Origin of the sequence: Hydrogenophaga sp. 2FB (assembly GCF_005503365.1) — a bacterium.
Classification (GTDB): Bacteria; Pseudomonadota; Gammaproteobacteria; order Burkholderiales; family Burkholderiaceae_C; genus Hydrogenophaga.
In genome coordinates this window covers 56182-113852 of record NZ_SCML01000014.1, presented here as the reverse complement: position 1 = coordinate 113852, position 57671 = coordinate 56182, and the positions used below count along the sequence as shown (strand labels likewise).

The window sequence follows — 57671 nt, the reverse complement described above, 5'->3', positions numbered from 1 at the left end:
CCCCAGACCGTATCGCCCCGCCTTGAACACAGTGGGCGCCTGTCCAAATGCCTGGGCAACGGCATCGGTTGAAGCCCGAATTTTCGCGGCCTCCAACTCCACGGGCAGGTTGCCGTGGAAGGAATTGAATACGGTGACCGCTTCACCATGCGGCGGTGTGACCCAGGGGTGGCAATGCGTTCCGAATTCTGCCCTTCCTTCATCGACCAGGGCACGCAGGTAGTGCGCTGCAACGGGCGACGTTGCCACGGGATAGTCCATGACATACGTCGGCACCACGCCCCATCGGTCATAGATCTCATGCACCCGATCCTGCGCGGGAATAGAGCGCGTTGCCACGGATCCTCGGTCAAAGGGAAGGCTCCAGTTGAACTCCTCTTCCGTATCGACCACGACCAACAGCACCGGCGACTTGAGATCCAGGTCGACAGGTTGTGGCGGAAAATCCGAAAAGTGCACGACATATCCTCCCATGGTTTCTCGGTTGAATCTCCCCTACTGGCCCATTGTCACCCGGCGATCCAGCGTCGAACTTTGGGGCTCCAGCGCTGCTCAACATGGACATTGACCAGCCAGGCCACCAGCAGGGCCAGCGCAATGACACCGATCGACACCAAGGTCATTCCCCCCGAGGCCGCCACACCGGTCGCGGTCATGACGCCCAACACCGCATAACCTGCATTCTGGTGGACCAGGTACAACGGGTAGGTCAACCGGCCGGACAAGTCGCCCCACTTCGAATTCTCCATGCGGATCCACCCCATGGTGACCGCGGCGAACAACAAGAAGTACAAGACCATGATGCCTTGCACGATCAGGTGATGTGGACCTTTGCCAAATCTCATCAACTGCGCGACATCCGCCACAGGCCCCGTCTCACGCCATGCATAGAGGCATGCCAGTACCAGGGCAGCGAACATGCCGAAACGGCGAAGCGGCGTCCAACCCGAGTGGCGAACCAGGAAGAAAAACGCGCCGGCACTGAACAGGGGCGCCCAATGTGCGCTCGTGAAAACCTCGACCGGGTACATGGGCCGCAGGAAATTCACAAGAGAAAGGCCTAGCCAGAGGACCAGGAAGGTTTCGATGCGCTTGAGTTGCCCGACTGCAATGATCAAAGCGATCCAGGCATAGAAATTGATCTCTACCGCCAACGACCAGTAAGCCCCATCGATGGGCTCCTGACCAAAGGCCTTGGGCAGCATTGTCAAATTGGCCACGTACTGCGCCCATGACGCTGGCTTGAAAGGCGAGGAGGGAACCAGCAGTTCGATGATCACCGTCAGGGTCATGCAAATCCAGAAAGCGGGAATCAAGCGGGCCACGCGCGAGGCCACAAAGCGGCGCAAGCTGGAATTCTGGGCAGTCATCATGATCACGTAGCCACTGATCATGAAAAACAGATGCACGCCTAGGTAACCGTAAGAGGCCACTGTTTCCAGGATGGGGTGCTGGTTCTCCTGCACCCAGCCCTCCTTAGGACCCTTGTAAAAGTAGTGAAACATCACCACGGCGAGGGCCGCCAGGCCTCGGAGCCAGTCGAGTGCGGGTTGGTGATGCGAATGTGACGCGGACTCTTTCATGGGACCTTCTTCAAAACACGTTCTTCAATACGTTCCATCAGCCACTGGGAACCCGCAGCATTCAGATGAACACCGTCCGCAGAGAAGGCGATATTGGCGGTGGTGTCATCACCCCGGGGCGATGACACCACCGAATGGCCTTTTTGCAGGCACAACTGGGCAAGCTGGCGATTGAAGGCTTCATGCCGTGCCGCATGGGCAACGGCGAGGTTGACAGGGATTTCAACGCACACGACTTTCGTGGCCTTGGGCAACTGCCCAAGTATCTCGCCCCACGCATCGAGGGTCTGAGCAACACTTCGCCCCTCGAACAGGTCGTTGGTGCCCGTGCCGATGACAACGGCACCCGCCAAGGGCAACGAGGTGTATCGAGACAACCGCAACGCCAGCCGCTGCGCCGATTCGCCACCGATAGCGAAGTTGTAGGCGCTCGGCAACCCACCCAGGGGCAGGGCCTGGATGTGGCTGTCGCCAAAAAACAAAGTAGAGGCCGGCGGCACCCTACCATCCAGGCTCAAATGGTGCCCCACAAGCCGCCGTTCAAAAATGCGCTGGCTCAAGGTGGGCGAACTTTGCAGACGCTCCAGGCGCCACAGCAGGCCGTCCTGGACAGCCGGACAGGACGCCAGCATCACGATGGCCGTCGCGAACACTGCCGTTGCACCCCAAAAACCTGTCCAGAACGAGAAGGTATGTAATTTGTCCACAGACTTGGAACCACTTACTGATAACAATGTCGAGATGATCCGCACCAAAAACGTTGGCTGGGCGCGCGCCCAAGCCGCGATGATTGATCTACCTCAACACGTGCGTTATGTTGCGCAGGCCGCCCGAAATTGAGAAAAAACGCGACATTTCGCCGTTATGATTTGTTACACAAGTTTCCGATGCTACTCCTTTGCATTAGTCTGACAACTTATCTGCCGGGAAGAGCGTCGCGGTGCAGCGGGTAAGCCACCAACGCCGCAAGGTCGGACAACCGCAGCATCGATGGCGGGCAACGCCCAAGGAGTGACCTCGTGGATTTCGACTCGAAGCAGATCTCGACGCGCAGTGTGTCCGAGATTCCCCTGACTTCCGCCCAGCGGGCTGTTGCCAATACGATCCCCCTCGCCGCCGACGCGACACTCGCCTGGAACGAGGCGCGCGCTTTGCGCATCAGAGGCTCTGTCGACCATACCGCCATCCTGGCGGCCATCCAGACCCTGATAGCACGGCACGATGCGCTAAACCTGCACATTCAGGGTACGGGTATGTTGTTGGCCCGCCCGCCCGCGGCAGAGGTGCAGCGAGTGGACCTCTCATCGTTGCCCCAGGCCGGGAGGGAGGAACGCCTCCAGCAGGTTCTTCACTCGCTCGTGATGGAGCCCCTGGACATTCAACAGGGTCGGGTTTTCCGGGTCGTGATGGTGGACCTGGGTCACAACGATCTGGCGGTTGGCCTGGTGGCCCACCATGTGGTGTGCGATGGCTGGTCGTTTGGCATCTTGATTGAAGAGCTGGTTGCGCTGTACCAAACTCAAGTCGGTGGTTCAGCCGCGCCTGCCGCGCTCGAAGCCGCTCCCAGCTTCATCCAGTTCGCCCGAGACGAGATTGCGGGTCCAGCGGCCGTCCGCCGCGAAACCGACCTGACATATTGGGAATCCGTGTACGCGGACGCGTGGCCGACACTCGATCTCCCCACAGATCGTGCACGTGGGGCAGTGCGCACCTTCGCGTCGCAGCGGCAGGAACTTCGACTCGAGCCCGACCTTGTTGCACGCCTGAAGTCCACCGCTGGCCGCCAGGGCGCCAGCCTCTTCAGCATTCTGTGCGCGGGCTACGCGGCCCTGTTGGCCCGCCTTTCTGGTAGCTCGGATGTGGTCATCGCCGTGCCGGCGGCGGCTCAACTCTCCGAAGGTCTCGATCGCCTGGTGGGGCAATGCGTTTCCCACCTGCCGGTTCGTCTGGCCGTGGACGTCGATGCGCCGGCCAATGCCCTGCTGGCAACCACCCAGCACGCGGTTCTGGATGCATACGACCACATGAGCTGCGGGCTTGAACTGCTGCTGGAGCGTTTCAACCCGGCCTCGGAGCAAGGCCGCCTTCCACTGGCCTGCGTCAAATTCAACCTCAACCCCAGCCTCGACGCCGCCGTGTTGGGACTTCAGGGTGTGCAATGCGCTGTATGGACACCGCCGCGCGTGGCCGAGCACTTCGAACTGTTTCTCAACGCGGAGCAAGACGCACGGGGCATTCTGCTGTGCTGCCAACACAACAGCGATCTCTTCGACGGCTCCACCGTGCGGCGCTGGCTGGATCTGTACCAGCAGATCCTCGTTGGCCTGGCCGACAACCTCGACCAACCGCTGGCGAAGCTGCTCATCCCCGTCGGCGAAGACCAGACGCTGCTGACGCAGTTCAACGCCAACCACGCCTGGCTGGACCGCTCGTTGCGCGTCGAGGCCATGATCGATGCCCATGTCCAACGCACCCCCGATGCCATTGCGGTCAGTGCAGGCGAGGAAACGCTGACCTTCCTCGAGCTTCAGCGACGCGCCTACGGCGTGGCCGAGGAGCTGCGCAAGCGTGGCGTGCAAGCAGGAGACCTGGTTGGCCTGTCCTGCGGGCGCAACCACCTGATGATGGTCGGTGTCTACGGCATCCTCAAGGCGGGCGCGGGTTACGTTCCCTTGGATCCCTCCTTCCCCGTGGATCGCCTGGACTTCATGGCCGAGGATGCGGCGCTCAGCCTGGTGCTCTGCGATGAGTCGGTGGCCGATAGCTGGAAGCCTGCCCACTCCGCCGTGCTCATGCTCGACCACATCGCATCGGCCGCCGCCACGCCCCCGGCAAACGGCGCGCACAGCGAAATGCCCGCCTACGTCATCTACACCTCGGGCTCGACGGGGAAACCCAAGGGCGTGCGCGTGCCGCACCGCTCGGTCGTCAACCTGCTGCAGAGTGTGGCCCAGGTGCCGGGCATGGGCCCGTCCGACGTGGTGCTGGCGGTGACCACACTCTCGTTCGACATTGCGGTGTCCGAGGTCATCCTGCCCATGACGGTGGGTGCCCGGATCGTGGTGGCCGACCGCGCGGAAACCACCGACGGCACCGCCTTGCGTGCCCTCATCGAGCGGCAGCAGGTCAACTTCGTCGATGCCACGCCATCCACATGGCGGCTGCTGCTGGCCGCGGGCTGGCCCGGCCACAGAGGCATGAAGGCCATCTGTACCGGCGAACCTCTGCCACCCGACCTCGCCACCGAACTCATTCCGCGCGTGGCCGAGCTTTGGAACGGCTATGGACCGACCGAAACCACAGTGTGGTCGAGCTTCCACCACGTCACGTCTCCCTCGGTGCCGATCCCCATCGGCAAGCCCGTGCAGAACACCCAGTTCCATGTGCTGGATCCGAGCATGCGTCCGCTGCCTGTGGGCGTCACGGGCGAGCTCTGGATTGGCGGCGACGGCGTCACGCTCGGCTATCTGAATCGGCCGGACCTCACCGCCGAGCGGTTCGTGCCCGATCCTTTCTCGAGTGCTCCTGGCGCGTGTCTCTACAAGACGGGCGACCTCGGCCGTTGGCGCGCCGACGGCATCCTCGAGTGCCTGGGCCGCGCCGATCATCAGGTCAAGGTGCGCGGTTACCGCATCGAGCTGGGTGAGATCGAGGTGCAGTTGTGCGCCCACCCGGCGGTGGCACGCGCGGTGGTGATCACGCGCGAAGACCGGCCTGGCGATGTGCGGCTGGTGGCGTACGTGGTGCCGCACCAGGCCATGCCGTCGGTGTCCTCGATGCGCGAGCACCTGTCGGCCCATCTGCCCGAGTACATGGTGCCGCAGCACTTCGTGCCCATGGTAGAGATTCCGCTGCTGCCCAACGGAAAGATCAACCGCCATGCCCTGCTGCCGCCCAGCGGTGCCCGGCCAGAGCTTTCGGTGCCGTACCAGGCGCCGGTCAACGCGCTCGAAGCGGGTTGCTGTGAGGTGTTCGGCACCGTGCTCAGCATCGACCAGGTGGGGCGCCTCGACAACTTCTTCGATCTGGGTGGCAACTCGCTGCTGGCCATGCGGGTGCTCGAAGGTTTGACCCGCCTGACGGGCAAGACCTTGTCCGCGCCCACCATCTTTGCCCACCCCAGCCCTGCCACGCTGGCCGAATGCCTTGCGCCACCGTCGGAACAGAACGAGGCTGCCGTGGCAATTCCGAAAAAGGCGCGGCGCGTATACCACGACGACGACCCCATCGCCATCGTCGGCATGGCCGGTCGTTTTCCCGGCGCCGCCACGGTGGAAGCGCTGTGGGACAACCTGATCGCGGGCCGCGATGCCATCACGCAGTTCACGCTCGACACGCTGGATCCCAGCGTCCCATCCACACTGCGCGACGACCCCAACTACGTGAAGGCCCGTGGCGTGGTGGACGGGATTGAACTGTTCGACAACGCTTTCTTCGGCATCTCGGCACGGGAAGCCGAGGTGATGGACCCGCAGCACCGGGTGTTCCTCGAAATTGCTTGGGAATGCCTGGAGCGTGCCGGCTACGCGCCCGACCGGACCGAACAGGCCGTCGGGGTGTTCGCCGGCGTCTACACGCCCACCTACCTGCATCGCAACGTCATGGCACACCCCGAGGCCATCGATCGGCTGGGCGAGTTCCAGGTCATGGTCGGCAACGACAAGGACTACGTGGCCACGCGTGTGGCGCACAAGCTCAATCTCAAGGGCCCGGCCATTGCCATCCACACCGCCTGTTCCACCTCCCTGGTGGCGATTGCGCAGGCCGTGGACAGCCTGCGCCTGGGACGCTGTGACATGGCGCTGGCCGGGGCGGCTTCGGTGACGTCTCCTCCCCGCAGTGGCTACCTGTACCAGGAAGGCGCGATGCTCTCGAGGGACGGACATACCCGTACCTTCGACGGCGACGCCAGCGGCACCGCCTTCAACGACGGCGCCGCCGTGTTGCTGCTCAAACGGTTGTCCGACGCGCAAGCCGATGGCGATCACGTCTTTGCCCTCATCCGTGGCATTGCCACCAACAACGATGGCGGCGGCAAAGCCAGCTTCACCGCACCCAGCGTGCAAGGTCAGGCGGCCGTGATCGCAGCCGCCCACGAAGACGCCGGTGTCGATCCGCGCAGCATTTCCTACGTCGAGGCACATGGCACCGCCACACCGCTGGGCGACCCCGTCGAAGTGGAAGGCCTTACCCGCGCGTTCCGCCGAGGTACGAAAGACACCGGCTTCTGCCGGATTGGCTCCGTCAAGAGTAACGTGGGCCATCTGGTCACGGCCGCAGGCGCCACCGGCGTGATCAAGACAGCCCTGGCGCTGGCCACCGAACAACTGCCAGCGACGATCCATTTCGACCGACCGAATCCCAATATCGATTTCGCCAACAGCCCGTTCGTCGTGAACAGCGAACGAACGCCTTGGCCACGCGGACCACAGCCGCGCCGCGCCGGTGTCAGCAGCTTCGGCGTCGGCGGCACGAACGCCCACGCCGTGCTCGAGGAAGCGCCGTTGGTGGCCCCGTCCGCTGCGACGGCCGGCCCGCAACTGTTGCAGCTATCGGCCCGCACGCGTTCCGCGCTCGACGTCATGGCCCAGCAACTGGCCGAACATCTCACCGCGCATCCCGACCTGAATCTGGCCGACGCCGCCCACACCCTGCGCGTGGGCCGCAGCCGGTTTGCCCACCGGCTCACGGTGGTGGGCGCATCCCCCGCCGACTGCGTCGATGCACTGCGCACGGGCGACCACGCCCAGCGCGCACTGCGCGAAGTCGGTGCGGCCGTGCCGCCCCTGGTGTGGCTCTTCCCGGGTCAGGGTGCACAGTACGCCGGCATGGGCCGCGAGCTGTACGCCCATGACGATGCTTTCCGCGTGGCCTTCGACGAATGTCTGGAGGCGCTCAAGGATGTATTGCCTTACGACCTGAAGGCCCGCATGTTCGATGGCGGCCCCGATGCACTGGTGGCGACGGACACCACGCAACCGGCCACGTTCGCGCTCGAGTACGCGCTGGCCCGTTCGTGGCTTGCACAAGGCGCCCGCCCGCAAGCCCTTGTGGGTCACAGCGTCGGCGAGTTTGCGGCGGCTGTGCTCGCGGGCGTCATGCCGCTGGCCGATGCGGCGCGTCTTGTGGCCCGGCGCGGAGCGCTCATGCAGGCCCTGCCCGGCGGCAGCATGTTGTCGGTGCGTCTGTCGCTCGACAAGCTGATGCCGTTGCTGCCCCCCGAACTCTCGCTTGCCGCCGAAAACGGTCCGAGCGCCTGCGTGGTGGCCGGCCCGACGCCCGCAGTGCAGGCCTGGCAGGCACAGTTGGAAGCCGACGGTATCGTCGCTCGCCTGCTGCAGACCTCGCACGCGTTCCACTCGTCGATGATGCACGACGCCGTGGCGCCGTTCGAGGCTGCTGTGCGCCAGGTGCGCCTCTCGGCACCGCAGATCCCCATCATCTCGACGCTCACTGGCCAAGCGATGCAGGCGTCCGAAGCCACCGATCCGGGCTACTGGGCGCGCCATCTGCGCGAAGCGGTGCGTTTCTCGCCCGCGATCAAGAGCGCGCTCGCGACCGGAGAAGTCGCCTTCCTGGAAATCGGCCCCCGTGGCACGCTGTCCACCTTGGTTCGCCAGCATGGCGCGGGCAAGCGCGCGGCGGTCTGCGTGCCCAGCCTGGGTGATGCGCCCGAGACCGAAACCGCCCTGCTCCTGCACGCGCGCGGTCAGCTCTGGACCCTGGGTCTGGAACTGGCGCAGCCGGTGGCGAACCAGGGCAGACGCCGTGTGCGGCTGCCGACCTATCCGTTCGAACGCAAGCGCTTCTGGCTCGACGCCGCGCTTCCCTCGGCGCCATTGCCACAGGCTGCGCCGCAGGCCCTTTCAGCTTCCACCCTTCCCGATGTCAGCGCGGCCGCTGTCGCCCCCACCATCAGCACCACGATCATGTCCACAGCCACTCCTTCGCCCGCCTCTGCCACCCCCTCGAATGCGCGGCCTGCGCTGCTGGCAGCGCGATTGCGCGCACTGTTCGAGGATGTGGCGGGCGTCGACATCGACAGCGCCGACTCGGCCACCGGTTTCCTGGAACTCGGACTCGACTCCCTGAGCCTCACACAAGCGGCGTTGCAGGTGAAGAAGACGTTCAACGTCGCGCTGACCTTCCGGCAGTTGATGGAGAAGTACCGCAGCATCGACGCACTTGCGCAGTTCCTTGACGGCGAACTGCCACCCGATCAGTTCGCGCCGCCAGCGCCAGTGCCCTCTGTTGCCGCGCCGGTTGCCGCACCCGTTGCGGTCTCGGCGGCCATGCCGGCCGCCATGTCCGCCGCGGCAGCGACCTACGTAGCGCCAGCGGCCATGCCCATGGCACTGCTGCCAGGCGACGCCAGCGCCGTTCACCAACTGATGCAACAACAGATGCAGTTGATGGCGCAGCAGCTCGCCGTGCTCGCCGGACAGCCGCTGCCGGCCAGCCTCCCCGTTCCGCCCACGGTTGCCGTGCCCGCTGCGATGGCCGCACCCGCCGCCGCTGCAGCTCCCTCCGCACTGGCGCCCACCGCGGCGACAGCGCCCGGCAGCGCAACGGACCCGGTGCAGCCCTCGCTCAAATCGCTGGTCGAAAAGCCCTTCGGCGCGTCACCGCGCCTCACGCTGCAAGCGCAGGGTGATTTCACACCGGATCAGCGGCGCTGGCTCGACGACTTCATCGCACGCTCCACCGCCCGCTCCGCCAAGTCCAAGGCCTTCAGCCAGCAATACCGCAAGGTCATGGCCGACCCGCGCGTGGTCACCGGTTTCAATCCGCTGTGGAAGGACCTGATCTATCCGCTGGTGGTCAATCGGTCCAGCGGCGCCAGCATGTGGGACCTCGATGGCAACGAATACATCGATCTGCTGTCCTGCTTCGGCGGCAACCTGCTGGGCTACCAGCCCGCCGGCGTTGCCCAGGCGCTGCACCAGCAGGTGGACCAGGGCTTCGAAGTCGGTCCACAGCACCCGTTGGCCGCCGAGGTGGCCAAGCTCATGACCGAGTTCACCGGCATGGAGCGCGTGGGCTTCTGCAACACCGGTTCAGAGGCCGTGATGGGCGCCATGCGCATCGCGCGCACCGTGACCGGCCGCAAGACCATCGCCATCTTCAGCAACTCCTACCACGGCATCTTTGACGAAGTGGTGGTGCGCGGCACCAAGCAGTTGCGCTCGGTCTCGGCCGCCCCCGGCATCCTGGCCAACACCGTGGAGAACATCCTGGTGCTGGACTGGAACAGCGAAGACTCGCTGCGCATCCTGCGCGAGCGAGGCCACGATCTGGCGGCCATCATGACCGAGCCGATCCAGAACAAGTACCCCACGATCCAGCCCCGCGAGTTCGTGCAGTCGCTGCGCCAGATCGCCGACAAGGCCGGCTGCGCGCTGATCTTCGACGAGGTGGTGACGGGCTTTCGCGTGGCACCCGGCGGTGCACAAGAGTTCTACGGCGTGCGTGCCGACATCGCCACCTACGGCAAAGTCATCGGTGGCGGCCTGCCGTTCGCGGCCATCGCCGGCAACGCCAACTGGCTCGACGCGCTGGACGGCGGCCACTGGCAATTCGGTGACGATTCCTACCCCGAGGCGGGCGTCACCTACTTCGCCGGTACTTTCGTGCGCCACCCACTTGCGCTGGCGGCCGCGCACGCCACCTTGCTGCACATCAAACAAGGCGGCCGCGCGTTCTACCGCGATCTCAACGACCGCACCCAGCGCCTGATCGACCGCCTCAACACCGCCTTCGCGGTGCGCGGCGCGCCGGTCAAGGCGGTGCACTGCGCGTCCATCTGGCGCCTGCAATGGGACGACAACCAGAAGTACGTCAGCCTCTTCTACCACCTGGCGCGCTTCAAGGGCATGCACCTGTACGAGCAGTTCGGCCACTTCGTGACCGCCGGCATGACCGACGAGCACACCGACCGCATCTTCCGCGCGTTCACCGAGACGATCGACGAACTCATGGGCCTGGGCTTCATCCTGCCCAAGGACGGCACACCGCCCCCACCGCCCAAGGGGGGCATCGAAACCGGCGCTGCCCAGCGCACAGAGGCCCAGATCACTCCGGGCCAGAACGAACGCTGGCTCGCCGGCGGCTTCGATCCTTCAGCGCGCCGCGCCCTGAACGAATCGCTGTGTGTCAGCCTCAAAGGCCCGGTCGACCGTACGGCCCTTCAGCAAGCGTTGCACGACGTGTTGACCCGCCACGACACCTTCCGCGTTCAGTTCAACCTGGACGAACCGCGCCAGACGCTCGCACCCGCCAAACCCATTCCGGTCGCCGAGGTTGACCTGCGCCAGCAAGCCGACGCGGACAAAGCGTTGGACGACTTCTGCAGCCAGGCCAGCCTGCGCGAGTTCCCGCTTGATCAGGCACCGTTGGCGGCGGTGAGTCTGCTCGACTTGGCCGATGGCCGGGTTGTCGTGCACGTCGTGGCCAGCCACCTGGTGTTCGACGGCTGGGCATCCAGCGTCTTCAATGCCGAGCTCGCCACCGCCTACAAGGCCCGCAGCATGGGCATGCCGCCGCCATTCAAGCCCGCCGAATCCCCGCTGGATTTCGCCGAAGAAGAGCAGGCCCGCTTCGAAAGCCCGGATGGCCAGGAGGCCTTGCGCTTCTGGCAGCAACAACTGCGCAACCCGCCCACCCCCTTGAACCTGGGAGACCGCACGCCCGCCACACCGCGCAGCTTCGCGGCGGACACCTGCTCGATGCGCATCGATGGCGAGGCCTTTGGCCGCCTGCGCGCGCATGCTAGGCAGTCGGGCGTCACGCTGTTCCAGCTGCTGCTCACCGCCGTCACGCTGATGCTGCACAAACGCAGCGGTCAGGGCGATTTCGTGGTGTGCATTCCCTACGCGAGCCAGAGCCTGCAACAGCACGGACCGCTGATGGCCGACGGCGTGCTGGATCTTCCGCTGCGCCTGACCTGCGCCCAGGGCGAGAGCACCGACGCCGTGTTGCAGCGCGTGCGCTCCCATCTGATGGATGCGCTGGAACACCCCCTCATCACGCAAGGCACGGTGGCCCGCGCGCTCGGCATCCGCAGCAGCGGTGACCGCCCGGCCCTCACCGGCATCTACTTCAACCTCAACCCCAAGGTGGACCTCTCGGCCTACGCGCCCCTGCAAGCCACCATGCACGAGGGCCGCAAGCGCGGCCTGCTGAGCCAGCTGTTCTTCAACTTCTACGAGCAGGACGATGCGCTCACCCTCGACCTGCACCACAGCAGCGAGTACTTCAGCCTGGAGCGTGCACGTGAACTGGTCGAAGCGCTCAAGACGCAGATCCACGAAATGGCCGCGCCCGCCAGTGCAACCCTGCCCGTGCTCACCGCAGTAGTTGCACCCATCGCCAGCGCCGCCGCCGTGCCAGGCCCCGTGGTGGACCCGCGCCTTATCGCCTGGAACAAGGCCACCGCCACCCCGCAAGAGCCCCATGGCCGCGTGGAGCAATGGGTCGCGCGCCAAGCCGCCGCGACCCCCGAAGCCGTGGCGTTGATCTCCCAAGGGGTCAGCCTGAGCTATGCCGCGCTCGAATCGCGCGCCAACCGCTTTGGCCAACTGCTGCGCTCGCGCGGCATCGGCGCGGGCATGCTGGTGGGCGTCTGTCTCGCACGCGGCCCCGATCTGGTGCCCGCCCTGCTCGGCATCCTGAAAACGGGTGCGGCCTATGTGCCGCTGGACCCCGGATTCCCGAAGGACCGCCTGCACTACATGGCCGAAGACGCTGGCGTGCGACTGGTGATCACCGACGCGGCCAACGCCAGCTTGTCGGGCGTCCCACGCGAGCAGCAGATTCGACTCGATGACGACGTCGCCTCGATCGCATCCGCCTCGGACAGCGCCCTGCCGCGACAAGCCGACTGGGCGGACAACGCGCCCATGTACGTGATCTACACCTCGGGCTCCACCGGCAAACCAAAGGGGGTGGTGCTGCCGCAGAACGCGGTGTGCAACTTCCTCGCGAGCATGCGCCGCGAACCGGGCCTGCAGGCAGGCGACCGGCTCCTGGCCGTGACCACCTTGTCGTTCGACATCGCCGTGCTCGAACTGTTCCTGCCGCTGACCACGGGGGCCAGTGTGGTGCTGGCCCAGCGCGAAGATGCCATGGATGGCGAAGCCTTGGCCCGGCTCATCACCGAGCAGCGCATCAACGTGATGCAGGCCACGCCCACCACCTGGCACATGCTGCTCGACGCCGGCTGGCGCGCGCCCACCGGCATGCGCGCGCTGTGCGGCGGGGAGCCTCTGCCGCCGTCGCTGGCCGAACGCCTGCTCGGCGCCGGGCTGGAACTCTGGAACATGTACGGGCCGACCGAGACCACGGTCTGGTCCACGCTGTGCCGCATCACCGACGCGAAGCAGAAGATCACCATCGGCCACCCCATCGACAACACCCAGGTCTGGATACTCGATGAGCAGATGAAGCCCTGCCCCATCGGCCAGGAAGGCGAACTGTGCATCGGCGGCGCCGGTGTGGCCACCGGCTACTTCAAGCGCCCCGAACTCACCGCCGAAAAGTTCGTGGCAGATCCGTTTGATGCCGCGCCCGGTGCGCGCATCTACCGCACCGGCGACCTCGCCCGCTGGCGTGAGGACGGCACGCTCGAACACCTGGGCCGTCTGGATTTCCAGGTCAAGATCCGAGGCTACCGCATCGAGTTGGGTGAGATCGAAGCCCGACTGGCAGCGCTGCCCGGCATTGCCCGCACCGTGGTGATGGCCCGAGAGGACAGCCCGGGTGACGTGCGCCTGGTGGGCTACGCCGTGCCCCACGCCGGCCCCCAACCCGATCCCACCGCACTGCGCGAAGCGCTGCGCGGCGGATTGCCCGACTACATGCTTCCGCAACAAATCGTGTTGCTGGACACCATGCCCTTGTTGCCCAACGGCAAGATCGACCGCAAGGCCCTGCCGGCGCCCACCGGCCCGGCTCCCGCCATGTCCACCGGCGAAGTCAAGTCCGCGCGAAACGACACCGAGAAGGCGGTGGTCGACGCCATGCAGACCGTTCTCAAGCTGTCCTCCGTCGGCATCGACGAGGACTTCTTCGCGCTGGGCGGCCACTCCCTGCTGGCGGCGAAGGTGATCGGCCAGCTCAACAAGGCGCTCGGTCTGCAACTCAACCTGCGCATGCTGTTCGAGTCGCCCTCGGCCGAGAAGCTGGCGCGCCGTATCGACGAACAACGCGGCAGCACCGCGCCCCAACGCGCGCCCATCGTGCACCGGTCGCAGCAACAGCAAGGCCCGCTGACGCTGATGCAGGAACGCATCCGCTTCATCGAGGAAATGCAACCCGATCGGGTGGTCTACAACGTGCCGTCGGCGCACCGTTTGCGGGGTCACATGCAGCTGGAGGCCTTCGATCGCGCCTTCAACGAAGTCGTGCGGCGCCAACATGCGCTGCGCACCACTGTCACCCGCGTGGGCAATGCCTTTGTGCAGTCCGTCACCGACGACGTGCCCTTCTCCCTGCTGCCGCTGGAAGACCTGAGCGCTTTGCCTGCCGCGCAACGCGAAGCCGCGCTGCAAGCGCGCGTGCAGGAACTGGTGTCGCACCCCTTTGCGCTGGACCACAGCCCCTTGTTCAAGGCTCGGCTGTTCCGCCTGGACGCGGACCACCACGTGTTCTTCTTCATGACGCACCACGTGATCTGGGATGGTTGGTCGTTCGATCTTCTGTACGAAGAAATGAACGCCAACTACAAGGCCTTCTGCGAAGGCAACCCGGCACCGCTCCCCGCTTTGGCGCTGTCGTACGGCGATTTCGCCGAATGGCATGGCAAGTGGCTGGAGGGCGAAGAGCTGGCCCAGCAGATGGCCTTCTGGAAAGACCAGTTCCAGAAGCACCCCGTCAAGGCACCGCAGGCGGATTTCACCCGCCAACCTGGCGCCCACCGCATCGGGGCGATCGAGTTCAAGAAGGTCACAGCCGCCGAAGCCGATCACGTGCGCGACGTGGCCAAGCGCACCGGCTCAACGCTGAGCATCGTGGCACTGTCGGTCTACGCGGTGATCCTGTCGCAGTTGCTGCGCGAGCCCACCCCCACCGTCGGGGTGCCGGTGCGGGGCCGTCCGCATCCGGACCTCGAGCCCATCATGGGCTTCTTCAACAACATGCTCCCGGTGCGCCTGCCGGTGGATCCGTCCCTGACCTGGGTCGAATGGATCGGGCGCGTGCGCGCCACGGTGGTCGCGGCCTTCTCGAACCAGGACGTTCCCTTCGAGCGCATCGCGAGCGCGCTCGAAGCGGAACAACCCGGCGTGCACGGCAGCCTGTACCAGGCCATGTTCACTTTCCAGGATGCGCGCAACCGCCCCACGCAATGGGGTGATCTGGCGCACGAACGCGTGCTGGTCCACCACAAGGGCTCGACCGAAGACCTGAACCTGGGCCTGGTCGAAATCCCCTCGGGCATCGAAGTCAGCGTCCAGTACGACACGGGCGTGTACCTGCCCACCACGGCGCAGGCCGTGCGCGACCGCTTCCTGTCCATGCTGGCCGCGGTCGCGGCCGATCCGACCCAAGCCGTGTCCCGGCTGATGTCGCCCGACGCGCAGGCGCTGCAAGCCTTGCAGGCGCTCGACGCCCCCGTGGTGGCGAGCGATGACCTGCTGAACGCCTTGTCCAACCTCGCGCAGCAGCATGGCAGCACCGCCGTCGTGCGCACCGCATCCGCGACCGTGGATGCCAAAGAGCTGGAGCATCGGGTGGCGGCCACGGCGCAAGCGCTGCCACTGCCCACCACAGGATCGCCTGGCACGGTGATCGTCGCCTTGTCCGATCCCGTGGCCCAACTCGTCGCCGCCCTGGCGGTGCTGCGGGCGGGTCACGCGTGTCTGAGCGTCGACGCCGACGACGTGCCCGGGTGCCTGGCCGATGCCAGCGGCGCCGCATGCTGGGTGCTGGCCGACACGCTGCCGGGCGGTGGCCTCCCGGCCAACGTGGTGCGCATCGACACCGCGGCCGTGAGCGGATACAGCGCAGCGCCCTCGGCGTCGCTCCAGGCGCAGACCGCCACCGCTTTGGCGAAAACGCCGTCGCTGCCGGTCAACCGCGAGCAGTGGTCCCTGGTGAGCGCCGCACTGGCGACCCAGGTCAAGCTGCTCGGTGGGGATCAGATTCTGGCGCTGTCCCCCACGCCGGCGTCCCACCTCGCCTTGCTGGGTCTGGCCCTGCGCACTGGCGCCGCGCTGGTGTTCACCACCCAGGCCATGGTCAACAACGGGAACGAACTGGTCCGGCGCATGACCACCGAACGGGTGGGATTGGTGCACGCCGATGTCAACGTCTGGAACCGCATCCGCGAGGCACGCCAAGGTGCCTCCCTGCCCGTGATCGCGGTGCTCGATGTCCAGGAGAGCTCCACCGACCTGGTCGCGGGCCTGCTGGACGCGGGCGCCAACGTGTTGTCGATGTACCAGCCGGGGGCCGGTGCATTGCCGGTCGCGGCGGGCTGGATCGCCCACGTCAACGACTTCAATCTCTTTGGTCGTCCGCTGGTTGCCCAAACGCTGCAGGTGGCCGAGCGCGCCGGCGAACCCGTTGCGGTCGGCATGAGCGCGCCCTTGTGGTTGCGCGCTTCGCGCGGCGACCGTTGGGCTACCCCGGGTGCCTTGGTGCGCTGGCGCAGCGATGGCCAGCTGCAGTACCTGGGTGAAACGCGCGCCGAAACTATCCTCGCCGGCCAGCGGATCGCGCTGGAGGCGTTGGAACGTGTCGCGATCGCCCTGCCCGGCGTTGCGGCAGCGGCCGTGGGCCTTGGCGGTGATGCCCAGGGCCGTCGACTCGTCGTGGGCCTGCAGCCCACCGGCGACACCCCCATCGACAACGACCGCGCGATGGCCAGCCTGAAGGCCGCACTGCCCCTGGCCGCACGCGGTGTACTCGAGGTGCGCTGGTTCGAGCGCATTGCCCGCACCTCCGATGGCAGGCTGCATCCGACGCAGTCGGTCCAGTTGCGTCCGCACCAGGCCAGTGTCTCGACGCGGCCCAGTGGCAACACCACCGCACAGGAAATTCAGGCGGTCTGGAGCGAGTTGTTGGGCATCGCCCACATCCGTCCACACGACAATTTCTTCGATCTGGGTGGCACGTCGTTGACGGCCATGCAGGCGGTGCAAAAGCTCGAGCAACGCATCGGCAAGCAGATCAGCCCCCGGCGCTATGTGTCCGAAACCCTGGCCCAGTTGGCCGCCGCCTATGATGGCGAGACGACCGCGAGCATCCCGGCTTCGACCGTCAAGGAAAAACCTGCGTCAAATCCCAGCCTGATCGAGCGACTTGTTCGTCTGGTCCACCGCGCCTGAGCCGGGAGGAACAGGGCCACCGCACTACATGAGCTTATCCATTCGACAATTCGGACGCCCCAACCGAGACATGGTGGGTGTGCACATGACGCCCGAAACCGGCGCAGCCTTGCGCGCGAAATTTCTGTTGTGCCGCCCACTGGGCCAGGAAGCCGTGCGCACCGCGGCGATCTACCGCGTGGTGGCCGACCGACTGGCGCGCGAGGGCGGCGAGACGCTGCGCTTCGACTACCACGGCACCGGCGACTCACCTGGCGACGAAGGGCATCAATCGCTCGCGCCCTGGGTGGACGACGTCCTGGCAGCGCACGAGTTGCTCGCGCAGGGCGACCACGCACCCGTCCACTGGTTCGGCATGGGCCTGGGCGCCAACATCGCGTTGCGCGCGGCCCTTCGTGCGAAAACACCGCCCGCCCAGCTGGTGCTGTGGGAGCCTGTGTTCAATGGAAAGGCGTACGCCCAGGCCCTGAAAGACGGCCACCGCGCCGAACTCGTCCGCATGTTCCGGGTGTCCTGGGAGCGGCTGCTGGCCGCCGGCAAGGTGGCCGAGCCACAGCTTCCCGGCAATCTACTGGGCTTCGAGTTCGGACCGCAGTTGAGCGACGACCTGCTGCAGATGACCGACCTCAACCTCCTGCCCGCGCTGCGCCGGGGTATTCGCGTCATCTGCGCGGTGCACGCCGAACACCGAACGGTCTTCGAGACTTTGGGCGCTCCATCGCAGCTCAAGCTGCACACCGTGGAGTCCCGCACCGACTGGATGTCGAGCCAGGCGATGGGCACCGCGATCGCGCCGCCGGATATTCCGCGCACGCTCATCTCCACCCTTGAATGACCATGGCCGAGCAAACGCTGATCCTGGGTACCGACAACCACCTCGTCGCCACCTTCACTCCCGCCGCGCATCCCTCCTCCGAACCACCTCGCTGCGTCGCCATCCTCTCCAACTCCGGTGTGATTCCCCGGGGCGGACCCCACCGCATGAACGTGCACCTTGCGCGGCGCTTCGCCGAGTTGGGCGTTCCGTCGGTCCGCTTCGACATGAGCGGACTGGGTGACAGCCTGCGGGCCAGCGGCAACTTGCCCGTGATCGATCAATGGGTGGCCGATACGCGTGCCGTCATGGACGCGGCGCAGGCGCGCTATGGCTGCGACCGCTTCCTCATGATCGGCTTTTGTTCGGGTGCGGTGGTCGGCCATCTCGTCGCGCTGGAAGATCCGCGGATGCGCGCCGTGTTGCTCTGGGACTTGTACGCCTACCCCACCTTGCAATTCCACGCGCGTACTTTCCTCTACAAGCTGCGGCGTGCGGGCGTGGTGGGGGCCGTGAAGAAGCTGTGGGCCAGGATCTCCGCCGGCTTTCGCGCCACGCCCGATGAGGCGCCCGAGACCGCTCGCTGGATCGGCATGTCGATCTCTCCTCCCATAGAGGAGTTCGTCCAGCGCGCGCAGACATTAACCGCCGATGGCGTGGAATTGTTCTTTGTTTTCTCCGGTGGTGAGCCGGAGTTCTTCAATCACAACGGACAATTCAAGGCCATGTTTGGCCGTTACCCGTTTTTCGACAAAGTGGCGTTCCACTACCTTGAGGTTTCTGACCACCTGGTCACGAGCCGCAAGGCGCAATCGGCCTTCCTTTCCATGACAGAACACTGGCTGCGCCAACGGATATTGAAACAATGAGCGACACCGACGGACTCCGCATGCGGCTGCAACCTGCAGACATCAGCGGCATGCCGACCGAGACACTGACATCGTTGTTCGCCTCGCGCAGCCAAGAGCACCCCGAACGCCTCGCATACGCCTTTGTCCGTGACACGCTGGGACTGGCCGAATCCGTCACCTACGCCGAACTCTTCCAGCAGGTCTGCCAGGTGGCCGACGCGCTGGTCCGCCAGACCCGACTGGGCGACCGCGTGCTGCTGGTCTACCCGCCCGGCCTGGATTTCGTGCGTGCCTTCTGGGCCTGCGTCATCACGGGTCGCATTGCCATCCCCGTGCCAGCGCCCGATGCCGCCCGCTTCAAGAACAGCGCGCCGCGGCTGCTGACCATCCTGCAAGATGCTTCGGCCAGCCTGCTCATGATCAGCAGCGAGTTGAACGAAGCCGCAGATGCGCTGCAAGACATGATCGGCACGGGCACGCAGACCATTCTCTGCACCAGCCTGACCGCTCTGCCACCGGCCACGGGGCCGGCCACACTGCCCGCCGACTGCGAGAAGGTCACCCCCGAGACGATCGCGTACCTGCAGTACACCTCCGGTTCCACCTCGGCACCGCGCGGCGTCATCCTGACCCACCGCAACATCGTGGCCCAATGCCACAGCGGGATCCAGGCGCTGGACATGAACGAGGACAGCCGCGTGCTGACCTGGCTACCCCACCACCACGACTACGGCCTGGTGCTCGGCGTGCTCTGGCCGTTGGGCACGGGCATACCGTCGTACCTGCTGTCCTCGCTCACCTTCCTGCGCCGCCCACTGCGTTGGCTCGAAGCCATTGCCCGCTTTGGCGTGACCCACACCGGCGGCCCCAATTTCTCCTACGCCGCCTGTGTGCGCGCGCTCCAACAGCAACCCGACTGGCAAGGCGATCTCAGCAGCTTGCGCTCGGTCAGTTGCGGCGCCGAGCCCATCCAGCTCGCCACGCTGAACGCCTTCGCCGCCAGCTTCCAGGCGCATGGGCTGGCGCGTGAGGCGCTCATGCCGTCCTATGGCATGGCCGAGACGGTGCTGGGCATCACCACGTCCGTGATGAAGCAGGGCTACCGCGCGCGCACCCTGCATGTGCCGTCGCTGGAAAACCACCAGATCGTCCCCGTGCCCGAAGGCGCCCCCGACAGCCGCGCCATCGTGGCCTGCGGCGTGCCCTTCGAGGGCATGGAGCTGCGGATCGTGGACCCGCAAACGCGCCAGGCGCTGCCCGCCGAGGCGGTAGGCGAGGTGTGGGTGCGCGGCACCAGTGTCGGACAAGGCTACTGGGAGCAACCCGAATCGTCACAGGCGACGTTCCACGCCCACCTGGACACGGGCGAGGGCCCGTTCCTGCGCACCGGTGACCTCGGCTTTCTGGAAGGCCGCGAGGTCTTCATCACCGGCCGCATCAAGGACTTGATCATCGTCCGCGGGCGCAACCTGTATCCGCACGATCTTGAGTGGACTGCCCAATCGACCGACGGCGCTTTGCGTGTGGGCTACGGGGCCGCCTTCTCCGTCGAGGGCGACGATGGCGAGGACGTCGTCATCGTGCAGGAAGTGGAACGGCGCGAAAAGGGCAAGGACCTTGGCCAGCTCACCGCCAACATCCGCAAGGCGATTGCCCAGGCGTACGACCTGCCGCTGCGCGCGGTGGTGCTGGTGCAGGCGGGCTCGCTCCCCCGCACCTCGAGCGGCAAGATCCGCCGGCGAAGCTGCCGACAGGACTACCTGGACGGCCAATTGCAGGTGCTGCACCTCGATGAGGCCAGCATCGTCGGTGCGCTGGACGCCAACGATGAAAGCCTGCCTGCGGAGGTCGAGCGCCTGCGAAGCCTCAGCGACTCCGCCGCGCAACGGCAGGCCATCGAGCAGTTGATCCTGAACCGTGTGGCGCACTTCACCCGCAGGTCGATGGCCGATCTGTCGCTGGAGGCCTCGGCCATCGAATGCGGTCTCGACTCGCTCACCAGTTTCCGGATGCTGCAGTCACTCGAGGCGCTGCTGAACTGCGCGATCCCTTCGTCACTGCTGCTGGCCGCGCCCGATCTGCGCGCCATCGCCGCGCGCTTGCAGGACCTGCTGGCGCAAGGCGGCGCACAACCCGTGGTGCTGATGCGGGATGTCACCACCAACCGCCAAGGCCTGCTGCCGCTCTCCACGCGCCAGCAGCGGATGTGGTTCTGGCAGGAGCTGGCGCCCGGCACCGCGCTGTACAACATCCCCATTTCCCTGCGGATGGAAGGCGCCCTGGACCCCGTGCTGCTGCAGAACTGCCTGCATGAACTGGTCCAGCGCCACGAAATCCTGCGCCTGCGTTGGGTCAATGTCGAAGGCACACAACGCCAGCGGGTCGAGGCTCTGGACGATTGGCGCATGCACCACGTGCACCTGGCCCAGGGCGACGAAGAAGCCGCCCGACAACAACTTGAAGCGCTGTGCGCGCGGGAGGCGGCCCATGCCTTCGACCTGCTGCGCGAGCCCGCGGTGCGCGCCACGCTGGTGACGGTGACGCCGCAGCAGCACCAGTTGTTGTGGATCTTCCATCACAGCGTGAGCGATGGCTGGTCGATCAAGGTCATTCTGGAAGAACTGAGCCAGCTCTACACGGCGCGCTCCGCCGGCAAAGATCCCCTCTTGCCCGAGCCTGCCTTGCAGTACCTGGATTTTGCCGAATGGGAAACGCGCTGGCTGGACAGCGGCGTGCGCGAACGGGAGTTGCGCTACTGGAAAGAGCAGTTGCGCGACGCGCCGATCTCCCTGGAGCTGCCCACCGATCACCGCCGCCCGGTGCACCAGCAGTTCCGCGGTGGTCGCCTCGATCTGCACTTCGCACGCGCCGAACACGAGGCCCTGCGCCAGGCGGCCAAGGCCAGCAACACCACCCTGTTCATGGTGCTGCTGGCCGCGTGGCAGTTGCTCATGCACCGCTACAGCGGTCAATCCACCGTGGTCACGGCCTCGGCCATCGCCAACCGCTCGCGTGCTGAATTCGATCGCGTCGTGGGCTACTTCGCGAACACCTTGCCCCTGCGCAGCGACTTCACCGACGCCTTGACGGTGGCAGACCTGCTGGCCCAGGTCAAAGCCGCATCGCTGGGTGCGTTCGAGCACCACCACGTGCCTTTTGAAGAAGTGGTCGACGCGCTGGATCTCCCGCGCGACAGAAGCCGCATGCCCTTGACCCAGACGTTCTTCGTCTTGCAGCCCAGCGAGCCCGCGGAATATGGCATGGGCGATGTGGTCGCGCGCCGCCTGCCCTTGGGCAGCGCGGTCGCCAAGTTCGACCTGAGCCTGGAGCTGCAGGAAAGCGACGAAGGTCTGCGCGGTTGGCTGGAGTACGACCGGGACCTGTTCGAGCCCGCCACCATCGAGCGCATGGCGCAGCATTTGCGCAACCTGCAAGCGGGCATTTGCGCCGATGCCACGCAATCCGTGGGCCGCGTGCCGATGTTGACGGCTGCCGAGCGCCACCTGCAACTGGTGACCTGGAACGACACCGCCCAGGTGTGCACCAACGACATCCCCATCCAGACGCTGATCGAGGAACAGGTGCGCCGCGCACCCGACCACGAAGCCGTGGTTTTCGGCGATGAACGCGTCGACTACCAGGAGCTCAACCGAAGGGCCAACCGCGTCGCGCACCAACTCCGCCGCTCGGGCGTGGGGCCCGATGTTCGCGTGGGCATCTGCATGGAGCGGTCCGTGGAACTGGTGGTGGCCTATCTGGCCGTGGCCAAGGCCGGGGGCGCTTTCGTGCCGATGGACCCGGATCTCCCCCAGGAGAGACTGGCCTTCATGCTGCGCGACACCGCGGCCCCCGTGGTGATCACCCAGCCGCACCTGGTCGAACGACTGCCCGCGCCCGACGGCGCGAACGCATGCCAATGGCTGGTGCTGGCGCCGCACGCCGAGCTCTCGGCCGCGCACGATGGCGACGACCTGAACCCGGCCTGCGTCAACACACCCGACGACCTCGCGTACGTCATCTACACCTCGGGCTCCACCGGCCAGCCGCGCGGCGTGATGGTGCCTCATCGCGCCTTGAGCAACCACGCCTTGTGGCAGGTCGACAAGCTTTCGATGGGCCCGCACGACCGCCTGTTGCAGAAGACGACCATCAGCTTTGACGCCAGCATCTCGGACTTCTACCACCCGCTGTTGTCCGGCTCGACCATCGTCATGGCCGAGCCCGGCATGCACCGCGACACCGGGTATCTGGTGCGCACCGTCCGAGACCAGCGCATCACGCTGCTGGTCTTGGTGCCCTCGCAGTTGCAGGCGCTGCTGGACGATCCCGACATCGCATCCTGCCGCGAACTGCGCTGGGTCTGCTCCGGCGGAGAAGCGCTGAGCCTGGAGCTCGCGGACCGCTTCCGTGCGCAGTTGCCCCATGCCGTTCTGGGCAACTTCTATGGTCCCAGCGAGACCACCATCGACACCACCCTTTTCGAGGTGTCGGGCCCATTGGCGGGCAGCGACACGGTGCCGATCGGACGGCCCGTCGCCAACGCCCAGTGCTACGTGCTGGATACCCATGGCGAACTGGTCCCGGCGGGTGTCATTGGCGAACTCCACATCGGCGGCGCGGGTCTCGCACGCGGCTACCTCAACCGGCCCGATCTGACCGCGGCGCTTTTCGCTCCCCATCCCTTCGAACCAGGCCAGCGGGTGTACCGCACGGGCGACCTGGTGCGCTGGCTGCCCGACGGACAACTCGAGTACATCGGGCGCCGCGATTTCCAGGTCAAGCTCCGCGGCGTGCGCATGGAGCTGGGCGAGATCGAGGCTGCGCTCAAGGCCCAGCCCCATGTCCAGCAAGCGGTGGCAATGGTGCGCGAAGACGCGGCAGGCCTGCAACGGTTGGTGGCATACGTGGTGGGCGCGCAAGCCGAGCCCGCGGCATTGAAACAGGCCCTGCGGCAACAACTGCCCGAAGCGATGGTGCCCAGCGCCATCGTGCCGCTCCCACAGTTGCCGACCTTGCCCAATGGCAAGCTGGACCGCTCCGCGCTGCCCGCGCCCGATGTTACGTCCCTCTCCTGGGGTGGTCCCGCGTATGAAGCCCCGGACGGCGATGCCGAAGTCCGCATGGCCGCCATCTGGTCCGAGCTGCTGGGCGTGCCGCGCGTGGGCCGCCACGACGCCTTCTTCGAACTCGGGGGCCACTCGCTGCTGGTGATGCGCATGCTCGGTCTGCTGCGGCACGCCGGCTACGACCTCACCGTTCGCGCCGTCTTCAACACGCCGACCTTGTCGGCGCTCGCCGCCATCGCGCAAAAGACCCACCCGACGTCCGATGCGCGGGCGTCGGTGGAACCCTCCATTCCTCCGGGCTGCACCTCGATCACGCCGAACATGGTGCCCTTGAGCACCTTGACCCAGGCGGAACTCGACACCCTCGGCGCTTGCATCCCCGGCGGTGTGGCGAACATCCAGGACATCTACCCGCTCGCGCCGTTGCAAGAGGGCATCCTGTTCCACCACCAGCTGGAGACCGAAGGCGACATCTACCTCACGCGCGTGCTGCTGGCCTGCGACGACGCCGACCTCCAGAACCGCTTCGTCGCCTCGATCCAGGCCGTGGTCGATCGGCACGAGGCCCTGCGCACCGCGGTCCTGTGGGACGGCTTGAGCGCCCCCACCCAGGTCGTGCTGCGCCACGCGCCGCTGAACATCGTCAACGTCGACGTGCCGCCCGGCGCTGATGCGCTGGAAACCCTGCGCGCCGCCACCGACGCCAACCGTGTGCGACTCGACCTGGGTCGCGCGCCCTTGATGTCCGTTTTCGTCGCGCAGGACCCCAAGCAACGGCGAACCCTGATCGCCCTGCTCTCGCACCACATCATCAGCGACCACGTGTCGATCGCCGTGATGCTGGAAGAAGGCCTCGACATCCTCGAGGGCCGTGTGCCCCACGGCGTTTCCAGCCAGCCCTACCGGGATTTCGTCGCGCTGTCCCGCCACGCCGATGCCCAGGCACACACGCGCTACTTCGAGCGCCAACTGGGCGACGTGAGCGAACCCACCACCGCCTTTGGCATGCTGAGAGCCCCTGCCGACCAGCGCGACGTCGGTGTCGCGGGCCTGGCGTTGGACCCCACCCTGGCCGCCCACATCCGCCAGTCGGCGCGCACCCACGGCGTGAGTCCGGCGGTGCTGTTCCACGTCGCCTGGGCGGTCGTGGTCGCCCGCTGCGCCAGCGTGGACGATGTGGTGTTCGGCACCGTGCTCTCGGGCCGCCTGCAAGGCACCACGGGCATGGAACGCACGGTGGGTCTCTTCATCAACACCCTGCCCGTTCGCGTACCGCTCGCGGGGCAGTCCGTGAAAGACGTGGTGCAGGACACCTACCTGCGCCTGATCGAACTCGTCGAACACGAGCACGCCTCCCTGGGACTCGCTCAGCGCTGCAGCGCCGTGGCGCCGACAGTGCCCTTGTTCAACAACATCCTCAACTACCGACACGGCCGTGCCGACATGCACGTGTCGAACAGCGGCGCGCGCATACCGAGGCTTCCGGCGGGCATGAAGATGCTCGGCGCTGAAGAGCGCACCCACTATCCCATGGGCGTTTCGGTGGACGATCTGGTCGACGGCTTCGCGCTGGAAGCACAGGCCATCGGCGGCATCGATGCGCAAAAGGTCGCCCAGTATCTGGCTCATGCCGTGGAGCAACTGGTGCGTGCGCTGGAGCAGGAGCCGAACAAACCCGTGCTCGCACTGGACATCCTCTCGCCCGCGGAACAGCATGCCTTGTGGCTGGCCGGGAACCCGCCCGCCAAGGCCGCGCCGCTGGACCAGCCCGTGCACGTGCTCATCGAGCGCCAGGCCCAACGCACGCCGCTGAGCGAGGCCGTGGCCTTGCGCGGGCAAACGCTGGACTACGCGTCGCTCAACGCCCAAGCCCATCGGCTGGCGCAGCTCCTGCGCACACGGGGCGTCGGCCCCGATGTGCCGGTGGTGGTGTGCATGGAACGCTCGCTGGAACTGGTCGTGGGCATTCTGGCGGTGATGAGGGCCGGCGGCGCCTTCGTGCCGATGGACCCCGATCTGCCCGCCGAGCGCCTTGCGTTCATGCTCTCGGACACGGCTGCGGCCGTCGTGTTGACCCAATCGCATCTGCTGGAGCGGCTGCCGGCGCAGGACGGCGCGCAACGCTTGTGCATCGACACCTTGCTGCCCACCCTGCCCGAGGGGGGCGAGCAGAACCCGCCCGCCGCGAGCGGCCCCGACGACCTCGCGTACATCATCTACACCTCAGGGTCCACCGGTCAGCCCAAGGGCGTGATGGTCACCCACCGGGCCCTGACCAACCTGATGGGCTGGACACGCGAGACCGTGGACATGTCGCCCGGCGACCGGATGCTCCAGGTCATCACCATCGGCTTCGACCCCGCCGTGGTCGACCTGCTGCTCCCACTGACGACCGGTGCCACCACCGTGCTGGCGGCGCCCGGTGAACAACGCGATACCGCATCGCTGGCCCGCACGCTGCGCGACGAACGCATCACGCACGTCAGCCTGGTGCCCTCGCAACTGCGCGTGCTGCTGGACGAACCGCCCTTGGCCCAGTGCGACCACCTGCGCCACGTCATCTGCGGCGGCGAAGCGCTCGAATGGCCGTTGGTTCGGCAATTCGCACAGCGACTGCCGCAGGCGACGCTGGGCAATTTCTATGGCCCCACCGAAGCCACCATCACAGCGGCCCACGGCGTCGCGATCGCGGACGGCGTCCCATCGGCAACGGTGCCGATCGGCCGCCCCATCGCCAACGCGCAATGCCATGTGCTGGACGCCCGGCAACGGCCCGTTCCCATGGGCGTCGCGGGCGAGCTCTACATTGGCGGCACTGGCCTGGCGCGCGGCTACCTGAACCGCCCGGACCTCACCGCCGAGCGCTTCCTGCCCCACCCCGTGCAAGCCGGCCAACGCCTCTACCGCACCGGCGATCTGGTGCGCCGCCTGCCCGACGGGCGCCTGGAATACCTGGGCCGCACCGACTTCCAGGTCAAACTGCGTGGCATCCGCATCGAACTGGGCGAAGTCGAAGCCGCCCTGCGCGAACAGCCAGCGGTCCGACAAGCCGTGGCGATCGTGCGCGAAGACAGCCCGGGCCTCAAGCGCCTCGTGGCGTACCTGGTGGGCCAGGATCTTGACGCCGCCACCCTGAAGCAAGCACTGCGGCAACGGTTGCCGGACGCCATGGTGCCGTCGGCCTTCGTCCTGCTGGAACACCTGCCCACCCTGCCCAATGGCAAGCTGCACCGCGCGGCGCTGCCTGCGCCGGAGCAACTCGTGGCCCCGGGCACGTCCGTCGCCCCCACGGACACCACCGAGCAGGCGCTGTGGGACATCTGGGCCGAGCTTCTGCAGCACACGCAATTTGGCGTGCACGACAACTTCTTCGAGCTGGGTGGCCATTCGCTGCTGGCGATGCAGGTGCTGTCCCGGGTGCGCGCCCAGTTGGGTATCGACGTGCCACTGCGCGCCTTGTTCGACGCACCGACGGTGGCCGCGTTCGCACAAAGGATCGGGCAACACCACGGCACTGCGCGCACCCCGCAGATTCCCAAAGCACCACCGGCCGCCGCGTCGGTACTGACCGCGGCGCAGCAGGGCATGTGGTTCGCGGAAAAGTTGAACGAACAGGCCGCGCAATACAACATTTCGCAGGCCACGCGCCTGCGCGGTCCCCTCGACCTGGCCGCGCTCGAGCGCAGCCTGCAAGCGGTGTGCGAACGCCACGCCCTGCTGCGCAGCCATGTGGTGGCCCACGACGGCGTGCCCATGCTGGCCGAGGGCCAGGATGTGCGCTGGCCGCTGGCACGTCTGGAACTGCCCGCACACGAACCCCGGCAGCGCGACACTGTGCTGCAGCGCGAAGTCGCGGTGTTCGCCCATCAGGCCTTCGATCTGGCCCAGGCGCCCCTGGCACGCGCGGCGGTGGTGCGGCTGGACGAACAGGATCACGTTGTCGTCCTGGTCGTTCACCACATCGCCTGCGATGGTTGGTCGCTCAACCTGCTGCTGAAAGAGCTTGCCTCCACGTACGACGCGCAGCGCCGCCTGGCGCCCTCCAACCTGGCCCAACCCGCCTTGCAGTGGCGCGACGTCGCGCACTGGGAGCAGACCCGGACGCAATCGGACGCGTTCGCTGCGTCGATGGACTATTGGCGCCAACAGCTTCAAGGCCTGCAACCCTTGCGCCTGCCGATCGACATCGAGGACCCCGCCGCGCCCCGCGCCGACGCCGGTCTGCTGGAGTCCATCGCGCTGCCGACATCCCTTGTCCACGGTGTGGAGAGGCTGGCCCAGCAACACAATGCCAGCGTCTTCATGGTGTTGCTGGCGGCTTTCAAGCTGCTGCTCATGCGGCGCACCGGGCAACAGGACGTGGCCGTGGGCATGCCCGTCGTGGGGCGTGACAACCCGGAACTCGAATCGGTCGTGGGACCGCTGCTGAACACCCTCGTCTTGCGCAGCGAACTCCAAGGCGTCGCCGACTTCAGGGGCTTGCTACACCGGGTCCGCGACAACATGCTCGATGCCTGGGCCCATCAGGAGGTGCCGTTCGACCGGCTGGTGGCCGAGCTCTCGCCCCAGCGCGAGCTGGACCGCTCGCCGTTCTTCGATGTGCTCGTCAATGCCGTCGGCCGCTGGGAAGACACCCTTCGACTGGAAGGCTTGACCAGCGAGAGCGTCCCGATCGGCGCGGCGGCGCCCAAGTTCTCCCTCACCCTCTACATCCAGGCCCTGCCGGGCCAGGTCCACATGGGGGTCTCCTACCGAACCGACCGGCTGTGCGCGCCGGCCGTGCGCCAACTCCTGGAGCAACTCGCGCAAGTGCTGCAACAAGCGGTGCAGCAACCCGAGCAGCCCTTGGAGGCGTTCTCTTTGCTCACACCCCAGAGCCAGGCCTTGCTCGCGGATCCCGCGTCGGCATTGCCGCCGCCGGCCTTCAGGCCCGTGACGGACCGTCTGTTCGCGCAAGCCGCCCAGCGCCCCGACCACATCGCCGTGCGGTTCGCGCAACAGCAGCACACGTACGCGGATCTGGAACGCGCCATGCTCACGGTGGCGACACGCCTGCGCGATGCGGGTGTGGGCCCTGGCGACGTCGTGGCCATTGCCGGCAACCGCAGTTTTGCCGTGGTCACGGCCATGCTGGCGGCGCTGGTCAGCGGTGCGGTGTTCGTGACGCTGGACCCGGCGATGCCGCTGCAGCGCAGGCAGGCCATGCTGCGCGAGAGCAAGGCCCGCGCGATCTGCCTGGTGGGCGACGCCACCCAGGACGCGCAAGCCTACGAAGGCCTGGGCATCGACGTGACTCTGGCACTCACACCGCAACTGGACGACCTGGTCGACACGAACGTCGGCACACCGGCGTCGTTCGAACGCCCGTCCATTGGCGCAGACGATCCGGCCTACATCTTCTTCACCTCCGGCAGCACGGGCGTGCCCAAGGCGGTCGTTGGCCGCCACCGGGGATTGAGCCATTTCCTCGATTGGCAACGCACCGCGTTTGACGTCACCCCTCAGGACCGTGTCTCGCAACTGGTCGGCCTGTCGTTCGACCCGATGTTGCGCGACGTGCTGCTGCCCCTGACGAGCGGCGCCACCTTGTGCATACCGCAGGACCGCGACCTGCTCGATCCCATGGTCTGGCTGGCCCGCGAGTCCATCAGCATCGTGCACAGCACCCCGTCCGTGATGCAGGCCTGGCTGCGTGGAACCCGCCTGCAGCAACCCTTGAACGCAATGCGCTGGTGGTTTGCCGCTGGCGAGCCCTTGCTCGACACGCTGGTCACCGCCTGGCGCGCCCGTTGCGGCACCGCGGGCCGTCTGGTGAACCTCTACGGCCCCACGGAAACCACCATGGCGCGCTGCTTCCATGTGGTGGAAGACAGCCGCCGCGCAGGCATTCAACCGGTGGGCCGGGCGTTGCCCGACAGCCAGGTTCTGGTGCTGGATGCGACGGGCCGACGTTGTGGCATCGGCGAGGGCGGCGAAGTCGTCCTGCGCACGCCATTGCGCTCCCTGGGCTACCTCAACCTGCCTGAGGAAACCCGCCAACGCTTCCGCGCCAACCCATGGCGCGCCAACGCGTCCAACGCCGATGCACCCGACGATTTGCTGTACTTCACGGGTGATCGTGGCCGATTCCGCCACGACGGCGTGCTCGAGATCGCTGGTCGTCTGGACGATCAGTTGAAGATCCGTGGCGTGCGCGTGGAGCCCGCCGAGGTGGCCGCCGCGCTGGCGGCCCATCCCGCCGTGCAGCAGTGCACCGTGATGCCCGGCATGGACCGCGAGGGCATGCCGATGCTGGTGGCCTACGTGGTGGCCAAGCCGTCCAAGCAACCCACGGTCAGTGACTTGCGAGCCGATCTGGCCCGTCAATTGCCAGAGGCCTATCTGCCCGGCGCCATCGTCTTCCTGGCCGCGTTGCCGATGCAAGTCAACGGCAAGGTGGACCGGGCACGCCTGCCGGCACCCGATGCACAGCAGATCACCACGGCCGAGGACCATGCGCTCGTCATGCCCCGAAGCCCCATCGAACAGGCCCTGTGGGACATCTGGCGCACGGTGCTGCGCTCCGACGCGTTCGGCGTGCACGAGAACTTCTTTGAACTGGGCGGCCATTCGCTCCTGGCCACGCAGGTGGTGGCCCGCATCCGGGACGTGCTGGCGGTCGAACTGCCCCTGCGCGCGCTCTTTGAAGCACCCCACATCGCAGGCCTTGCCGCCGTGGTGGAACAACACCTGCACGAGACGCCCGGCGACCCGGTGCAAACCTGGCCCGCCCTGACCCGTGTCGACCGCGACCGTCTGCTGCCCACGTCCTACTCGCAGCGCCGCATGTGGCTCGTTCAACAGGTCAACCCCGAAACAACCGCCTACAACATGCCGTTCGCGGCGCGTCTGCGCGGGGCCCTGGACAGCGCGGTGCTGGTGGCGTCCCTGCACAAGTTGATGGAGCGCCACGAAGCCTTCCGGACCACCCTGGTGGCCGTGGATGGCGAGCCCATGCAACGCATCGGCCCCGTCGAACAGGTCGCGGTGGAACATGTCGACCTGCACCACCTTCCGGTGGACGAACGCGAGGCCGCCGCAGCCCAGTTGTTGAACCGGCTCAGCATCCAGCCGTACGACCTGGCCTCGGGGCCTTTGCACAGACCGACGCTGGTGAAACTCGACGACCAGGACCATGTGTTGTTCTGGTCCATCCACCATGCCATTGGCGACGGTTGGTCGGCCGGCATCCTCATGCGGGAAATGGCCGTCATCTATCCAGCGCTCCTGAACGGCCGCGAACCCGCGTTGACACCGCCACGGATCGACTTCGCCGACTACGCCAGCTGGCAGCGCGAAGCCTTCGATACCGCAGCCCTCTCGGACCAGTTGCGCTTCTGGAAACAAGCACTGCAGGGCCTTGAACCCCTTCCCCTGCCATTCGACCGCCGGCGGCAAGGCGCCAACACGGGGCTGGGCGCACGGATCACCGCGACCTTCGAACCCGCGACCTTGAGTGTCCTCAGGCGCACGGCGGCCGAACACAACGCCACGCCCTATATGCTGCTGCTGGCCTGTTTCCAGCTGATGCTGGGTCGGTTCTGCGGCGTCAAGGATGTGGCGGTCGGTACCCCCATCGCCAACCGGACGCAGGTGCATGCGGAACACCTGATCGGCACACTCGTCAACACCGTGGTGATGCGCACCGACCTGTCGGGCGACCTCACCTTCGTCGACCTGCTCCAGCGCGTGCGCGAAACCTCGCTGCAGGCATACGCCCATCAGGATCTCCCGTTCGAGGCCTTGGTCGAAGCCGTGCACACGCACCGCAATGCGGACACGGCCCCCTTGGTGCAGGTGTTGTTCAACGTGCTCGCGGCACCCCAGCCCGCGCAAAGCATCGACGGGCTCTCCTACGAACACTTCAAGTTCGAAACGGGCAGCGCGCAATTCGACCTGTCGCTCAGCGTCGATACGCACGCGACCGGCCTCGCCGTTCTGTCCTACTCCACCGACGTGTTCGAACCCGCCACCGGCGAGCGGCTCTTGAGCGCCTTCATGGCCATCGTCGAGCGGGTCGTCTCCGATCCGCTCCAGCGGCTGTCCTCGCTCCCCTTGCTGGGGAACGCAGACCAACAACATCTGGCCGACTGGAACGACACCGCCGTGCAACCCGGCGCCGAGACCACCGTGCATGGGCTCCTGGACCGGCAAGCGGCACGGACGCCAGCTGCCGCCGCGCTGGAACAAACCGGCGTGGGCAGCCTGCGCTACGGCGAGCTGATGTCGCGCGCCAACCGATTGGCCCATGCCCTGCGCAGCAAAGGCATCGGACGCGGCGCCCTGGTCGGCCTGTGCGTGGATCGCGGTATCGACATGGTGGTCGCGCAACTGGCCGTCCTCAAGGCCGGTGCGGCCTACGTGCCTCTGGACCCCGCCTACCCCGCCGACCGCCTGGCCTACATGGCGGAAGACGCCCGGCTGGCCCTGCTGATCACGGAAGCGGCGCTGGTGCACGCGCTCCACTGGCCGCGCGATCGGTCCTTGCTGCTGGATGTCGATATCGCCTTCATCGCCGCTCAACCCGATTCGCCGCTGACGACCGCCGACGACCGCGATGCGCGACCCGAAGACCCGGCCTACGTGATCTACACCTCCGGGTCCACCGGCAAGCCCAAGGGCGTGGTCGTGCACCACCGCGCGGTCGTCAACTTCCTCAACAGCATGGCCCAGGCGCCAGGGCTCACCGCCGAGGACAGCCTGGTGGCGGTGACCACGCTGTCGTTCGACATCGCCGTCCTCGAGTTGTTGCTGCCCCTGAGCGTGGGCGCCCGCGTGGTGCTCGCCACGCGCGATCAGACCCTCAACGGCGCCGCGCTGCGCCAGCTCATCGAGCACCACAACGCCACGGTCATGCAGGCCACGCCCTCGACGTGGCGCATCCTCATCGACGCGGGCTGGCAGGGCTCGCCGCACTTCAAGGCGCTGATCGGTGGCGAAGGCCTCCCGCAGGACCTCGCCGAGCAACTGCTGGCGCGCACCGGCGCGTTGTGGAACATGTACGGCCCCACCGAAACCACCGTGTGGTCCACCTGCTGGAAAGTCACGCAACCCGAACAGGGCATCTTCATCGGCCGCCCCATCGCCAACACGACGGTGCACATCCTCGACGAGTCGCAGCAACCCTGCCCCGTCGGCGTGCCGGGCGAGATCTACATCGGCGGCGACGGCGTGACACTGGGCTACCTGCACCGACCCGAACTCACCGCCGAGCGCTTCATCGCCGACCCTTTCCAACCCGGTGCGCGCCTGTACCGGACGGGCGATCGGGGCCGCTGGCGCAACAATGGCCTGCTCGAACACCAGGGTCGCCTGGACTTCCAGGTCAAGGTGCGCGGACACCGCATCGAGCTGGGCGAGATCGAGTCTCAACTCGGCATGCACCCGCAAGTGGCCCGAACCGTGGTCATCGTGCGGGAGGACGTGCCAGGGGATGTGCGCCTGGTCGCGTATGTTGTGCCGCAGGCCGACATGCCCCCCACCCACGGCTTGCGCGAACATCTGCGGGCATCGCTACCCGAGTACATGGTGCCTCAGCACTTCATCGAGCTGGCATCCATTCCACTGCTGCCCAACGGCAAGATCAACCGCCACGAGTTGCCCAAGCCATCGGAGGGGGCGCAAACCCCGGCCCATGACCTCGTGCCACCCGGCACACCGTCGGAGCTCGCCGTCGCCGAGGTCTGGCAACGCCTGCTCGGGGTGTCGCAAGTCGGCGTGACCGACAACTTCTTCGACCTGGGAGGCCATTCGTTGCTCGCGATGCGCGCCATCACCGAACTCAACAAACGGCCCGGTGTTGCCTTGACGGTGCGCCAGTTGATCTTCGACAACCTCGGCCAGATCGCCGCCACCATGGACAACACCACCGATGCGCCAACGCCACCCGATGAGGGTGACAGCGCTCCCGATGGCTGGTTCAGCAAACTGATGGACCGCATCCGGTGAGCCCCTTCCGTTTTGGTCCGCAAGCTCGTCAGCTGTACGGCATCTTCCACCCGGCCAACCCCCGGCGTCCCACCGGCATGGCGGTACTGCTCTGCAACCCGTTCGGGCAGGAAGCGGTTCGGCTGCACCGTCTGTACCGCGTGCTGGCCGATCGCCTGAGCCACCACGGCACGCACGTGATGCGCTTCGACTACTTTGGCACGGGCGAATCCTCCGGCGACGATGAAGAAGGTGAACTCGGTGGCTGGTGCGCCGACCTCCAGCTCGCCGACCACGAACTGCGGCAGCGGTCCGCCGACTCCCGCGTGAGCTGGGTGGGTGCGCGGTTGGGGGCGACGCTGGCCGCGCTCGCGTCGACCAACGCCCCACGGGCACCCGACACCCTCGTGTTGTGGGAACCCATCCTGAACGGGCCGGCCTACCTCAAGGAATTGGCGGGCGCAGATGCCAAGTCGCTCGACAGCCTGCTCCGCAAGCCGACCGCGCCCACATCCCCCAACACCGAGTTCATTGGGTTCGGCGTCGGCCCCAAACTGGTGGCGCAAGTCGAGCAACTCGATGTGTCCCCTTTGAGCGCCGCGCGCGCGCGCCAGACCGTGGTCATCCACAACCCCACGGCCTTGCAACAACCGACCCTGAAAGCCGTCCTCACGCGCATGGGAAGCAGTTGCCACGCAGAGTCTCTGCGCCACACGTTCGACTGGACCTCGGAAGAAGCCTTGAACACCGCCCTCGTACCCGCAGACGCCTTGAAGCTGCTTCAAACGTCCATCGACCGGAGCGCGCCATGAGCGACATCCTGGTGGTCTTCGGCGCGGAGCGCCACCTGGTGGGGACGCTGACCCTGCCAGAGGGTGGAGAGACCCAGCAGGTCGGCGTTCTGCTGCACAACGCGGGCGTGATCTCGCGCATGGGCCCGCACCGGCTCAACGTGAAACTGGCGCGTGAATTGAGCCGGCGAGGCATCGCCACCTTGCGCTTCGACCTGTCGGGCCAAGGCGACAGCCGCGTGACGGCGCAGGGAAAGACATTCGAAGAGCAAGCCGTCATGGACCTGCGAGCCGCCATGGACCACATGGAGCGCATCTGCAACGTCAAGCGGTTCGTGGTCGGCGGCATCTGCTCCGGGGCGCACAACGGCATGGCCGTCGCGGAGTCAGACCCCCGCGTGGTCGGCTTGTGGATGATGGATGGCTACGCCTATCCCACGGTCAAAGCCCTCTGGCGCCGGCGCATTCCACAGATCACCCGCAAGCCGCTGACCACGCTGCTGCATTGGTCCGCAAGAGCCCTCCGTCTGGCATTGGCGCCTTTGCAGAAATCCTTGCGCATTGCCGACGAGCGCAACTCCACGCTGGACATGGGCCGAGCAGCCCCCGACAAGGCGGCCTTTGCGGCGTCCCTGGAGACCCTTGTGGACCGGGGCGTCGAGGTTTTCGTGATCTATACCTCGAGCGTCTGGTGGACCTACAACTACGCCGGCCAGTGGCGCGACAGCTTCAAGGAACACGCGTTCGTGGATCAGGTGCGCTGCGAGCATCTGCTGGACATGGACCACACAGCGACGAGACTGTCCTCCCAGCAATGGTTGATGTCCCACCTGGGGGATTGGGCCGAGTCGATCTGCGACCGCCCGGAACACACGACCTGGTAGCGCCTCAGGCGCGCACGAGCCGCCGGGCCATGAGCCGAAACAGTTGGCGGTACCGGTCGCGGCGCAACTCGCCAACCTGGGCCACCGCCCACGTGAACAGGCAGACCACGGCAAAGGTGATCGCGTACACGGACCACGAAGGTGCTGTATAGCCCATGGCCTGCGCGCAGAGCAGCAACGTGTAATGGATCAGGTAGAACGTGAAGGTGAAGCCGGCGAGGAAACGGATCAGGCGCGCGCCGCGCTCCCCGAAGTCCCATCCGCAGTGCGCGGCGCCCACCACGAACAGCGCGAACAGCAGCGCCATCACGTAGTCGGACAGGACATGCACGGTCGAACCCGGATCAAACGGGCTGGGCAACCAGGTGCTGGCCCAGGCGTACAGCGCCTTCGATGCGGCATCGGTTTCGGCGCGAAGACCCGACAGGAAGAACGCAAGATAGCCCAGCACGGCCACGAGCATGAAGCACCAGGCCCATGCGCGTCCGACGGCCAGGCGGCCCATGCGCCGGTACAGGACCACACCGAACCACCAGGCCGGCCAGAGCAACAGAATGCGGGGCCCCATGATCAGCAGCACGACGACCACGGCCACCCGCCGCGTGTGCCCCGTCAAGTACAGCACGCAACCGAACAGCACGTAGTACCAGACCTCGTAGCCCAGCGACCAATAAGGCGCCATGCTCAGAGGCTGAATGGCGCCAAACCAGGTTTCCCCGAGGAACAGCCAGTGGAACGGGAGATGCAGCCAGAGCCGTGGATACTGCCAGTCCACCACGTAAAGGCTGGGGTCGAAGCGCATGCCGACCAGATCCACCGCCAGTGCGAACAGGACCGCCGGGATCGCCACCGAATACACCCGCGAAAGGCGCGCCAGCACATAGTGACCCGCACCGCCCTGGTTCTGCCGCTGACGGCTGGTATGGGCGATCACAATGCCCGAGATCACGAAAAACGCGGTGACGGCGTCATCGGCCGAGCGCTGCCAGGTCGCGCTCACGCCCTCGGGTGCGACATGCAGCAACGAGGAGTGCCCGACGTACACCGCCAGTGCGGCCAACACACGGCACAGATCCAGCCATACAGAAAGTGCCGGGGTCATGCTTGAAATCAGGATGAGGTCGATCGGCGTGCGCACCACAGGGGCGCGCGCGAAGTCATACGAGCCCGCTATCCTACCGGTCCAACGATGAATCCGATACCTCTGCCTTCCCTCGATGGGCCCACCATTCACCTGTGGTTGGTGGATCTGAGCGCGGGCGTGGATGTTCGCCCGGAAGCAACCCTGCTCGACGTGAACGAACGGGCCAAGGCGGCGCGCTTTCGCTTCGAACGCGATGTGCGCCGGTACACCGCCAGCCATCAAGCCTTGCGAACCGTGCTCGGCAGCTACACGGACCGCCCCGCCGGTGAACTGGTGTTCACCGAAGGTCCTTTTGGCAAGCCCCGGCTCAGCGGCGGCGGTATGCCGCACTTCAACATGAGCCACAGTGGCGATTGGGCGCTCATTGGCATTTGCGACGCCGTCCCGATCGGGGTGGACATCGAGCTTCTGCAGCCGATGGACGATCTGGCGGCCCTGGCGCGGCGCAACTTCAGTACGGAGGAGTTCGATGCGTTCCAGGCCGTCGCGCCTGGCGTGCGGCTTGAGGCCTTTCTACAGTGCTGGACGCGCAAGGAGGCCTGCCTGAAGGCGCTCGGCAGCGGTCTCAGCATAGAACCGCACGTCTTTCAGGCCGGACTGGGCACGCAATCCATCGACACGGCGATCGATGCCGGGGGAAACTTTTGCGCCATGAGCGTCTCTCACGTACCGCTGCCGATCCTCGCCATAGCGGCTTGCGCCAGCCTTCACGCCGGGGCATCGGAGTTGTCCGCTTAACCCCTTCCGCCTCTTCTCCGAATGGGGAATGTGGTGTGAAATACCGCATTCCTCCGGCCTTCAAGGGGCATATCCATGCTTTGGTTCAATACAATCGAACGGCTTTGAGACGCACAGCCCGTGGCCGCAGAGCATCTGGGTTGTGCAGCCCCCGCATGCCACTCGCATCCTGAAAATCCTGGAACCCACCGTTGAACTCGATCAGAAAAAAAATCGGTCTCCAGTTCCTGGTGAGCAACGGCGCCACGGTCGCCAACTTTGCCTTGTCGGTCATTCTGGCGCGCATGCTCACGCCAACGGACATCGGCATCTTCTCGATGAGCGCAATCCTCATCAGCTTTGCCCACGTGTTCCGTGACTTTGGTGTCTTCTCCTACATCGTCAAGGAGAAAGAGGTCACCGAACAGACCATCAAGACCGCATTGGGCGTGTTGCTGGTCTCTTCGTGGTCGGTGGCGGCAATCCTGTTTTTCACCTCCGGCCTGTGGTCCGGCTTCTTCAAGACACCGGAAGTTTCGGACGTGGTGAAGGTGCTCGCCATCGGCTTTGTCTTCATACCGTTCGGCTCCATTCCGTATGCCCTGCTCACACGCAACCTGGAGGTCAAGCGGACATCCAAGGTCACGGCGATCTCGGTCATCACGTACTTCTGTTCGACCATCGCGCTGGCGTACACCGGTCACGGGCACATGACCATGGCCTGGGCCAATCTGATCAACATCATCGTCACCGGCGCCGCCTACCACTGGTACTCCACCACGCCCATACCGTGGATGCCGAGCCTCAAGGGCTGGAAGAAGATCACCCATTTCGGCACCGGCACCATCGTGACCTCCACGACGGCGGCCCTGGATGCCGCGTTGCCGGACGTGATGCTGGGCAAGATGAGCACGCCTGCGGCGGTCGGCTATTTCAGCAAAGCCGCTTCCGCCGTGTCCTTGCCGTACACGGTGCTCAAGTCCACTATCGACTACTTCGCCCTGCCCTATCTTTCCAAGCTGCACCACGCCAACGAGAACATGGCTGTGGCCATCCAGCAGGCGTCGTCCTACATATCCGTCATCATCATTCCGGCCATGGTCTGGATGACCGTGATGGACCGGGAAATCATCCTCTTCCTCTTCGGTCCGCAGTGGGTGGCCAGCATCGATGTCATACCCTGGCTGTGCCTCGCGGGAGCCGCGGCGGTTCTGTTTCGACTGGTCGCACCCGCGTTGACGAGCATCGGCAAGCCTTACGCGGCGGCGGTGCCGCTGCTGCTGGTGCTGCTCATCAAGGTGGTCCTGGCCATCGTGCTGTTCGACGGCACACTGGTGAGCTTCGGCATCGCGATGGCCGTCGGACAACTGGTGGGCATTCCGCTGTACGCAATGGTCAACAAGATCTACTTCGGCCTCGGGTTCAGGATGTGGCTTCGCGGGAACGTGCCCATCCTGCTGATCTCGCTCATCACCGGGGCGGTCAGCTACCTGCTGAAAACCTACGTGCACTCGACGTTCCCGATCTTCTTCAGCCTGCTCTTCAACGGCGTGGTGTTCCTGGTGGTCTGGTACGCCTGCGTCGTGATCTTCAAGCCGCCGATAGAGACCGAGTTGCGCAACATGAAGAACAGCGCGGCAGCCCTGTTGTTCAAACGGGCCTGACCGGACGGGTTGGCTGGCTGCGCGACCCGGCAGGTCACGCGATCGGGGGCTTCTCCTGCATGGCCACCTGCTTGCGCACAAACTGCTTCAACACCTCCATCAGCATCATGAAGATGTAGGGAAGCTCGAAGTAAGCGGCGCTGAGCAACGAGCCCGTCACCACATAGGCCAGCAACGCCGCGCCCAACATGTCCGCCAGATCGGATGCCCAGCGCAGACTCGGGCCCCTTATCCGGACCATCTTGCGAATCTCCCGGAGCGTCAGAAACGCATTGGCGATCAATGCCATGAACAGCAGGATGCCGACGAAGCCCATGTCGCCCATCACTTCAAACCAGATGCTGTGGGCGGCCACCCCCGACAGGCTGAACGGCGGAATCTCCACAAACGGCAACAGATTGGGCGCATCCTTGAACGCGTCCCACACGGCGCTGGATTGCACGGCCCGGAACCCCCCGCCCACGATCGGATTGGCCACGGCAATGGCCGAACTCACCTTCCAGGCGCCGAACCGTCCCAGCAGCGAATCGTCCTCCTTGGCGCTTCCGATGGTTTCCATGCGCTGGCTCCAGGACTCCGGCGCCAACTGCACAACCACCGCGGCGCTGATGGCTACCAGCACAATGCCGATCAATCGTTGCCGGCTCTTCATGAGAATCCAGAAGACGATCACGCAAAGGCCGATGAGGGCACCCCGCGACGCAGTGGCCACAACGGCAAACGCAATCAAGGGCAGCATCACGGCAAATCCCAGCTTCGTGAGCTTTTGGGCCGAGACCTGGAACAGGTAGTACAGCATCGGCAGTGCCATGAGCAACACCATCGCGAAGTGGTTGTTGTCCCCGAACTTCGGAATGCCCCTGGCGTTGTGAGCGCCGCCACTGGCGATGAACTTGAGCCCGTCCAGTGCGCCGTGGAAACTGGTGGCCAGGGCAACCATCACCACCATGGCGTGAATGCGGTAGCGCGAGGTCACGAACACCGGCATCAGAAGGCAGAACAGCACCGTCTTCGCCACATTGCCGAACAACTCCCAGTTGCGCCCCAGGCCGGGATAGGCGAACAGCGCAACAAAGAGCCCGTGCGTGGCAAAAAGGATCATCAGAACGCTGGTGCGGTTGAGTTCGATGCGCTCGAACTTGTCCCCACCACTGCGCATGAGCAGGGCCCCCAGCGTCAGCAGCGCAAAGACCTGCACGAGTGGCACCACGCCCATGAAGCCGAACACATAGCTGCTTAGGGCAATCAGGCCGGCCCAGCCCCACAGCAGGTACGCGACGAACGCGTTCGACAAAGCCATCGGAAGGAACAGAAAGATGGCCGCAAAAGCCAGCAGATCGCGCATCGGTCTTACCTGGCTTTTTTGTGCTTGACGGGTGCCGGAGCACTCTCGTCAACCTCGGTATAGGAAAAGATGCCGAGCGAACCGTTCTTGGGGTTGCGGCTCATCCGCCACACCCCGCGCAACAGCAAGCCGAACAAAACGAGCTGGGCAAACAGCAACAAGGCTTCGGTCATGCGATTCTCCGAAAGAGGTCGAGCTGGCCGTGCGTGGTGGGGTCCCAGGAGAACGTTTCCGCATGGGCACGCGTGGCTTCGCGGGCCGGCAAATGGCTCACGAGTTCCTGCCAGGCCTGGGCCAGTGCGGCGCCATCGCGGCGTGCCATGAGGACACCGGCCTCGGGGCGGCTCACCACCTCGGGCGTTCCCCAGATGTTGGTGGCGATCACCGGTGTACCACACGCCATGGCTTCCAGCAGCACGTTGGCCCAACCTTCCCGGCTGGAGCACAGCGCCAAAGCGTCGGCGGCGCTGTACCACCACTTGAGTTCGGTTTGAGGCACCACACCCACCCAGTGCACACGGTCGCTGACGTTGAGCCGTTGCGCCAAGGCCTTGAGTGCGCCCTGCTCCGGCCCACCGCCCGCGATCAGCAGCTTCAGGCCGGGAATGGAAGGCAACGCCTCGATCGCCACATGGTGGCCCTTGCGTTCGATCAGGTGTCCCACGGACAAGAGGTACGGCCCCTCCGCGTCCAGCTTCAGACGCTCGCGGGCGGCCGCGCGCGACTCTGGCACAAAGCGCTCGAGATCCACCCCGTTGCGCAGGGTATGCAGCTTGGCCCCGTCGGCGCCCAATCCTTGCAGGGTATCCATGAGCGCCTTGCACACGCCGATGGAGCCGCTCGCGCGGCGGGCGGTCTCCAGGATCAACTTGCGCGGGAACGGGTATTGCGGAATCAGGTTGAGGTCCGTGCCCCGGGCGGTGACGACGAAAGGCTTGCCCAGCCACTTGGCCAGCAGCCCGGCGGCAACGCCGTCCGGGTAGTAGTAGTGGGCATCGATCAGGTCGAAGTCGAAGCCCTCCTTCTGCAGTCGCCGAAGGGTGGGCAGCGCGGCCAGCGCCATGGTGTATGGCGCCAGGTTCATGCCCACCTTGGGCAACAACACATACCGAGGGTGATGAACCTCGATGCCATTGCGGTGTTCCCGCCGGGGGGTGGCGGCGAACTGCGCGTACTCGCCAAAGCGCTTGGCCCTCGAGGGGAACCACGGCACGGGCGCCACCACCCGCGCCTCCACCTCACCGGTCTTGAGCAGCTCGCGCAGGCGGGTCTCGACAAAGATGCCGTGGATGGGCCGCACCTCGCTCGGGTACAGGCTGGAGAAAAGAAGGATCTTTTTCATGTGAGCTTCTTCACCAGGCCGACCACCCGGCGCGCATTGCCCAGCCAGGTCAGGTCCAGCCGGGCAATGGTGTCGTGGGCGGAGCTCGCCAACCGGTTACGCAAGACCTCGTCCTTGCACACACGGGTCAGGGCGTCCTGCATCCCGATGGGTGCGCTCTCGTCGAACAGGAGCGCATTGTCTTCGTGCACCAGCACTTCCCGCAGATTGGGCGTTGCCGGCGCGATGATGGCTTTGCCCAACACAAGGTACTCCATCAGTTTCAGCGGCGATGCATAGGGCGTCACGGCGGGCTGCAGCGCCACATCGAACGCGGCCACATGCGCGGGCACCTGGTCGCGGTGGATCACGCCGGTGAACGACACGCGATCGGCCAGGCCCAGGCGTCGGGCCTGCTGCTCCAACGCATCGCGCACAGGGCCGTCGCCCACCACCAGCAGATGGGTGTGGGCGGGTGCCTGGGAGGACGCCATCCAGTCCACCACGCGGTCCACGCCGTGCCAGTCGCGCACGAAGCCCGTGAACCCCAACACCAGCCGGCCCTGCAGGCCCAGACGGGCCTTGGCTTCGTCCTGGCGGGGCGCCTGCGCGAAGTGAGCCCGGTTGATGCCATTGGGGATCACCTGGATGCGGCTGTCGGGCACGCCACGGGCGCGCACGTGGTCGGCCAGCACGTCGGTCACCGGCAGGACGCAGTCGGCGCCGCGCCAGGCCACGCCTTCGGCCCAGCGCGCGAGGCTTTTCAATGCGAGCCCACCGCTGTGTTGGGAGCGTTCGAGCACCAGGGGGGCATTCACCTCCAGCAACAGCGGGATGCCCAGGCGCTTCCTGGCCATCAACCCACTGAGCAGGAACAGGTTGTAGCGCTCGTAGATGACATCGGGCTTGAAATCGCGCGCGGCCTTGATCAGCTTGCGGTACGCCAGCACGCTGTACGCCAGTTCCATGAGCTCGTACATGGCCTTGGGCATCCGCGCCTTGAGCCAGTGCACCCAACCCATGTCGCTGCCCATCTTCCCGTTGCCGCCTTGACCTGGCGCGCCCGCATCGGGCTCGTCGCCGCCCGGGCTGACCACGCGCACCTCGTGCCCTTCGCTGCGCAAGGCCTCGATCATCTCTTCGATGTGAACGGCCTGGCCGTCTTTCGATGCGGTGCGGTGGTGGTACAGGATTTTCATGGGTCGAGCGGCGTCATGCCGTCGGAGATCGGTGAAGTTGGCCATCAAACACCCGCTTCCATTGCGCGGTCATGAGGGCCTTGGAATACGCCGACTGCACCTTCTCGCGGCCGGCCTTCGCCCAAGCGGGCCACATCGGCAAACGCTCCAGAGCGCGCGACAGCGCGGCCGCGAACGGGCCGTCTTCGGGTTCGCAGAGGTTGTCGGGCGAAACGTCCGCCAGGATGTCGCCCACGTCACCCACGCGCGTGGCCACCACGGGCATGCCCACCGCCATGGCTTCGAGCAATGCGATCGGCAGTTGCTCGGTGTCCGACGACAAGGCGAACAGATCGAAGTCTTTCAGGCGCTTGGAAGGATCCTTGAGATAACCGGTGAACTCCACGTCGCCTTCGACGCCGAGTTGCTCGGCAAGCGTCTGCAGATCGTGGCGTTGGGCGCCATCGCCCACCACGACAAGGCGGGCGGAACGCCGAGCTCGCACGCCAGCGAACGCGCGGATCAGCCGCGCGATGTTCTTTTCAGGCCGAAGCCCGGCCACGGTACCGATGCACACCGGCCGCCCGGCATCCGCGCCGGGAAATCCGGCACGCGCCTCGGCAGGAATATCCACGCCGTTGGGAAGAAAGCTCACCCGGCTTGCCGGCAATTTCCAGATGCCTGTGGCGATGCGCTCCAGGTTGCGCGACGCCACCACCACCGACACGCGGTTCCAGCCCAGCAACACGCGCCGCATCCACACGCGGCGAGGCAGTTGCTGCGCGGCTTCTTCCGGTCCGAAACCATCCTCCACGTGCACGTGCCGCACCACGCGAGGCAGGTTCGCCGCCGCCCACTCAATGGCACCCCAGTTGTAGGACAGCAGCAGATCGGGCTTCAGGCGCTGCAGCACGGCGCGAAAGGCACCGCGGTTGGCCAGTGCGCCGCCCTTGACCACGTCGAGCAGCAGGGGCTCCCATTGCACGGCAGGGTCGAGCCGCTCGCCGGCGTCGAAGCAGTTGTCCATCGCAACGACGATGTGGCGGTAGGCCGGCCCCAGCGCGTTGGCCAACTGCACGAACCGCGCCTGCGGCCCTCCCAGCTTGAAGGTGGAGAAGGCGTGCAGCAGCACGCGTTGCGGGCGCGCGCCCTCGCTCATGCAGAATTTTCCGCGGCATGCACCGCCATGGCCTGGCGGTGGAAGGTGGCCTGGTCGGCCACCGGTTTCCAGCCCAGATCCTGTTTGGCATTGCTGCAGTCGACGCTGGCCAGCAGGCCACGCGACAACAGATCGCGCTTGAATGGCCGGGGCACGGAGCGGCCGGTCACGCGCTTGATCAGCCATTTGCCCATTTCCACCAGCCACAGCCCCGTAGGGGACGACGGCACGAACTTCACCGGCCGACCGATCGTCCTGGACAGATCGGCCAGGTACTCCCGCGCGCTCGGGCGCACATCGCCCACCAGGTTGTAGGCACGGCCCGGCGCCGACGGCGCGGTGACCGCGGCCACGATGGCCGAGGCGCAATCGCCCACCAGCACCCAGGGCAGCGCATTCTGGCCACCGTTCCAGCCCACGCAGTACTGGTCGTTGTTGAAGAAGCCCAGGCCGCTGTGGAAGGGCGAGGTCCCCGAACCCACCACCAGGCCCGGGCGCATCAGCACGATGGGGAATCCGGTCTGTCGGTGGATGTCCATCAAAGCCTTGTCGGCCAGGGCCTTGGCGCGGGCGTAGTCGGCGCGTGTTTCGGGCCGTGGGTCGGGCGGCGTGTCGCCGGTGATGGTCGAGCCTTGGTCACCCAGGTACAGGCTGGCGATCGAACCGACGTGCACCATGCGCTGCACGCCCGCGGCGCGGCACGCCTCGGCCACCATGACGGCGGAATCCACCATCGCGGCGCGGATGGCCTCGAAGTTGGGACCGCCCCCGCCGTGCGCGAGGTTGATCACATAGGGAGCGCCGGCCACCGCGCGTTCGACATCCGCCTTGCTCTTGACGTCACCGCGCACGATCTCGACACCGGGTCGGCTGAAGACGGGTTGCAGGTTGGTCACGCCGCGCGCCATCACCCGCACGCGATGTCCCTGGTCCAACAAGGCGGCCACGGTGTGCGAGCCGATGAAACCGGTGCCGCCGAGCACGGCGACCAGCTCGCCGGTGGGCTCGGACGCGGGCACTTGCGCGGCGCGCGCGGGCAGTGGCTTGAAGGCCGCGGCCATCTGCTCACAGACGGCCACCAGCTCGGCGCCGAAGTCCAGGTCGATGCGCGGCTTGCCCTGGGTCTCAAGTTCCTTGTAGAAGGCTTGCAGGCTGCCCTTCATGCCCAGGTAGAAGGGGTCGGAACGGGGCTTGAGTTTGGCCGTGGCCAGAACGTAGTCGCGCAGCACCGCGAAGCCTTGCGCCGCCACCTGCTTGCCCGTGGCGCGCGCCGACAGCCAGGCGTCCACCGGCTCCATGTAGGCGGTGCGCTCCATCGTGTGGAACTGGTTGGCGAACATGTCGGCCACCGCCACGCCGTCGTCGCAAACCACGGTCATGCGGCACACGGTGAACTCGGCACCCACGTGGAAGCGCATGTGGGCGGGCATGCGGTCGCAGCGCAGCGACACCTGACAGGCGTTGTGCAGACCCACACCGGGCGAAATCTCCACTGGGTCTTCGGCCAGCAACGAGAGCTCGCGCACCGATCCGGCCAGATCGAGCACCTGGGACAGCGGGTGTACCGCCTGCTCCAGCAGGATGTTCAAGGGCTTGCGGAACATCCAGTGGCCGAACTGGCGGGCGGCGAGTTGCCGCAGCGGCACCTCGTACACGTAGTCGAGGTAACGCGGCTTGCCCAGGCGGCCGGAGGCGATGGCCTCCTTGAGTTGCACGTATGCGGGGTTGAACACGAGGTTCTGGTTCACGCCGATGATGGCGCCCGACCGCGCCGCGGCTTCGCGCATCTGCTCGCATTCGGCGGTGCTCACGCCCACGGGCTTTTCCAGCAGCACGGTCTTGCCCGCCGCAATGAACGGCATGGCGGAGGTCAGGTGAAAGTCCGGTGGCGTCAACACATGCACGGTGTCGGCGTCCGATGCCGCGGCTTCCTCGATCGTCTGGAACACCTTGCCCGCGCCGAACTCCTTGGCCAGACCCTGGGCGGTGGCGGCGTTCACGTCGAACACGCCATACAGCTCCACACCCGCAATCTCGCGCAAGGCGGCGGCATGGGTCTTGGCGATGTTGCCGGCGCCTACCAGCACCACTTTCTTCTTGTTGTTCACGGAAATCCTCTTTAGATGAATTCGTTGCGCATCAGACGGGCGCGCTTTTCGCGTTCTGCCGCAGGAATGCGTCGAACATGATCAGCATCCACAAGGCTGTGGAATGGTCGTACTGGCTGCTCAGGTGTTGCTTGACCATGCGTTCAAGCACAACGGCGTTGAAGTAGCCCGAGTCCAGCATGCGCGGGCTCAGCACCGATTCGCGCATGCGCTGCGCCAGCGGGCCGCGCAACCACTGGGCCAGCGGCACGGAGAAGCCCATCTTGGGCCGGTACAGCACGTCGTGCGGCAGCAGCGGCTCGAACGCCTTCTTGAACACCGCCTTGCCCTCCCCACCCTGGATCTTCAGATCGCTGGGCAGCGTGGCCAGCCACTCGATCAGCTTGTGGTCCATGAGCGGTTCGCGCACCTCCAGCGAATGCGCCATGGCGGCGCGGTCGACCTTGGTGTTGATGTCGCCGACCAGCCAGGTCTTGTAGTCAAGGTACTGGATCAGCGCCAACGGGTCGTCGGTCTGCGCGCGCTGCGCGTGTTCGCGAAACACCTCCAGGGCGTTGTAGCCGCCCAGCTGGCGCTGGAACGCGGGGGAGAACAAACGCGCGCGTTGGTCGGCGCGCAGGTGCGACATGCTGTGGTGGTAGGCCTCGACGCTGTCCATAGCCATGGCCTGGAAGGTGGTCTTGGCGCGGAACATGCGCGGCGCCCAGTCGGCCTTGGGGTAGATCTGGCCAAGCGCGCCGAACAAGGGCCGGCGCAAACCGTGCGGCAGGCGGTTGCGCACGCGCTCCTCGCCCAGGTGCATGCGGTAGCGCCGGTAGCCACCCAGGCTCTCGTCGCCGCCATCGCCCGACAGCGCGACGGTCACGTGCTTGCGCGCCATCTCGCAGACGCGGTAGGTCGGGATGGCGGAGCTGTCGGCGTAGGGTTCGTCGTAGAGCCAGGCCAGGGTGTCGATCAGGTCGAAGTCGTCGCTCTTGACGACTTCCAGGCGGTGGTCGGTCTTGCAGCGGTCGGCGACCTGTTGGGCGAACTCGGACTCGTTGAAGCGTGGATCGTCGAAGCCGATCGCGCAGGTGTGCACCGGCGTGTCGGACAGGCCCGCCATCGTCGCGACCACGGCGCTGGAATCGACGCCGCCCGAGAGGAATGCGCCCAGCGGCACGTCCGCGATCAGGCGCAGCTTGACGGACTCGCGCACCCGGTCGCGCAACTCGGCTTCGGCATCGGTCTGGCTGATCGGGTTGTCGTTGGTGAACTGCACGTCCCAATACGGCACTGGCGCGGGCTGGTCGTCGTCGCCCCGGCGCAGCAGCAAGGTGTGCGCCGCTGGCAGCTTGTGGGCGTTGCGGTAGATGCAGCGCGGATCGGGCACATAGCCGAACGAGAAATAGTCTTCCACCGCCAGCGGGTCGATCTCGCGCACGAAGCCCGGGTGCGCGGTGACCACCTTGAGTTCGGAGCCGAAGATGAAGGTGCCATCCGGCAGCCACGCGTAGTGCATGGGTTTGACGCCCATGCGGTCGCGCGCGAGGAACAGTGTTTGTTGTTTGCGGTCCCAGATCGCGAAGGCGAACATGCCGCGCAGGCGGTGCACGCAGGCCGTGCCCCAGGCCGAATATGCGTGCACGATCACCTCGGTGTCGCTGCGCGTGCGAAACACGAAACCCAGGGCCTGGAGTTCGGGCACGAGCTCCTGAAAGTTGTAGATCTCGCCGTTGAAGACGATGCCCACGCTGGCGTCCGCATTGAACTGCGGCTGCTGGCCCGTGGCCAGATCGATCACCGAGAGGCGGCGGTGGCCCAGGGCCAAGCCGGGTTCGAGGTGCAGATCGTCTTCGTCAGGGCCGCGGTGCGCCTGGATGTTGTTGATGCGCGAAGCGAGCGCGCGGTCGTAGTCGCGCAGACCCCGCGTGTCGAACATGCCGGAAATGCCGCACATGTCAGTGAGCCTCCTGCAGACAGGCGTCGATGCCGCTCAGGTGGGCCTGCCAGCTGAAGCCCTGCAGCACGAAGCGGCGGGCCTCCTGCCCCAGCGCTTGGGCTTGCGCGGGCGCATCGAGCAGTTGCTGGAGCGCCTGCAGAAAACCGTCGGCATCGTCGGCGCGCAGAAGGCCCTGCTCGGCGCTGGCGCCAATGGCATCGGCGCACGAAGGCACCGTGATCACCGCCTGTTCCATGGCCATGGCCTCGAGAATCTTGTTCTGGATGCCGCGCGCCACGCGCAAGGGCGCCACCACGGCGGCTGCGTGCTGCAGATACGGCCGCACATCGGGCACCGTGCCGGTCACCACCACATGCTCGCTGGCCAAGGCCTGCACCTGCGCGGAGGGGCTGCGGCCCACGATGTAGAAGCGGGCGTTCGGCCAATGCGCGCGCAAGCGCGGCAACATGTCGGCCACGAACCAGCTCACACCGTCGATGTTGGGCCAATAGTCCATGGCGCCCGTGAACACCACGGCTTGCTCACCGTTCACGAACGGGTTCTCCCGTGCCGGATCGGGTGCAAAAAAATCGGCATCCACGCCGTTGCTGAGCGACTGCACGCGGCCCGTGGCCTCGGGGGCTTGAGAGAGGAACAGCGCGGTTTCGTTCGGCGTGACGAAGAAAGAACGGCGCGCCTGTTGCGCGACTTCGCGCTCGTAAGCCAGCAGACGCGCGCCTTCGCGCCGGTACACGGCCGACATGGGCCAGCGGTGTGCCGGTGCGTACTGCGTCCACTTGGCCGAATCGACGTCGACGAAATCGACCAGCATCGGCACCTGGGGCGCCAGTGGCTGCGCGTACTGCGCCATGGCCGATGAGAACACCACGCTGGCCTGCGGCGCGTGCGCATTCGCCACCTGCTCCACCCAGCGCCGCATGCCGGCGTTGCGGTAGTAGGCCAGCGTCAACGCTTCACCGCGCAACAAGCCCGTGGCGCTCATGAGTCTGGCGGTGCGCGGCTGGATGCGCTCGACATGAAGGTCGGGGCACATGGCCTTGAGCGTGGGCAGGTGCTGCTCATCGTCCGGGTCGTCGATGAAGGTGCCCAGGAACACGCGGTGCTTCTGCAGCAGATGGCGCAACAGGTGGTACGAGCGCACCTTGTCGCCCTTGTTGGGCGGGTACGGCAGGCGGTGGACGAGGTACAGCAGGTTGGCCATGGTGCGCGTCGGGGTGGCGTTAGCCCAGATTGCGCACGATGAACGGGCCCAGCCAGTTCGCCACGCCGATGGGCAGACGCCGCCAAGTGGCGATCAGCAGCTTGTACTTGGCATTGGCCGGGTTGTTCTGCGGGATGCTTTCGCGCTTGTACAGGCGGTACTCGTAGTTCAGCGGCGTGGGTTCGAAGCCCCAGTTCTTCTTGAACGCATAGGGGCCCGTGCCTTCCTTGCTGCGGCCGTAGTCGAACACCTTGAGCCCGCGCGCACAGGCCAGGCGCATGAGTTCCCAGTACTTGAAGTCGTTGGCCGCGAGGTCGCGCGCGGCCTCGTCGTCGCCCGCGTAGTACGGCAGCACCTCGTCGCGAAAGTAGAAGCTGAGCACGCTGGACAGCGGGCGGCCTTCGGCCGAGCACACCGTCAGCACCTCGCAGTCGGAGCCGAAGATCTTGAGCAGGGTTTCGAAGTAGCGCTTGGGCATCGCGGGCGTGCCGTGGCGGTGCACGTTGTCGGCGTACATCGCGAAGAAGCGGTCGGCGTTCGGGTCGATGTGCGAGGTCAGTGCGTTCTTGATGCCCTTGCGCACCATCGCGCGCTGCTTGCGCGGGATGGCCAGCATGTTGTCCTCTTCCTTGGGCAGGATGGCCTTGCGGAAGGTGACGTAGAGATCTTGTACCGGCCAGTCGGTGTGGCGGCGTTCGATGTGGCGCAGCTCCAGGTGGTCGGTCCCCAGCTCGGTAGCCAGGCGTTGGGCCTCGGCTTCGAGGGCCGTGGTGGCCTCTTCCGTCGTGCCCACGGCCCCGCCGTACACGGCAAACGGCAGACCGGTGAGCGCGTTGCCGAACAGGCGGCTGTTCACATGGGCCAGCGGCAGCACACCCTGGATCTCGCCACCCGACTCGACGTAGAGGAAGTAGGTGTCGTGGCGGAAGACGCCGCGAATGACGGTCTGCCAGCCTGCGCGGTGAAAGAACGTGGCTTTCGGTTGCGCGAGAACGAACGCGTCCCAGCGGGCGACTTGATCGGGTTGGGCGCTATCGAGACGGTGGATGCGCAGGTCGGCCGGCTCAGACAACGGGCACCTCTTGCTCGCGGTCCTTCAGAAAGATCTGGTCCATGCGGCCCCAGCGGAAATCGTCGAGCAGACGCGAAAGGCGCTGCTCGGTGCGCCCGATGTTGACGTAGTGGCGAAAGCGTGTCTTGAGGTCGATGCCGGCCACGCGCGGTTGTTCGGGATCGATCTCCCAGGGATGGAAGTAGAAGATGGCGGACTGCGCATCGCGCAGGTTCACCTGCTGCAGCATCCAGCGCGACAGGGAGTACGGCATGAGGCGGAAATAGCCACCGCCGCTGGACGGCAGGTTGCGGTTGAACAGGCGCAACGTGGTGGGCGGCACTTCGAGCAGCCCATCGCGAATCTGGTGCGCAAAGCGCGGCGCATCGGGCATGCCGTAGTGGTCGTGCCGCACCGGGTAGATGCTGGAGCTGTAGCGGTAGCCGGCGCGCTTGAGCGTGTCCAGTGCCCAGAGGTTCCCGGCACCGATCGAGAAGCTGGGTGCCCGATAACCCAGAACCGCCTGGCCGCCAATGTCTTCCAGCAAGCCTTTGGCACGCGTGATGTCGTCGAAAAACTCCGCCTCGGAAAGATCGCTCACCCGTTGGTGTCCATACCCATGGCTGGCCAGCTCATGGCCTTCGCGCACGATGCGCCGCACCATCTCGGGGTAGCGCTCGGCCACCCACCCCAGCGTGAAGAATGTGGCGCGCGTCTGCTTCGCGGCCAGCAGCTGCAGAATGCGGTCGATGTTGTGTTCGACCCGGCATTCGCGCTGATCCCATTCCGCGCGGTCGATGTAGGGCGCCATGGCCGAGACCTGGAAATAGTCCTCGACGTCGATGGTCAGCGCATTGGTGATGGGCGTGCTGGATGGCATGAGAACCCCCGTGGATCAGTTGCCGGAACCGTTGCTGCGGGATTTTCGGGTCGCGGCCACGATTTTTTTCAATGCCCCCAGGATCTCCAGACTGACACGTTCCTGCCGCAGAACGCTGCGCTCCATGCGGAGCAAGCGGGTGCTCAGTTGTTCGGCCGTAACACGGGTAAGTTCTTCACCCATGCCATCGACCACGGCAGGGTCCAGTTCCAGGTCTTCCGGTCCGATGCCGTCCACCAGCGAGGGGCGGGATTCGCCACCCTCGCCCGCCTTGGGCAGATGCCCCCAGCGTTCGTCGGCGTCATCGGCGTTCGGTACGGGAACCGCGCTCTCGGCGTGCATCTCCGCGATCACCTCGTTGAGCGCATCCAGCGTGAGCGTGGGCGCTTCGGACAGATAACCCTGCAGCAACAGGCGGTCGCACAAGGTGTTGATGCGGCGCGGAATGCCGCCGCTGTGCTGAAAAATGCCCGCAAAAACCGCTGGCTCGAAAGCCGGTTTGTCGACACCGCCAGCGCACTTGATGCGGTGCTCGATGTAGGCGCGGGTGTCTTCTTCGTCGAGCGGCCCAAGATGGCACCGCGCCGTGACACGCTGGCGCAACTGCAGCATGCCCGGCCCTTGCAGGATGTTCCGAAACTCGGGTTGCCCCACGAGAAAGGTCTGCAGCAAGGCCTGCTCGCCGAACTGGAAGTTGGAGAGCATGCGCAACTCCTCCACGGCCAGCGGCTGAAGGTTCTGCGCTTCATCGACGATCAACAGGCAGCGTTTGCCCTGCGTGGTCTGGGTGATGAAGAAGGCTTCGAGCGCCATCAGCATGTCGGCCTTGCCGGTGCCGCGCACCGGGACACCAAAAGCGGCGCACACCAGCTTCAACGCGTCCTCCGCGCCCAACTGCGTGCTGACCAGGTGCGCCGCCACCACCGAGCCGTTCTCCAGGCTGTCGAGCAGGTCGCGCACGATGGTGGTCTTGCCAGCTCCCACCTCCCCGGTGATGACGATGAAGCCCTCGCCGCGCATGACGCCGTACACCAGGTACGAGCGCGCACGCCGGTGCGGCTTGCTGCTGTAGTAGAAACGCGGGTCGGGGTTGAGTTGAAAGGGCTTGCTGGTCAGCCCGTAATAAGCTTCGTACATGAATCAGAACCGGTGGGTGATGACGCCCAACACAGCGGTTTCCTTGTAGGGATTGGACCCCTTGAAAATGGCGTGTCGGAGTTGCACGGCGCCACTGGTCCGCGCGGCCAGGCGTGTGCTGACACCAAGCGTCAGTGTTTTCAGGTTGTAGCGAAATGCGTTGCTGTCGCCTTCGGTGGACTGGCTTGCAACCCCGGCATTGAACGACGTGAGGGGCGTGAGGCGATGGGCAAAGGTGACACGCCAGCCTTTCTCCATGATGTTGTTGGCGAGGCTGAAATCATCGGCCAGGATGATCATGGGATTGATGGCGCGCGACGTATTGCGGCTCAAGGCAAAGATCACGACATTGCGCTGCCCAAACAATCCCAGCGAAAGCTCCTGAGCCCGCTGCACCGTCGCTTGCGATGCCAGGAAACCCGCCGTCACAGGGTAGTCGGCCGGCAAACCCAGCCGCCGCAGTTCGGCGTTCACGTTCTGCGCCCTCAGCACCGGATCGGGTTCACTGGACAGCGCGTCAACCAGGCCATACAGCGTCCCGCTGGTGCCGGCGACGCCGTCGAGTTGGTTGGTGAACAGGTCGCGCGAATCCGTGTAGCGCCAGACCGAACGCCGACTGGCGTACTCGATCTCCACGTTGTGACCCTTGCCGAAATAACGGTTGGAGCGTTCGAGCACCACGCGCGCCCGTTCGAAGGGACGCCAGTCCAGACCCACCCCGGTGTTCCGATAGGACTTCATGTCCGCGGTCAGCAAGTCGTTGGACTCCACACCCACATGCCCTTGCAACGTCAGCGTCGGGGACACCGCGTAGAACAAACGACCCGTCACGGCATCCAGGGTCTGTTGGGCGCCAAGGGTGTAGTCGTAACGGGTGCGCCCCGCTTCGACCATCCAGCCCAGCGACGTACCGCCTTCTGGCTGACGTCCAAGCCGCGCCAACACTTCGTGGCTCGTGATGTCGGAGCGCATCTCGGCCTCGGTACGGGTGGACTGCCAGCCGTACCGCAACTCGTAATCCATGCTGCCCGCGAGGACACCACGCAGGTAGGGCGACACGCGAAAACTCGATGTTTCGGCCAGATTGGCATTGCCCAGGGAGTCGGCCGAGGGGTTGGCGAATGCGGAAATCGCCTGCTGCCCGATGATGCCCACGACGTCGACGAATGCCCGGTTGTCCCACGCATTGAACGTGCCGTTGGCATTGAGCGACTGCTGGATGTTGTCGTTGACGGAGGTATTCCGCGCGTCGTAGATGCCTCGCAGCGAGTAGTCGAGAGCCCCCCTGAGGCGGGCATTGTTGACCACCAGGCCAATACCCGGACTGATCTCGGTGATCTGCTCTGCCCGACGCAGCGAGCCCAGGTCGGCCAGATTCCCGTTGTTGGTGACGCCCAGCGACAACGAGATACGTGGCTCCACCCAGATGCTCGGGACGGGCCCGACTGGCACATCCACCTCTCCGCCCGGGGTCTGCGCAGCAGGCAGTTCCTGCGCCTGACCGGCGACATGCAAGGACAGCACCAGCAGTCCCGACATGGCCCGCGCCAACGTGGCGGTCCGAAAAATATCCGGTCGGCTGAACGATCTTCTTGTCACTGGATCTCCTCCCTGAATCGCATCAAGCCGTGGCGGCCTCGGTCGCCTTCGATGGCTCGGCGGCCCCGTGACCGTAGCTGTACCCATAGCCATGGGCGTCCTGGTCACCTCCATGCACCTGGTTGAGCACCATCAGCTTGATCGGGCAGGACTCGATGGTCGTCAGCGCGTGCTTCACCTGCGACTGCAAGGTTTTCTCCGCCTGCACCACCACGACGATCTGGCCCATGTGCGTGGCCAACACACGGGATTCCGTGGTGAGCAGCAACGGAGGCGAATCGAAAATGATGATGCGGTCCGGATAACGGTGCCCCATCTCTTCGATCAACCGGGTCATCGCATCACTGGCCAACAGCTCGGTGGCGCGCGGATGCGGCGTCCCGCTGGGCAGCAGGCTCAGCTTGTCGACGTTGGTCCGCAGCAGCGTGTCGGACATTTCGATCTTTTCGTTCGTCAACAGATCGAGCAGTCCGGGGCCATGCGGCAACCCCAAGGTCTTCATGATCGAGGGACGCGACACGTCGGCATCCACCAGCAACACCGTGTAGTCCAGTTCCATGGCAATGCTCATGGCCAGGTTGATGGCGGTGAAGCTCTTGCCTTCGCCCGGCATCGCGCTGGTGACCATGATGCGGTTGCCATGGGCTGCCGCCGAAGCACCTTTGCCGGTGGCATTGGCAATCAGGGGGCGCTTGATCACGCGGTACTCGTCTGCGATGACGGCGCGCGGCGCGTTCGGGGTGACGAAGCCGGCTTCGGCAAGCGCGGCCAGGTCGATTCGAACGCTCTTGGACATCTGCTTGCCGGGCTCCTTCGGCGCTGCCACGGCTGGGGCTGCGCGCGCGACCGTCGGCGCAGGCGCGGTTGCCGGCGTGTTGGACAAGGGTGCGGTGGAGGCCTCGGGCGCAGGCGGCATATCCGCACCGGCTTGCCGCAGTTGCTCAAGCCTCTGGGCCGCTTTTTCAATCAAGCTGGACATGTTCAAACCACCTTCAAAGGCTGGAGTGGTACGACAGAGCGGCCATACCAATGAGGAACAACACGACCAATGCCAGGATCGCCATCAGGAAGCGCCGCAGACTGCGCGACTCGCGCCGGCGCATGGTGTCGTTCTTGACCAAGGTCACAACACCCAGCAACGGCAATTCCGTGGCGCCACGCAAAGCAGAGGCATCGAAGAACACGGGGCGCAACTGGCTGACCAGGAAGGTCACGCCAACACCCGCAGCCAACGCCGCGATCAAGGCAACCGGCAACAGCAAGGCACGGTTCGGCGCGACCGGTTTGCGAGACACCTGCGGGGGCTCGACCACCCGGAAGTCGGCCAGATTGGACGTGCTTTCCAATTCACCGCTCATCAACACCGTTTCGCGGCGCGACACCAGGTCCTGGTAGTTCTTGCGGTGGATTTCGTAGTCGCGGTTGAGCTGGGCCAGCTCCGCTTCCATCTGCGGAGCCACCTTCATCTGTTCCCGCAGACGGGCTGCGCGGGCCTCGTATTCGCCCACGCGAGCACGCAGCGACGCCACCTGGACCTCCGCCGAGGCCAATGTCCGCGACATCTCCACAATGGCGGGGTTGTTCCCGATCACGGGAGCGGACGGAGAGGCCGCTGCCGCACGGCGCATGTCTGCGATGTCGCGGCGCTTCTGATCTTCCAGCTCCTTGATCAACTTGCGCGTGTTGAGCACATCGGGATGTTGATCGGTGAAACGCTGCAACAGCGCATCCAGGCTGCGCTTGAGCGCATCGAGGCGCGAATCGAGCTCGGGCGTGGCAATGCTGGAAAACGCGCTATCGGGCGCGCTGCGCGCCATCTCGCGGGCTTTCTCCAACTGCACGCGGGCCGCTTCGCGGGCGCTTTCGGCCTCGCGCAACTCCAGGCGCGCCTGGCTGAGCGTGGTGAGCATTTCCGCCATGCGAGCGGCCACATCCGGGCCACCAGCCGCCTGCATGTCCAGGTTGCGCAGGCGAAACTCCTTGACCCGGGCTTCGGCTTCGGAGAGCTTTTGCTCGTAGTTCTTGATCTGCTCTTCAATGAAGCGGCGTGCGCTGTCCGAGTCCGCCCCTGACGCGCCTTTGGCCGACTCGACAAAGATGGTCAGCAAAGACTTCACGACCTCCAGCGAGCGCTCGGGGTTCTCATCGCGGTAGGACAGCGTGTAGAGGTTGTCCCGGCCCGTCGAACGGATCGCGAGCGACTTCGAGAGATTGGCCACCAGGGCATCGCGTTCCGCCTTGGTCTGGCCCGGCGTTTCCAGCTGGGCCATCTGCATGAGCTTTTCCACCGTGGGTCGGTTGATCAGCGTGCGGCTGAGCATGGCCACCTGCTGCTCGACATCGGGCTGAATGGCCAGGCCGGCCATCAGCGGCCGCAGGATCGACTGCGTGTCGACGTAGACGCGGGACGAGGCCTCGTAACGGTCCGGAATCATCAGGACGCCCGCGGCACCAATGGCGGCCACGATCCAGGCGATCAGCACCCCCATCCGACGGTACTTCCACATGCCCCGCAGGGTGGTGGCGATTTGGTTCAGGAGATCATGCATGCTGGAATCGGTGTGTGACAGCAAGGGACTGGCTGGTCACGCGACCAGCCCACGCGCCATGAAGGTGGTTCAGAACCAGCCTTGCGGGATGATGAGAATGTCGCCGGGCAGCATTTCAACGTTGGCGGAAATGTCGCCCCGCTTGACCAGATCCTGCAAACGCACGCTGTAGCGCTTGTTGGCCTCGGAAGCGCGCACGATCGTGGCCTTGTTGCCGTCGGCAAAATCGGTCAGACCGCCCACGGCGATCATCACGTCCATGACCGTCATCTTTTGCTTGTAGGGCAGGAACTGCGGCTTGGTGGCTTCACCCACCACGCGGATCTGCTCGCTGTAAGGACCGACGAAATTGGTGACGATCACGGTCACCACCGGGTCGCGCACGAATTTGCTCAGGGCTTTTTCTACGTCGCGGGCGATTTCCGAGGACGTCTTGCCTTGCGCCACCAGCTCGTCCACCAGCGGCGCCGACACCTTGCCATCCGGGCGCACCGGGACGGTCAACGACAGCTCCGGGTTGCGCCACACGGTGATGTTCAGCGTATCGCCTGGCCCGACGAGGTACGCATAGGTGGCCGTGCTGGCCACGATCGGCGCGGGAGGCAATTTGCTGCTGCTCGCGCAACCACTGACACCGACCATCAACGCGGCTGCAGAAGCGCCGATGGCGAGAACACGAACAAGAGCAGAAGTATGTTTTCGCATGACCCATTTCCTCCTAAGCGCGGCGAAATGTTAATAAAAGTTAATTCCCTTTTGAATATACCCCAGAGCATCCGTCAAGAAGCCCCCCAGCGATCGACATCGGGTCAACAACACCGCCACCTGTATGCGGAAGCACACGGTTGGGGTCAGAAAATACATCCGGAAGGGCATTGACAGTGTGCCCTCCCTGGGCCGCATAAGCAGCAAAGCGCAACGTTAAAATGCCGGCTGCTTTCGCCCTCAACCCAGGAAATCCAGCATGTCCCTCTTCTCCGCCGTCGAAATGGCGCCGCGCGACCCGATTCTGGGTCTGAACGAACAATTTGCCGCCGACACCAACCCCAACAAAGTCAACCTCGGCGTCGGCGTCTACTTCGACGACAACGGCAAGCTGCCCTTGCTGCAATGTGTGCAAGCGGCCGAGAAGACAATGATGGACAAGCCCGCGGCCCGCGGCTACCTGCCCATCGACGGCATTGCCGCGTACGACGCAGCGGTCAAGGGCCTGGTGTTCGGTGCCGAATCCGAGCCCGTCAAATCCGGCCGCGTCGCCACGGTGCAGGCCATCGGTGGTACGGGCGGCCTCAAGATCGGCGCCGACTTCCTCAAGCGACTGAACCCCGACGCGACCGTGCTGATCAGCGACCCGAGCTGGGAAAACCACCGCGCGCTGTTCACCAACGCGGGTTT

General features: G+C 65.7%; 28 protein-coding genes (2 of these 28 only partly in view). 9 read left to right on the top strand and 19 right to left on the bottom strand.

Annotated features, from left to right (window positions below):
* The 3 genes in view from FFS09_RS10690 to FFS09_RS10680 are tightly spaced (at most 50 nt apart) and all read right to left on the bottom strand, a layout consistent with a single transcriptional unit that may run on beyond the window.
* A protein-coding gene (locus FFS09_RS10690; RefSeq protein WP_137918856.1) for a polysaccharide deacetylase family protein crosses the window boundary here: on the bottom strand, positions 1-459 show its 5' end (the start). 558 nt of this gene lie to the left of the window's left edge; the window shows 459 of its 1017 coding nt (coding positions 1-459); its start codon is at positions 457-459; the stop codon falls past the left edge of the window.
* Between the two features lie 50 nt (positions 460-509).
* Complete coding sequence (locus tag FFS09_RS10685) at positions 510-1583, bottom strand: acyltransferase family protein (RefSeq protein WP_137918855.1); 1074 nt, start codon at positions 1581-1583, stop codon at positions 510-512.
* Positions 1580-2290: a GDSL-type esterase/lipase family protein gene (locus tag FFS09_RS10680; protein ID WP_137918854.1), complete on the bottom strand. Its 711-nt coding sequence runs from the start codon at positions 2288-2290 to the stop codon at positions 1580-1582. Before FFS09_RS10680 ends, FFS09_RS10685 begins: the two co-directional genes overlap by 4 nt.
* A gap of 312 nt (positions 2291-2602) precedes the next feature.
* Between FFS09_RS10680 and FFS09_RS10675 the strand changes: the two genes are divergently transcribed.
* From FFS09_RS10675 to FFS09_RS10650, 6 genes are all read left to right on the top strand, one after another.
* Positions 2603-16909: a non-ribosomal peptide synthetase/type I polyketide synthase gene (locus FFS09_RS10675; RefSeq protein ID WP_137918853.1), complete on the top strand. Its 14307-nt coding sequence runs from the start codon at positions 2603-2605 to the stop codon at positions 16907-16909.
* An 85-nt stretch (positions 16910-16994) separates the two neighbouring features.
* Entirely contained in the window at positions 16995-17744 is a 750-nt protein-coding gene (locus tag FFS09_RS10670) for a serine aminopeptidase domain-containing protein (RefSeq protein WP_171019970.1), read from the top strand.
* A 2-nt stretch (positions 17745-17746) separates the two neighbouring features.
* A complete protein-coding gene (locus tag FFS09_RS10665) occupies positions 17747-18592 on the top strand; it encodes a serine aminopeptidase domain-containing protein (RefSeq protein WP_212745085.1) in 846 nt (281 codons plus the stop codon).
* A complete protein-coding gene (locus FFS09_RS10660; RefSeq protein ID WP_137918850.1) occupies positions 18589-33627 on the top strand; it encodes a non-ribosomal peptide synthetase in 15039 nt (5012 codons plus the stop codon). Before FFS09_RS10665 ends, FFS09_RS10660 begins: the two co-directional genes overlap by 4 nt.
* Positions 33624-34418, top strand: coding sequence for a serine aminopeptidase domain-containing protein (locus tag FFS09_RS10655; protein WP_137918849.1), 795 nt, complete (start codon positions 33624-33626; stop codon positions 34416-34418). The genes FFS09_RS10660 and FFS09_RS10655 overlap by 4 nt, the downstream gene beginning before the upstream one ends.
* Positions 34415-35281 (top strand): alpha/beta fold hydrolase, encoded by an 867-nt coding sequence (locus FFS09_RS10650; protein ID WP_137918848.1) that lies wholly within the window; start codon positions 34415-34417, stop codon positions 35279-35281. The genes FFS09_RS10655 and FFS09_RS10650 overlap by 4 nt, the downstream gene beginning before the upstream one ends.
* 4 nt (positions 35282-35285) lie before the next feature.
* Here the strand turns inward: FFS09_RS10650 and FFS09_RS10645 are convergent, their stop codons facing one another.
* Positions 35286-36383, bottom strand: a complete 1098-nt coding sequence (locus FFS09_RS10645; RefSeq protein WP_171019969.1) for an acyltransferase family protein — start codon at positions 36381-36383, stop codon at positions 35286-35288.
* A gap of 87 nt (positions 36384-36470) precedes the next feature.
* Here FFS09_RS10645 and FFS09_RS10640 point away from each other — a divergent pair, with 87 nt between their 5' ends.
* Positions 36471-37163, top strand: a complete 693-nt coding sequence (locus FFS09_RS10640; RefSeq protein ID WP_137918846.1) for a 4'-phosphopantetheinyl transferase family protein — start codon at positions 36471-36473, stop codon at positions 37161-37163.
* Positions 37164-37354: 191 nt separating this feature from the next.
* Positions 37355-38806: an oligosaccharide flippase family protein gene (locus FFS09_RS10635; protein ID WP_137918845.1), complete on the top strand. Its 1452-nt coding sequence runs from the start codon at positions 37355-37357 to the stop codon at positions 38804-38806.
* A gap of 34 nt (positions 38807-38840) precedes the next feature.
* Here FFS09_RS10635 and FFS09_RS10630 read toward each other — a convergent pair whose 3' ends face one another.
* The 15 genes from FFS09_RS10630 to FFS09_RS10565 all read right to left on the bottom strand — a co-directional run bounded on the left by FFS09_RS10630 (position 38841) and on the right by FFS09_RS10565 (position 56981).
* Positions 38841-40151, bottom strand: coding sequence for a putative O-glycosylation ligase, exosortase A system-associated (locus FFS09_RS10630; protein ID WP_137918844.1), 1311 nt, complete (start codon positions 40149-40151; stop codon positions 38841-38843).
* Between the two features lie 5 nt (positions 40152-40156).
* Positions 40157-40324: a hypothetical protein gene (locus FFS09_RS30620; protein ID WP_171019967.1), complete on the bottom strand. Its 168-nt coding sequence runs from the start codon at positions 40322-40324 to the stop codon at positions 40157-40159.
* On the bottom strand, positions 40321-41493 hold the full coding sequence (locus tag FFS09_RS10625) for a glycosyltransferase family 4 protein (RefSeq protein WP_137918843.1): 1173 nt from the start codon (positions 41491-41493) through the stop codon (positions 40321-40323). Before FFS09_RS10625 ends, FFS09_RS30620 begins: the two co-directional genes overlap by 4 nt.
* Entirely contained in the window at positions 41490-42671 is a 1182-nt protein-coding gene (locus FFS09_RS10620) for a glycosyltransferase family 4 protein (RefSeq protein ID WP_137918842.1), read from the bottom strand. The genes FFS09_RS10625 and FFS09_RS10620 overlap by 4 nt, the downstream gene beginning before the upstream one ends.
* Before the next feature lie 13 nt (positions 42672-42684).
* Positions 42685-43809 (bottom strand): glycosyltransferase, encoded by a 1125-nt coding sequence (locus FFS09_RS10615; protein ID WP_171019966.1) that lies wholly within the window; start codon positions 43807-43809, stop codon positions 42685-42687.
* The gene (locus tag FFS09_RS10610) at positions 43806-45917 is read right to left on the bottom strand and encodes an NAD-dependent epimerase/dehydratase family protein (protein ID WP_137918840.1); all 2112 of its coding nucleotides are present in this window, start codon (positions 45915-45917) and stop codon (positions 43806-43808) included. Before FFS09_RS10610 ends, FFS09_RS10615 begins: the two co-directional genes overlap by 4 nt.
* A 31-nt stretch (positions 45918-45948) precedes the next feature.
* Positions 45949-47856: an XrtA/PEP-CTERM system amidotransferase gene (locus tag FFS09_RS10605; protein WP_137918839.1), complete on the bottom strand. Its 1908-nt coding sequence runs from the start codon at positions 47854-47856 to the stop codon at positions 45949-45951.
* Between the two features lies 1 nt (position 47857).
* Positions 47858-49060, bottom strand: a complete 1203-nt coding sequence (locus FFS09_RS10600; RefSeq protein WP_137918838.1) for a TIGR03087 family PEP-CTERM/XrtA system glycosyltransferase — start codon at positions 49058-49060, stop codon at positions 47858-47860.
* A gap of 19 nt (positions 49061-49079) precedes the next feature.
* A complete protein-coding gene (locus FFS09_RS10595; protein WP_137918837.1) occupies positions 49080-50132 on the bottom strand; it encodes a FemAB family XrtA/PEP-CTERM system-associated protein in 1053 nt (350 codons plus the stop codon).
* Positions 50125-50991 (bottom strand): XrtA system polysaccharide deacetylase, encoded by an 867-nt coding sequence (locus FFS09_RS10590; protein ID WP_137918836.1) that lies wholly within the window; start codon positions 50989-50991, stop codon positions 50125-50127. Before FFS09_RS10590 ends, FFS09_RS10595 begins: the two co-directional genes overlap by 8 nt.
* 15 nt (positions 50992-51006) lie before the next feature.
* Positions 51007-52128 (bottom strand): XrtA/PEP-CTERM system-associated ATPase, encoded by a 1122-nt coding sequence (locus FFS09_RS10585; RefSeq protein ID WP_137918835.1) that lies wholly within the window; start codon positions 52126-52128, stop codon positions 51007-51009.
* Positions 52129-52131: 3 nt separating this feature from the next.
* Positions 52132-53667: a TIGR03016 family PEP-CTERM system-associated outer membrane protein gene (locus FFS09_RS10580; RefSeq protein ID WP_171019965.1), complete on the bottom strand. Its 1536-nt coding sequence runs from the start codon at positions 53665-53667 to the stop codon at positions 52132-52134.
* Positions 53668-53749: 82 nt separating this feature from the next.
* Complete coding sequence (locus tag FFS09_RS10575; RefSeq protein ID WP_137918833.1) at positions 53750-54706, bottom strand: XrtA-associated tyrosine autokinase; 957 nt, start codon at positions 54704-54706, stop codon at positions 53750-53752.
* A 13-nt stretch (positions 54707-54719) separates the two neighbouring features.
* The gene (locus tag FFS09_RS10570) at positions 54720-56276 is read right to left on the bottom strand and encodes an XrtA system polysaccharide chain length determinant (protein ID WP_137918832.1); all 1557 of its coding nucleotides are present in this window, start codon (positions 56274-56276) and stop codon (positions 54720-54722) included.
* 69 nt (positions 56277-56345) lie between these two features.
* Positions 56346-56981, bottom strand: a complete 636-nt coding sequence (locus tag FFS09_RS10565) for an XrtA/PEP-CTERM system exopolysaccharide export protein (protein ID WP_137918831.1) — start codon at positions 56979-56981, stop codon at positions 56346-56348.
* 259 nt (positions 56982-57240) lie between these two features.
* Between FFS09_RS10565 and FFS09_RS10560 the strand changes: the two genes are divergently transcribed.
* Positions 57241-57671: the 5' portion of an amino acid aminotransferase gene (locus FFS09_RS10560; RefSeq protein ID WP_137918830.1), read on the top strand. The gene runs 766 nt beyond the window's last position; 431 of the gene's 1197 nt are visible here — the first part of the coding sequence; it begins with the start codon at positions 57241-57243; its stop codon lies beyond the right edge, outside the window.

Coding starts and splice junctions, on each gene's coding strand:
- FFS09_RS10685 (WP_137918855.1), bottom strand. CDS start 1,583: ATGAAAGAGTCCGCGTCACATTCGCATCACCAACCCGCACTCGACTGG.
- FFS09_RS10670 (WP_171019970.1), top strand. CDS start 16,995: ATGACGCCCGAAACCGGCGCAGCCTTGCGCGCGAAATTTCTGTTGTGC.
- FFS09_RS10665 (WP_212745085.1), top strand. CDS start 17,747: ATGGCCGAGCAAACGCTGATCCTGGGTACCGACAACCACCTCGTCGCC.
- FFS09_RS10660 (WP_137918850.1), top strand. CDS start 18,589: ATGAGCGACACCGACGGACTCCGCATGCGGCTGCAACCTGCAGACATC.
- FFS09_RS10650 (WP_137918848.1), top strand. CDS start 34,415: ATGAGCGACATCCTGGTGGTCTTCGGCGCGGAGCGCCACCTGGTGGGG.
- FFS09_RS10645 (WP_171019969.1), bottom strand. CDS start 36,383: ATGACCCCGGCACTTTCTGTATGGCTGGATCTGTGCCGTGTGTTGGCC.
- FFS09_RS10640 (WP_137918846.1), top strand. CDS start 36,471: ATGAATCCGATACCTCTGCCTTCCCTCGATGGGCCCACCATTCACCTG.
- FFS09_RS10630 (WP_137918844.1), bottom strand. CDS start 40,151: ATGCGCGATCTGCTGGCTTTTGCGGCCATCTTTCTGTTCCTTCCGATG.
- FFS09_RS30620 (WP_171019967.1), bottom strand. CDS start 40,324: ATGACCGAAGCCTTGTTGCTGTTTGCCCAGCTCGTTTTGTTCGGCTTG.
- FFS09_RS10625 (WP_137918843.1), bottom strand. CDS start 41,493: ATGAAAAAGATCCTTCTTTTCTCCAGCCTGTACCCGAGCGAGGTGCGG.
- FFS09_RS10620 (WP_137918842.1), bottom strand. CDS start 42,671: ATGAAAATCCTGTACCACCACCGCACCGCATCGAAAGACGGCCAGGCC.
- FFS09_RS10615 (WP_171019966.1), bottom strand. CDS start 43,809: ATGAGCGAGGGCGCGCGCCCGCAACGCGTGCTGCTGCACGCCTTCTCC.
- FFS09_RS10605 (WP_137918839.1), bottom strand. CDS start 47,856: ATGTGCGGCATTTCCGGCATGTTCGACACGCGGGGTCTGCGCGACTAC.
- FFS09_RS10600 (WP_137918838.1), bottom strand. CDS start 49,060: ATGGCCAACCTGCTGTACCTCGTCCACCGCCTGCCGTACCCGCCCAAC.
- FFS09_RS10590 (WP_137918836.1), bottom strand. CDS start 50,991: ATGCCATCCAGCACGCCCATCACCAATGCGCTGACCATCGACGTCGAG.
- FFS09_RS10585 (WP_137918835.1), bottom strand. CDS start 52,128: ATGTACGAAGCTTATTACGGGCTGACCAGCAAGCCCTTTCAACTCAAC.
- FFS09_RS10580 (WP_171019965.1), bottom strand. CDS start 53,667: ATGTCGGGACTGCTGGTGCTGTCCTTGCATGTCGCCGGTCAGGCGCAG.
- FFS09_RS10575 (WP_137918833.1), bottom strand. CDS start 54,706: ATGTCCAGCTTGATTGAAAAAGCGGCCCAGAGGCTTGAGCAACTGCGG.
- FFS09_RS10570 (WP_137918832.1), bottom strand. CDS start 56,276: ATGCATGATCTCCTGAACCAAATCGCCACCACCCTGCGGGGCATGTGG.
- FFS09_RS10565 (WP_137918831.1), bottom strand. CDS start 56,981: ATGCGAAAACATACTTCTGCTCTTGTTCGTGTTCTCGCCATCGGCGCT.